Source organism: Novosphingobium subterraneum (genome assembly GCF_000807925.1).
In the GTDB taxonomy this organism is placed as follows: Bacteria; Pseudomonadota; Alphaproteobacteria; order Sphingomonadales; family Sphingomonadaceae; genus Novosphingobium; species Novosphingobium subterraneum.
The window spans coordinates 1-54,152 of the sequence record NZ_JRVC01000021.1; the positions used below are offsets into that span (position 1 = coordinate 1).

58 protein-coding genes and 2 pseudogenes (1 of these 60 running past the window's edge) are annotated in these 54,152 nt (G+C 62.7%); 30 read left to right on the forward strand and 30 right to left on the reverse strand.

The window, feature by feature from the left end:
• Positions 1-290 precede the first annotated feature (290 nt).
• A complete protein-coding gene (locus tag NJ75_RS17515) occupies positions 291-1,334 on the reverse strand; it encodes a DUF2493 domain-containing protein (RefSeq protein ID WP_039336855.1) in 1,044 nt (347 codons plus the stop codon).
• A gap of 983 nt (positions 1,335-2,317) precedes the next feature.
• Between NJ75_RS17515 and NJ75_RS17520 the strand changes: the two genes are divergently transcribed.
• Both NJ75_RS17520 and NJ75_RS17525 read left to right on the forward strand, forming a co-directional pair.
• Positions 2,318-3,805 (forward strand): Fic family protein, encoded by a 1,488-nt coding sequence (locus tag NJ75_RS17520; RefSeq protein ID WP_010890949.1) that lies wholly within the window; start codon positions 2,318-2,320, stop codon positions 3,803-3,805.
• 19 nt (positions 3,806-3,824) lie between these two features.
• The gene (locus NJ75_RS17525; protein ID WP_010890948.1) at positions 3,825-4,100 is read left to right on the forward strand and encodes a hypothetical protein; all 276 of its coding nucleotides are present in this window, start codon (positions 3,825-3,827) and stop codon (positions 4,098-4,100) included.
• A gap of 12 nt (positions 4,101-4,112) precedes the next feature.
• Here NJ75_RS17525 and NJ75_RS17530 read toward each other — a convergent pair whose 3' ends face one another.
• Genes NJ75_RS17530 through NJ75_RS17540 form a run of 3 tightly spaced genes read right to left on the reverse strand, consistent with a single transcriptional unit; the run spans position 4,113 to position 5,632 of the window.
• A complete protein-coding gene (locus tag NJ75_RS17530; protein WP_010890947.1) occupies positions 4,113-4,985 on the reverse strand; it encodes a hypothetical protein in 873 nt (290 codons plus the stop codon).
• Between the two features lie 15 nt (positions 4,986-5,000).
• Positions 5,001-5,390 carry a type II toxin-antitoxin system VapC family toxin gene (locus NJ75_RS17535; RefSeq protein WP_010890946.1) on the reverse strand — a complete coding sequence of 130 codons (390 nt, stop codon included), beginning with the start codon at positions 5,388-5,390 and terminating at the stop codon, positions 5,001-5,003.
• Positions 5,387-5,632, reverse strand: a complete 246-nt coding sequence (locus NJ75_RS17540) for an AbrB/MazE/SpoVT family DNA-binding domain-containing protein (protein ID WP_010890945.1) — start codon at positions 5,630-5,632, stop codon at positions 5,387-5,389. Before NJ75_RS17540 ends, NJ75_RS17535 begins: the two co-directional genes overlap by 4 nt.
• 233 nt (positions 5,633-5,865) lie before the next feature.
• Between NJ75_RS17540 and NJ75_RS17545 the strand changes: the two genes are divergently transcribed.
• The 3 genes from NJ75_RS17545 to NJ75_RS17555 are packed head-to-tail and all read left to right on the forward strand — an operon-like array spanning position 5,866 to position 9,679.
• The gene (locus NJ75_RS17545; protein WP_010890944.1) at positions 5,866-7,080 is read left to right on the forward strand and encodes a tyrosine-type recombinase/integrase; all 1,215 of its coding nucleotides are present in this window, start codon (positions 5,866-5,868) and stop codon (positions 7,078-7,080) included.
• Positions 7,071-9,203 (forward strand): tyrosine-type recombinase/integrase, encoded by a 2,133-nt coding sequence (locus NJ75_RS17550; RefSeq protein WP_010890943.1) that lies wholly within the window; start codon positions 7,071-7,073, stop codon positions 9,201-9,203. Before NJ75_RS17545 ends, NJ75_RS17550 begins: the two co-directional genes overlap by 10 nt.
• Entirely contained in the window at positions 9,200-9,679 is a 480-nt protein-coding gene (locus NJ75_RS17555) for a hypothetical protein (protein ID WP_011445585.1), read from the forward strand. Before NJ75_RS17550 ends, NJ75_RS17555 begins: the two co-directional genes overlap by 4 nt.
• A 210-nt stretch (positions 9,680-9,889) precedes the next feature.
• On the opposite strand, the gene NJ75_RS17560 is transcribed toward NJ75_RS17555, so the two are convergent.
• The 4 genes from NJ75_RS17560 to NJ75_RS17575 form a co-directional block, all read right to left on the reverse strand.
• Entirely contained in the window at positions 9,890-10,405 is a 516-nt protein-coding gene (locus tag NJ75_RS17560) for a Ros/MucR family transcriptional regulator (protein ID WP_039336863.1), read from the reverse strand.
• 117 nt (positions 10,406-10,522) lie between these two features.
• Entirely contained in the window at positions 10,523-11,080 is a 558-nt protein-coding gene (locus NJ75_RS17565; RefSeq protein ID WP_039336865.1) for a hypothetical protein, read from the reverse strand.
• Positions 11,081-11,586: 506 nt separating this feature from the next.
• Positions 11,587-11,922, reverse strand: a complete 336-nt coding sequence (locus NJ75_RS17570) for a single-stranded DNA-binding protein (protein WP_039336867.1) — start codon at positions 11,920-11,922, stop codon at positions 11,587-11,589.
• Positions 11,923-12,399: 477 nt separating this feature from the next.
• Positions 12,400-12,744, reverse strand: coding sequence for a thermonuclease family protein (locus NJ75_RS17575; protein WP_039336869.1), 345 nt, complete (start codon positions 12,742-12,744; stop codon positions 12,400-12,402).
• Positions 12,745-13,035: 291 nt separating this feature from the next.
• Between NJ75_RS17575 and NJ75_RS17580 the strand changes: the two genes are divergently transcribed.
• A complete protein-coding gene (locus NJ75_RS17580) occupies positions 13,036-13,224 on the forward strand; it encodes a hypothetical protein (protein ID WP_039336871.1) in 189 nt (62 codons plus the stop codon).
• Positions 13,225-13,242: 18 nt separating this feature from the next.
• On the opposite strand, the pseudogene NJ75_RS17585 reads toward NJ75_RS17580, so the two are convergent.
• Together NJ75_RS17585 and NJ75_RS17590 are read right to left on the reverse strand one after the other, a co-directional pair.
• A pseudogene (locus NJ75_RS17585) lies at positions 13,243-13,933 on the reverse strand (pentapeptide repeat-containing protein).
• Between the two features lie 148 nt (positions 13,934-14,081).
• Entirely contained in the window at positions 14,082-14,996 is a 915-nt protein-coding gene (locus NJ75_RS17590) for a DUF3800 domain-containing protein (RefSeq protein ID WP_236727185.1), read from the reverse strand.
• Between the two features lie 149 nt (positions 14,997-15,145).
• On the opposite strand from NJ75_RS17590, the gene NJ75_RS17595 reads away from it, so the two are divergent.
• Positions 15,146-16,378 (forward strand): DUF1173 domain-containing protein, encoded by a 1,233-nt coding sequence (locus NJ75_RS17595; protein WP_039336873.1) that lies wholly within the window; start codon positions 15,146-15,148, stop codon positions 16,376-16,378.
• A 6-nt stretch (positions 16,379-16,384) separates the two neighbouring features.
• Here the strand turns inward: NJ75_RS17595 and NJ75_RS17600 are convergent, their stop codons facing one another.
• The 6 genes from NJ75_RS17600 to NJ75_RS17625 all read right to left on the reverse strand — a co-directional run bounded on the left by NJ75_RS17600 (position 16,385) and on the right by NJ75_RS17625 (position 19,488).
• Positions 16,385-16,888, reverse strand: a complete 504-nt coding sequence (locus tag NJ75_RS17600) for a hypothetical protein (protein ID WP_039336874.1) — start codon at positions 16,886-16,888, stop codon at positions 16,385-16,387.
• Between the two features lie 87 nt (positions 16,889-16,975).
• A complete protein-coding gene (locus NJ75_RS17605; RefSeq protein WP_039336877.1) occupies positions 16,976-17,488 on the reverse strand; it encodes a hypothetical protein in 513 nt (170 codons plus the stop codon).
• A 45-nt stretch (positions 17,489-17,533) separates the two neighbouring features.
• Positions 17,534-18,025 carry a hypothetical protein gene (locus tag NJ75_RS17610; protein WP_039336880.1) on the reverse strand — a complete coding sequence of 164 codons (492 nt, stop codon included), beginning with the start codon at positions 18,023-18,025 and terminating at the stop codon, positions 17,534-17,536.
• Positions 18,022-18,363, reverse strand: a complete 342-nt coding sequence (locus tag NJ75_RS17615; RefSeq protein WP_039336882.1) for a hypothetical protein — start codon at positions 18,361-18,363, stop codon at positions 18,022-18,024. Before NJ75_RS17615 ends, NJ75_RS17610 begins: the two co-directional genes overlap by 4 nt.
• The gene (locus NJ75_RS17620) at positions 18,350-18,814 is read right to left on the reverse strand and encodes a hypothetical protein (RefSeq protein ID WP_039336883.1); all 465 of its coding nucleotides are present in this window, start codon (positions 18,812-18,814) and stop codon (positions 18,350-18,352) included. The genes NJ75_RS17615 and NJ75_RS17620 overlap by 14 nt, the downstream gene beginning before the upstream one ends.
• A gap of 53 nt (positions 18,815-18,867) precedes the next feature.
• Positions 18,868-19,488 (reverse strand): SOS response-associated peptidase, encoded by a 621-nt coding sequence (locus NJ75_RS17625; protein ID WP_039336885.1) that lies wholly within the window; start codon positions 19,486-19,488, stop codon positions 18,868-18,870.
• Positions 19,489-19,585: 97 nt separating this feature from the next.
• Between NJ75_RS17625 and NJ75_RS17630 the strand changes: the two genes are divergently transcribed.
• Positions 19,586-19,777: a DUF6771 family protein gene (locus NJ75_RS17630; protein ID WP_039336886.1), complete on the forward strand. Its 192-nt coding sequence runs from the start codon at positions 19,586-19,588 to the stop codon at positions 19,775-19,777.
• A gap of 11 nt (positions 19,778-19,788) precedes the next feature.
• Here NJ75_RS17630 and NJ75_RS17635 read toward each other — a convergent pair whose 3' ends face one another.
• Both NJ75_RS17635 and NJ75_RS17640 read right to left on the reverse strand, forming a co-directional pair.
• Positions 19,789-20,145 (reverse strand): hypothetical protein, encoded by a 357-nt coding sequence (locus NJ75_RS17635; RefSeq protein WP_039336887.1) that lies wholly within the window; start codon positions 20,143-20,145, stop codon positions 19,789-19,791.
• A gap of 91 nt (positions 20,146-20,236) precedes the next feature.
• Positions 20,237-20,749: a ParB/RepB/Spo0J family partition protein gene (locus NJ75_RS17640; protein WP_039336888.1), complete on the reverse strand. Its 513-nt coding sequence runs from the start codon at positions 20,747-20,749 to the stop codon at positions 20,237-20,239.
• Positions 20,750-20,954: 205 nt separating this feature from the next.
• On the opposite strand from NJ75_RS17640, the gene NJ75_RS17645 reads away from it, so the two are divergent.
• From NJ75_RS17645 to NJ75_RS17655, 3 genes are all read left to right on the forward strand, one after another.
• Positions 20,955-21,413 (forward strand): helix-turn-helix domain-containing protein, encoded by a 459-nt coding sequence (locus NJ75_RS17645; protein ID WP_010890902.1) that lies wholly within the window; start codon positions 20,955-20,957, stop codon positions 21,411-21,413.
• 12 nt (positions 21,414-21,425) lie between these two features.
• Complete coding sequence (locus NJ75_RS17650) at positions 21,426-22,016, forward strand: PIN domain-containing protein (RefSeq protein ID WP_010890901.1); 591 nt, start codon at positions 21,426-21,428, stop codon at positions 22,014-22,016.
• Between the two features lie 236 nt (positions 22,017-22,252).
• Positions 22,253-23,392, forward strand: coding sequence for a Fic family protein (locus NJ75_RS17655; protein ID WP_010890900.1), 1,140 nt, complete (start codon positions 22,253-22,255; stop codon positions 23,390-23,392).
• On the opposite strand, the gene NJ75_RS17660 is transcribed toward NJ75_RS17655, so the two are convergent.
• Entirely contained in the window at positions 23,379-25,304 is a 1,926-nt protein-coding gene (locus tag NJ75_RS17660; RefSeq protein WP_039336894.1) for a strawberry notch C-terminal domain-containing protein, read from the reverse strand. The genes NJ75_RS17655 and NJ75_RS17660 overlap by 14 nt on opposite strands.
• On the opposite strand from NJ75_RS17660, the gene NJ75_RS17665 reads away from it, so the two are divergent.
• Together NJ75_RS17665 and NJ75_RS17670 are read left to right on the forward strand one after the other, a co-directional pair.
• The gene (locus NJ75_RS17665; protein WP_039336896.1) at positions 25,286-26,833 is read left to right on the forward strand and encodes a tyrosine-type recombinase/integrase; all 1,548 of its coding nucleotides are present in this window, start codon (positions 25,286-25,288) and stop codon (positions 26,831-26,833) included. The two genes, NJ75_RS17660 and NJ75_RS17665, sit on opposite strands and share 19 nt — an antisense overlap.
• On the forward strand, positions 26,827-27,741 hold the full coding sequence (locus NJ75_RS17670; protein ID WP_019053427.1) for a tyrosine-type recombinase/integrase: 915 nt from the start codon (positions 26,827-26,829) through the stop codon (positions 27,739-27,741). The genes NJ75_RS17665 and NJ75_RS17670 overlap by 7 nt, the downstream gene beginning before the upstream one ends.
• 109 nt (positions 27,742-27,850) lie before the next feature.
• Here the strand turns inward: NJ75_RS17670 and NJ75_RS25155 are convergent, their stop codons facing one another.
• The gene (locus NJ75_RS25155) at positions 27,851-28,519 is read right to left on the reverse strand and encodes an SAM-dependent methyltransferase (protein ID WP_039336898.1); all 669 of its coding nucleotides are present in this window, start codon (positions 28,517-28,519) and stop codon (positions 27,851-27,853) included.
• A 68-nt stretch (positions 28,520-28,587) separates the two neighbouring features.
• Positions 28,588-29,220 (reverse strand): DUF7146 domain-containing protein, encoded by a 633-nt coding sequence (locus NJ75_RS25525; RefSeq protein ID WP_439822786.1) that lies wholly within the window; start codon positions 29,218-29,220, stop codon positions 28,588-28,590.
• Here NJ75_RS25525 and NJ75_RS25165 point away from each other — a divergent pair.
• Complete coding sequence (locus NJ75_RS25165) at positions 29,167-29,310, forward strand: hypothetical protein (RefSeq protein WP_156135851.1); 144 nt, start codon at positions 29,167-29,169, stop codon at positions 29,308-29,310. The genes NJ75_RS25525 and NJ75_RS25165 overlap by 54 nt on opposite strands.
• Positions 29,311-29,503: 193 nt before the next feature.
• On the opposite strand, the gene NJ75_RS17685 is transcribed toward NJ75_RS25165, so the two are convergent.
• Positions 29,504-30,808: a replication protein RepA gene (locus NJ75_RS17685; protein WP_010890897.1), complete on the reverse strand. Its 1,305-nt coding sequence runs from the start codon at positions 30,806-30,808 to the stop codon at positions 29,504-29,506.
• Between the two features lie 553 nt (positions 30,809-31,361).
• Here NJ75_RS17685 and NJ75_RS17690 point away from each other — a divergent pair.
• The 3 genes from NJ75_RS17690 (at position 31,362) to NJ75_RS17700 (ending at position 34,188) form a co-directional block, all read left to right on the forward strand.
• On the forward strand, positions 31,362-32,567 hold the full coding sequence (locus NJ75_RS17690) for an AAA family ATPase (protein ID WP_011906626.1): 1,206 nt from the start codon (positions 31,362-31,364) through the stop codon (positions 32,565-32,567).
• A 231-nt stretch (positions 32,568-32,798) separates the two neighbouring features.
• Entirely contained in the window at positions 32,799-33,782 is a 984-nt protein-coding gene (locus tag NJ75_RS17695; RefSeq protein WP_010890895.1) for a ParB/RepB/Spo0J family partition protein, read from the forward strand.
• Between the two features lie 127 nt (positions 33,783-33,909).
• On the forward strand, positions 33,910-34,188 hold the full coding sequence (locus tag NJ75_RS17700) for a WGR domain-containing protein (protein ID WP_011906627.1): 279 nt from the start codon (positions 33,910-33,912) through the stop codon (positions 34,186-34,188).
• Between the two features lie 6 nt (positions 34,189-34,194).
• Here NJ75_RS17700 and NJ75_RS17705 read toward each other — a convergent pair whose 3' ends face one another.
• Positions 34,195-35,133, reverse strand: coding sequence for a hypothetical protein (locus tag NJ75_RS17705; RefSeq protein ID WP_011906628.1), 939 nt, complete (start codon positions 35,131-35,133; stop codon positions 34,195-34,197).
• Between the two features lie 248 nt (positions 35,134-35,381).
• Between NJ75_RS17705 and NJ75_RS17710 the strand changes: the two genes are divergently transcribed.
• Entirely contained in the window at positions 35,382-36,269 is an 888-nt protein-coding gene (locus NJ75_RS17710) for a recombinase family protein (RefSeq protein WP_039336903.1), read from the forward strand.
• A 23-nt stretch (positions 36,270-36,292) separates the two neighbouring features.
• Here the strand turns inward: NJ75_RS17710 and NJ75_RS17715 are convergent, their stop codons facing one another.
• From NJ75_RS17715 to NJ75_RS17735, 6 genes and pseudogenes are all read right to left on the reverse strand, one after another.
• Positions 36,293-36,577, reverse strand: a complete 285-nt coding sequence (locus NJ75_RS17715) for a DUF6768 family protein (RefSeq protein ID WP_010890891.1) — start codon at positions 36,575-36,577, stop codon at positions 36,293-36,295.
• A complete protein-coding gene (locus NJ75_RS23455; protein ID WP_049759553.1) occupies positions 36,578-36,949 on the reverse strand; it encodes an RNA polymerase sigma factor in 372 nt (123 codons plus the stop codon).
• Between the two features lie 76 nt (positions 36,950-37,025).
• A complete protein-coding gene (locus tag NJ75_RS17725) occupies positions 37,026-37,319 on the reverse strand; it encodes a hypothetical protein (protein ID WP_011906631.1) in 294 nt (97 codons plus the stop codon).
• 319 nt (positions 37,320-37,638) lie between these two features.
• On the reverse strand, positions 37,639-37,764 hold the full coding sequence (locus NJ75_RS25335; RefSeq protein WP_267904643.1) for a hypothetical protein: 126 nt from the start codon (positions 37,762-37,764) through the stop codon (positions 37,639-37,641).
• 10 nt (positions 37,765-37,774) lie between these two features.
• A pseudogene (locus tag NJ75_RS25435) lies at positions 37,775-38,119 on the reverse strand (DUF2062 domain-containing protein); the annotation flags it as partial.
• A gap of 48 nt (positions 38,120-38,167) precedes the next feature.
• A complete protein-coding gene (locus NJ75_RS17735; protein ID WP_011906632.1) occupies positions 38,168-38,614 on the reverse strand; it encodes a MarR family winged helix-turn-helix transcriptional regulator in 447 nt (148 codons plus the stop codon).
• Positions 38,615-38,688: 74 nt separating this feature from the next.
• Between NJ75_RS17735 and NJ75_RS17740 the strand changes: the two genes are divergently transcribed.
• From NJ75_RS17740 to NJ75_RS17760, 5 genes are read left to right on the forward strand one after another with little or no spacing between them, the layout of a single operon-like run.
• Positions 38,689-39,573, forward strand: a complete 885-nt coding sequence (locus NJ75_RS17740; protein WP_011906633.1) for an alpha/beta fold hydrolase — start codon at positions 38,689-38,691, stop codon at positions 39,571-39,573.
• Positions 39,570-39,983 carry a hotdog fold thioesterase gene (locus tag NJ75_RS17745; RefSeq protein ID WP_039336906.1) on the forward strand — a complete coding sequence of 138 codons (414 nt, stop codon included), beginning with the start codon at positions 39,570-39,572 and terminating at the stop codon, positions 39,981-39,983. Before NJ75_RS17740 ends, NJ75_RS17745 begins: the two co-directional genes overlap by 4 nt.
• Complete coding sequence (locus NJ75_RS17750) at positions 39,973-41,424, forward strand: efflux transporter outer membrane subunit (protein WP_039336907.1); 1,452 nt, start codon at positions 39,973-39,975, stop codon at positions 41,422-41,424. The genes NJ75_RS17745 and NJ75_RS17750 overlap by 11 nt, the downstream gene beginning before the upstream one ends.
• Positions 41,421-42,566 carry an EmrA/EmrK family multidrug efflux transporter periplasmic adaptor subunit gene (locus NJ75_RS17755; protein ID WP_039336910.1) on the forward strand — a complete coding sequence of 382 codons (1,146 nt, stop codon included), beginning with the start codon at positions 41,421-41,423 and terminating at the stop codon, positions 42,564-42,566. The genes NJ75_RS17750 and NJ75_RS17755 overlap by 4 nt, the downstream gene beginning before the upstream one ends.
• A 6-nt stretch (positions 42,567-42,572) precedes the next feature.
• Complete coding sequence (locus NJ75_RS17760; RefSeq protein WP_039336911.1) at positions 42,573-44,102, forward strand: DHA2 family efflux MFS transporter permease subunit; 1,530 nt, start codon at positions 42,573-42,575, stop codon at positions 44,100-44,102.
• Between the two features lie 62 nt (positions 44,103-44,164).
• Here NJ75_RS17760 and NJ75_RS17765 read toward each other — a convergent pair whose 3' ends face one another.
• The gene (locus tag NJ75_RS17765) at positions 44,165-45,094 is read right to left on the reverse strand and encodes a DMT family transporter (protein WP_010890881.1); all 930 of its coding nucleotides are present in this window, start codon (positions 45,092-45,094) and stop codon (positions 44,165-44,167) included.
• 137 nt (positions 45,095-45,231) lie between these two features.
• Here NJ75_RS17765 and NJ75_RS17770 point away from each other — a divergent pair, with 137 nt between their 5' ends.
• From NJ75_RS17770 to NJ75_RS17800, 7 genes are all read left to right on the forward strand, one after another.
• The gene (locus NJ75_RS17770) at positions 45,232-46,611 is read left to right on the forward strand and encodes an aromatic ring-hydroxylating oxygenase subunit alpha (RefSeq protein WP_039336913.1); all 1,380 of its coding nucleotides are present in this window, start codon (positions 45,232-45,234) and stop codon (positions 46,609-46,611) included.
• Positions 46,612-46,636: 25 nt separating this feature from the next.
• Complete coding sequence (locus NJ75_RS17775) at positions 46,637-47,161, forward strand: aromatic-ring-hydroxylating dioxygenase subunit beta (protein WP_039336915.1); 525 nt, start codon at positions 46,637-46,639, stop codon at positions 47,159-47,161.
• A gap of 42 nt (positions 47,162-47,203) precedes the next feature.
• A complete protein-coding gene (locus NJ75_RS17780; RefSeq protein WP_039336917.1) occupies positions 47,204-48,301 on the forward strand; it encodes an NAD(P)-dependent alcohol dehydrogenase in 1,098 nt (365 codons plus the stop codon).
• A 72-nt stretch (positions 48,302-48,373) separates the two neighbouring features.
• Complete coding sequence (gene ppdK, locus NJ75_RS17785) at positions 48,374-51,040, forward strand: pyruvate, phosphate dikinase (protein WP_039336918.1); 2,667 nt, start codon at positions 48,374-48,376, stop codon at positions 51,038-51,040.
• A gap of 57 nt (positions 51,041-51,097) precedes the next feature.
• Positions 51,098-52,060, forward strand: coding sequence for a dihydrodipicolinate synthase family protein (locus tag NJ75_RS17790; RefSeq protein ID WP_039336920.1), 963 nt, complete (start codon positions 51,098-51,100; stop codon positions 52,058-52,060).
• 25 nt (positions 52,061-52,085) lie between these two features.
• Positions 52,086-53,099, forward strand: a complete 1,014-nt coding sequence (locus tag NJ75_RS17795; protein WP_039336922.1) for a ketopantoate reductase family protein — start codon at positions 52,086-52,088, stop codon at positions 53,097-53,099.
• Positions 53,100-53,112: 13 nt separating this feature from the next.
• Positions 53,113-54,152: the 5' portion of a tartrate dehydrogenase gene (locus NJ75_RS17800; RefSeq protein ID WP_039337003.1), read on the forward strand. 28 nt of this gene lie beyond the right edge of the window; the window shows 1,040 of its 1,068 coding nt (coding positions 1-1,040); it begins with the start codon at positions 53,113-53,115; the stop codon falls past the right edge of the window.

Consider the following 54,152-nt stretch of genomic DNA (forward strand, 5'->3'; position numbering starts at 1 on the left):
GGGCAACCACCTGACCAGCGCGTCCTGATCGCGTGGAAGCGCACCCCGCGATTACCCCATGTGTTTAACCCTGTTGGTCAGCGCCCCGGTCGCCCCAAACACGGGTGTTGCCTGCCCGGCCGATGCGAAGGCTTCGCGCCCCTGCCAGCAGGCCGCAAGGCCGTTACAGGCGGGGGCAAGAAGCGAGCGAGCCGGGCCATTATTTCGTGCGTCCCGATCGACAAAAAAGAAGGGCATCCGGCGGTGAGACCGGACACCCTTCTGGTTGATTGGGAAGGTGGCGCCCCCGCTCAGAACGGCGGGAGATCGTCGCCATTGGCAACCCGCTTCATCGCTGGGCGTTCAGCCTGCGCCGGGTCCTTGGCGCGCTGCGCTGGAGGCTCGTGCTGGGCCGATGCGTCGCGCACGATATGCAGGGGGATGCGGGCCTCACGCAGCCGGTCGGCAAGGTTCGCCTGAATGCCGCCGCCGCTACACACCACCGCCTCGACCGGCTTGAAGGCCAGCATGCGCGCATTGCGCTGATAGGGCGCCGAAGGTCCCCGCGAGGTATCGGGCTTGCACAGGATCACCGGCACATTGTGGCGCGATGCCCAGGCGGCTGCGATCACGTCCGCGCCCTTGTTCTGGGCGGTGGTTGCCAGCGCCATCGACGGCACCCGTGCGTGGATCGCATCGAGGTAGTCTTCAACGAGGGCAATGTCGGTGAACTGCTGCCCGCCCGAGAACACCACGACTGGTCCTGAGGGGGCGAACTGCTCGCGCCGCTGTGCCTTCTGCGCCGCGAGATAGTCGCGCGCCTCGATCATCGAGGCGTTGGTCTTGGACGAGACCCGCGAGCCGCGCACCGGCGAGAAGGGCCGGCCGGTCTCGACGAGGTAGATGCGGGCGGCATGGTCGCGCATGCATTCCATCGCGTCGCGGCATTCGGCGAGGCTGCGGGCCTGCATGGTCAGGTCTTCAAGGTCGGTCGCATAGACCTCGCTTGGATCGTATTCGCGCAGCTTCTCCTGCAGCCGGTTGGCCATCGCATCCTCGCGGTCATCGAGGCGTTTGGCGACGACGTGGAAGCTGTTGGCGATCCCCCAGGCGACCTCGCTGGCGAAATCCTCCATCCGGGTGTCGCGGAACAGGTCGAAGACCGTTGCCAGCATCATCTCGATGGCTGATTGCGCGGTCTCGGGATCGGGCATTTCGCTGCTGCTCGGTTCGTGCTCGATCGAGAGCTTGGCAAACTCGGTCTGCTCCATGAATGCCCGGGCGTAGTCGGGTGTGGCGATTTCACGCGCATAGTGTTCGGCAAGGTCGGCGAAGTTCGAGAAACGGTCCGTCATGATAACCTCCAAAAGGAATTTTCTCTCATCACACTGATGAAAGATGCCCATCGGAGGGACGCCGGAGTCAGGCAGTCAGGGACGGCGGCGCGAACGCGCTGCCGCCGCGAACAGCGGGCGCGGGGGGAGCCGATTTTTGCTCGCAAGGCGGTTAGCCGCCGCAGGCCAAAATCGGGGGGCACCCGCGATCCTTGACGGCCGCCAATCTCCCAGGCGTCATGCTATGGCGATGCTGATTTCGCTCAGCCACCGAGATGAGAGAGAGATTACGGTTTTGCCCCCGCACCCCTCTGGGCGTTCGGGGTTAACCGCAAAACGCCACTCCTCTACGCCCCGCCTGACCATCCTGAACGAGGACGGTCATGGGCGCGCGGCGGGGCGCTCTGGCTGCGCCAATTCTGGCGCGGCCCAACACAAAGCGGACCCCTTGCCGGAGACAGTCAGTCGGCCCGTGGCCCGGTGCATCGCACGGGCGCGGGGCGGCGACGAAGGCGGAGTGCAAGAGTGCCGGCGGCCCAACGCGAGGAACTTCGCACCCGCAGGAGCGCAGCCCGCAAGGGCGCGCGGGACCGAGTGCGGCAATCTTGACGGGGCCGCTCATTCGTTAGCGCGCTGGGGGAAGGGGAATTGCTTTGAGGATAAGATGCACAGGCTCGCCAAATCTGTTTGGAATGTTAGGATACGAGGCATGTCCAAGGCGAGCCTTGCCCCCCATGATGAACTGGCCCGGCGAAACCGGGACAGGCAGCGCCTTCGTGCAATCTTGCGGGAAGGGGCACAATCTGCGCCGGGATGTCCTGCTGATCAGCGATATTTCGCGGCGCTCCGTGCGCGGGTGGCGCAGTGTGCAGATGGGCCATATCCCGGGGCCAGTGCGTAATTCGCGAAAATTCGCTCATATTGCGTCTTAAGTATCATTTTGTCGCATAAAGCGCTTCTTAAATCTCGAATCTTCAGGTATGAGGCTCCGCAAGGAGCAAACAATGTCCAGAAATTCGCTCGCGGCGCTCCCTGAAGTTTTCGTTTCGGACGCAGCGATCTCCAAAGCTGTCTATCAGGCGGTGGAGCGCGGGGAATTGCGCAAACTTGGCTCGCGCCTCTACACTCGCAATCTCGGCGAGGAACCTGAACGACTGGTGCGGCGCAACTGGTACAACCTCGTCGCCGCATATTATCCTGATGCGATCATTGCCGATCGCACAGCGCTGGAAGGAAAGCCGGCCGAGGATGGTTCGGTATTCCTGATCTCGTCGAAGCGACGCGAAACCGAGTTGCCAGGCCTTGTCTTGCGACCGAGGTCGGGCCCTGCAGCTCTCGACAGTGATCGCCCGTTCAGTGGGGTCCGGCTAGCTTCGACGGCCAGGGCCTATCTCGAAAACATGCGGCCGACGCGCGGGCGCGGTGGCCGGATATCGAGAACTGTATCCCGCGCCGAACTGGAAGAGCGGCTCGACCGGATGCTGCGCAGCCAGGGTGAGGGGGCCATCAATCGGCTGCGTGACGATGCGCGGGCGCTTGCATCGGCACTCGACTACGAGGCCGAGGCCGCCGAGCTCGACGGCCTGATCGGCTCGCTACTCGGGACTCGCGAAGCGGTGATGCAGAGCGAAATCGGCAAGGCTCGTCTGGCGGGGCATCCGTTCGACCCGGCGCGCGTCGAAATGTTCGAAGAGCTGTTCTCGGCATTGCGCGAGACCGTACCGGAGCGCCGGCCCGTACCCGCGCGTAGCGCAGAGGCGACCTCGACCCTGGCGTTTTACGAAGCCTATTTTTCGAACTTCATCGAGGGCACCGAGTTCAGCGTCGAAGAAGCCGCCGATATTGTCTTCGAGGGTGTCATACCGACCGAACGGCCCGCGGACGCGCATGACGTACTTGGCACCTTCCGAGTGGTTTCGGACCTGGTCCGCATGAAGGTTCTGCCAAGCGATTATGCGTCCTTGCGCGAATTGCTCATGGACCGACATGCCGCCGTTATGGAAGCGCGCCCTGACAAGCTGCCGGGAGCCTTCAAGCAACGCGGCAATCAAGCGGGCGCGACAGTGTTCGTCGCGCCCGATCTGGTCGAAGGTACGCTCGATCGAGGCTTCGGCTTCTTGCAGGCCCTAGGCGAACCCTTCCAACGGGCCATTTTCATGATGACGCTGGTCAGCGAAGTTCATCCCTTCGCTGACGGCAATGGCCGGATCGCGCGGATCATGATGAACGCCGAGCTGCTGGCGCATGGCGAAGAGCGCATCATCATCCCGACGGCCTATCGCACCGACTACCTGAGCGCCCTCAAGGCATTCTCGCACAATCGCCAGACAGCGCCGCTGATCCGCATGCTCGATGTCGCGCAAGCATTCACGCACGCCGTTGACTGGAGCACCCTGGAATCGGCGCGGGCCATGCTGATGGCCAGCAACGCCTTCGATCAGGGTGAGGACGCAAAGCTTCGGCCCGTAGCCATCGGACTTGGCCGCACATGATCAGGCAGGAAGGTTGAACATGGAATTCGACGACCAGATGCGGCGCTTCTTTGGGACCGATGATCTCGGAGCGGTTTCACCCGCAGCAATGGCCAGCGGCGTCGAACGGATGCAGGTCGAGTTCGGGCTCGAGCCCGACAAGGGCCGCAGATTCGCGATGTGGTCCCTGCTCTACATGCTGGGCTCGGCACCCGACCTCGATGTTGCCTTCAAGGACGATCGCGACCGCGATGCGGCACGCACGTTCATGGACCTGCTGGACCAGGCGAATGAGGACGCAAGCGGACCGCGCTAAGGCGCTAACCGTTCAATGGAGCGTTTCGCCATCGCGATTGCGGACGGGTTCCCTGTCCGTGCAGTGAGCAAGCCACTCTATGGCACCATGGGTGCAGAACCAGTCGATCCCGAGTTCCTGAGCATACCATGCAGCTTCGCTCTCGCGGCCGGGCGAATAGGTGCCGGATCCCTCGTGCCAAAGCCCTGAGTTGGCGAGATAGTGCGGGATGTGGCGATTGGCGAGGTAGGCCTTCGCCGCCATGTCGCGCGTGTGCTCGCAGTCGCCTTGCATCCGGTAGGCAAGCAGCACGCGGGTGAATTCCATGAAGGCCGAGATTTCATCACGGTGCTTGTCGAGCAAGTCTTCCGCTGCCTGATAGGCATCCGACCGGATTAGCCATATCAGAAGGACGTAGCGCAGACCTTGATTGTCGTTCGGATTTAGGTCGAGCATCTCGTGCAAGTGGGCGATTGCGGCGATCCGCTCACCCTTGTCACAAGAATACCAGAGATCCTGAGCCAGCGCGAAACGCGCGCGCATATAAGGGCGGGTATCGAGAACCAGCCAGAAATCGCCCTTGACCTCGGCAAATCGTCGTTCGCCGACCGCGAGTTCACCGGCGCAAACCGCACGCAAAAGATATTCGCGGCGCTGCGAGTCCGAGAGATTGCGAAGCTCGGAGAGTTGCAGCCAGGCATCAGCACAAAGCGGCGACCGGGCGAGGGCCTTGCGGGCCAGCAAATTGCGACGCGTCCGGTCAGGCTCGTCCCAAGCGTCATAGGCAAACTGCTGCGCTTCGTTGATATCGTCGGAACTGCCGCCGCCGCCGCTGCTGGAAAGCTTGCGCAGTCCATCGCAATCCGGGAAGCGCTCGAGGTCGGAGCCGGATTGCTTGGACGTCATCTCAATTGCCTTCCCTCAGCGAATGACTGCGACGCTAACCCCGGCGGCGGCGGCAACGGTCCGCCACTGCTTGTCCGCAGTCAGGGCTGGGAGGCCATCGCGGCGGGCCAGTGCAAGGCAGAACCGGTCGCCGAGCGACAGGCCGGCTTCGGCCGTCGCGGCGCGCAAGCGTCCGGCGATCGTGGCAAGGCCGTGGTCCGCATCGACGATGGCCATCGGCAAGGGTTTCAGCATCGCATCGACTTCGCCCGCTGGCATGCCGGCGTGAATGAAGTGGCTGACGACTTCGGCAAAGTTGACGCTGGACATGCGAGCATCCGCGATGGCGTCGGCAACCTTGTCGGCTCCGGGCTCGTCCCGGAGCAAGGCAAGGAGCGCTGAGGCATCGAGCACCACTTCGCTCATTCGCCGGATTCCTCACGGCGGCGGGCAAGGAAGGCATCGACCGAGGCCTCGGACTTGCCGCCCGTGTACTTTTTCGCGAGCGCCTGCGCGTGAGCGATGGACTGCGCGACCGTTCGCAAGATGACGCCGTCCTCGGTTTCCTCGACCAGCAAGGCGCCGCCACCAGCGAGGCCGAGCCGCTTGCGGATATCGGCAGGCAGGCTCATCCGGCCGTTTGGCGTGATCGTCACTTGAACCGTCATGGCAGTGCTCCAGGTCGCTTGGCATGCCCCTACACGAGGCAATGTTCGGACATGAATTGCATCTTATGCCATAAAACAGAAAACGTGTCACATGCACCGCATTATGGCACGATCGTCCGGATTGATAATATTTCTTATGTTAATACCGATACCATAACTGTCCATGTAAACTGTGTCCAGTGTGATGGCGAAAGGCTTGCAGTCACGGGGGTCTTTCAACAGTATCAGCGACCGTGTCCACTCCGTTCGCTACGACGCCCTGGCAGGCTGCGCGCATCGAAATGCCCGGCGGTCGCCGGTCGTGGACGGTATTGGATGATGACGGCGATGTCGTCGAGTGCCTTCGTCACTGGATCGTCCATCTCGAACAGACCCATGCGTCACCAAACACGATCCGCGCTTATGTTCGCCACGTTGTGGACTTCGCTAGCTTCCTCGGCGCAAACGGCGCCGGCATCCATGAAGCCACGGTTGCGCTGTATGACAGCTTCCTTGCCTGGCGGCTTGCCCGCCGAAAGGATGCGCTGCCAAGTCCTCGGCTGATCCTGCTACGCAAGCAGGAAACGCGGATTCTGGCACCATCGACGCGCAACCAGATCCAGCTCGCGGTCAAATCGTTCTACCGCTTTTACAACGGCACTGACGACTTCGCGGTCGATACGACCGAGGTCACAAAGGCCTATGACGGCCACCGGATCTACAAGCCGTTCCTTGAGCATATCAGCCAGCGACGGACGACACGGCGCAAAGACCGTTATCTCTCGGGCGATCCCGGCCGGGTCCAGCAGCAGGTGCTCAAGAAGCGGCTGACGCCGAGCGAGGTTCTGCGGCTGATCGAGGCCTGCGGGCTCGCGCGCGACGCCTTCCTGGTCGTGCTGCTCTACAACACCGGCCTTAGGATCGGTGAAGCGCTGGGCCTGCGCCATGTCGATATCGATCTCGCCGAAAAGGTCATCTGGGTCGTTCCGCGCGAAGACAATGCCAATGAGGCCCGTGCGAAATCGGGCCGGACGCGCGGTGTGCCGGTGCACGACTACGTGCTCAACATGTACGTCGATTACATCACCAGCGACGAATATCTGCCAGCCTTCGAGTCCGGCGCCGAGTACGTCTTCACCAATGTCAAAGCCGGCGTCATCGGGCACGCCATGAGCCTGTCCTACGCGCAGAAGCTCGCGGGCCTGCTGGAGCAGCGCACCCATATCGCCTTCAGCTGGCACATGTTCCGCCACAGCCATGCATCCGAGGCGATCGCGGCGGGATACAGCCTGCTCGAAGTGGCCGACCGGCTCGGGCATGCCAGCCCGCAAACGACAGCGGCGTTCTATCAGCACCTGTTCGCCTCGGAAATCCGCAGGCTTTACCTCACAGGACCCGACGAGGTGCATGAAAGGCTTGAGAAACTTCGCGAGGCTGAGCTGCTCGGAAAGGATCTGCGATGGGCCTGACGCCGCTGGCGCTCGTCGGCGGCACGCCGCACGATACCGATCGCTACAACAACTGGCTTGAGGGGCGCCTCGCGGAGATATCCCCCCTCCTCGTCGCCAATCCCATTTGGTCGGACGCCATGATGGGTGAGGTGTTCGGCCATCCCTGGCTGAGCCAGACATACGCAAGCTTGCCGCTTCAGGCTGCGGTTCCGGTACTCACCAACGAGATCAAGGCTTACCTGGCGGTATCCGTTCTCGACGATCGCAAGGCGGACGCCCACTGGTTCCAGCGCCGGATCCCGGTGATCCGCTATCTGGTAGAGGAAGGCGCGGACCTGCTTGGTCACTTTGAGGCGGGCTGCCTTGCCGACATCCCTCACCCCGGCTTCGCGCCATCAGATGACGAGGGTGCGCGCAAACGGAACCACCACAACGATGCAGTGCTGGAGTGCTACGCCGCCTGGTATGGCGCGAATTATGGACGGCGCAGGCAAAGCCAGACCCGCCAGTGGATCCGGGGCGGCAAGATCGTCACCAGCGAGTTCCGCTCACCGGAAGTGCAGCTGTTCGGTGATATCCATCGCTTCGCGATCATCAACCGGGCGCAGATGGCACCGATGCATGACCGCGACATCATCCTGCTCAACGATCTCTACAGCGAGGAGGACACACGCTTCCGCGATCGGCAACGGCGAAGCGACACCTATATCAACTTCCTGAACTTCGAGCCGTGGCTGCGCCCGCTGATGCGCGGCTTCCTGCTCGACAAGGTCGCACATGGGGAATTTGCGCCAAGAACGGTGATCGCGATGCGATCTCGGTTACGGCTGTTTGCGCAGTTCCTCCACGAAGAATCCGTCGCTGGTCCTGCGAAGATCAACGAACTAACGATGGAGCGCTATCTTGCATGGGGAAACGCGCGCAATGCCGCCGGCAAGAACTGGTACACCGACATCGTCCAACTGATGCGGGCAGCACCGGTGCTACTGCCGGGGGAATGGCCGCGGATCGCGCTCGACAAGCGCGCGGCGCGGCGCATCCGTTACAAGCAGGCACCGGATGACCCGCGCAACCGGCTCTACGCTTCGCGAGAGGGCGCCAACCGGGCGGCGCCTCCTGAGGCCTTGGCCGCGATGATGGCCAGGCTCGATGAACTGCCTGCCCCTATCCCGGTAATCTTCATGATCGGGATCACCACCGGTGCGCGAGCCGAAGACCTGCATGCCTTGCTCTTCGACTGCCTGCGGCCCGATCCGCACGACAAGCGGTTCATGCTGTTCACGTTCTGGCAGAACAAGGTCAGCCGCTGGAACACCAAGCCCTTGCTGGCGACCGATCCCGCGCACCGGGCCATGATCGAGTTGATCGAAGCCCAGCAGGATCGCGTCCGGCAGCGTTACGGGCGCGCCACGAAATACCTGTTCCCCGTCTTTTACGGCAAGCGGGAATCGTTCCTCGGCTACAACTGGACCTTGCAGGAGCTCAGGATGCTGTGCCTCAGGCACGGGATCGTCGATGGCGAAGGCAAGCCGTTCGACTTCTCATGGCATCCGTTGCGCCACCATCGAGGGACACAAATGGCGGCCGAAGGCCACGACATCCTGAGCATCATGTTCGAGCTCGGCCATGCCTCGCCGGATATGGCGTCGATGTACGTCAACAAGCGTCTCGATCTCAAGAAGAACGCCTTGCTGCGAAAGGGTGGCGGCCAGTTCTTCACAATCGCGGGCAAGGTCGACGAAGCGGTCGGCGATCTCCTGCTGCGCAAGGAAACCATGCTGGCCACGCGGGTCTGCGGCGGCGCCTGCACGCTGCCAGGGCAACTCGGCGAATGGTGCGAGCACGCCCACGCCTGCCTGACCTGCCGGTTCTTCCGCGCCGATGGCGGCGACGTGGAGCACTTCCGCTGTGAACGGGCCGGACTTTACGCCGCGATCGAAGGGCTCGAGCAGGAAGCGCAGAACTACGAGGAAGGCGGACAGACCCGCATGGCCGACATCACGCGCAAGCGCCTGCAACGCAATAAGGATGCGGTCCACAACACCGACACCATCATCCGCTCCATCGAGGAGCACGGCCTCTACAAGGGTGAAAAGCAGCGCTACAGGCCGGCCACTGCTCGAGAGGAAGCGACGTCATGACCATGGGACCGGATCTGCGGATCGCAACACTCAACGATGCCCGCAGCCGTCGTAGCGCAGAGAAGCGCGCTGCAGTCGAGGATGCGATCATGCGGCTGCGCGACACCAGGCAGGCTGTGACGTTCGTCTCGGTGGCACGTGAAGCAAAGGTCAGCCGCCAGTACCTCTACAACAACTTCGCCGACGAGATCGGCGAGGAACGCGTCGAAACCCGCGCGGAAACCGAGGTGATAGACGGCAAGAAGGTCCCGCTGCGAACGCCCGAGGAATATCGGCACATCGAAGCGGCACTCCGCAACAAGATCGAGCGCCTTGAGACCGAGCTCCGGGATGCCCGTGCCGAAAGGGCTAAGGCGGACCGAACGGCCGAGCGTGAGCGCGGTAAGGCGGAACACTGGCGTCAGCTCTACACGGCTGTCCTAGCTCGCGTATCACCGGGACAGTCGCCCGAGCCGCTGCCCTCCTCTGAAGACTGAACCGTCACGCTGCGATCGGGTTACGATCAAGCGAGTAGGAAGTGAGCCGCCTACGGCGTCTTGCACTTCCAACTCCCTTGATCGTCCAAATTATGAGCGAAACACAATGGACAGGTTTATCGCCTGCAAACCATTGAAACTAGGACACAAGACACGAATTGGTGTTGATATATGTAAAATTAAATCAAAGACTTGGAGGAAATCAGCGGCTCAGCTGGCGTCTGTCGAGCCGCAGGCAACGCCGAGCTTCTTGCGTTTTGCCGGCGCGGCGTCGGCCTTGGGCCGCGCTTTGGGTGCCGTTTTGGGCGTCGCATTGGCCTCAGCCTTCGGGCTCTGGCCGGGCCTGCGGCCAAGGCCGATCCTGACCGCAAGCTCCTTGCGCTTGGCGGCATAGTCGGGCGCGACCATCGGGTAATCGGCAGGCAGGCTCCAGCGCGCCCGGTACTCGGCGGGCGTCAGGCCATGCTCGGTCCCAAGATGGCGCTTGAGCATCTTCATCTTGTCACCGCATTCGAGGCAGGTGACTGCGTCGGGCTTGACCGAGGCACGCACCGAGACGGCGGGTTTCAGCTCCTCTTGAGCCGGTTCCGGCGCCCGTCCAAGCGCGGCAAGCGAAGCGTAGACCGCTTGGATCAGGCCCGGCAGGTCCGCGGCCGCGATCGCATTGTTGCTGACATGGGCAGACACGATATCGGCGACATGATCCAGCAGTGCTTCGTTTTCCATGCGGGCGAGACCTTTCCAATCCACGGATCGTGGGTTCCTAGGCGATAGTTCGCCACCACGCCATAGGAGCATCGCCGGGGTGCGCCAGGCCTGACCTGATGCTCGAAGTGCGAAGGTTCAGGCCGCGAAGAGTTCGCCCTGGGGATTGGCAGCGCCCGGGCCCTGACGCCGCAGCGGCGCGGGCTTGCGCAGCAGCGCAAGCACAGCCGGCTTGATCACATAGACCGCATGGCGTCCGCCGCCGCGGTTCTTGTGGTTGGTGGCGTAGCCCGCATAGTGCCGGCTCATCAGCCCGGCGCGGACCAGATCGGAAATCGCGCGGCTGACATTGGCGCGGCCCACGGCCTGGACCTGCTCTTCCACCGCCGCTTCGATGTGCGCGGCATCGCGAACAGCGTCACCGGTCAGTTCGTCCTTCAGCGCAGCGGCAACGCGCGCACGCATCGCCGCACGACGAGCGGGCTGTTCGCTCATCGGCAGAAGCTGAGAGCAGAGCCATTCGCGCAGGAGCACCGGCACGCCGCCCTGCGCGACGAAGGGTCCGGCCTGCCCTCGCCCGTCGGCAATTTCGGCTACCAGTTGAAGGACGAGAAACGCATAGCGCGGGCGGTTCGAGGCTTCGACCAGGACCGCGTAGATCCCACCGACGCCAGTGATTTCAGGGGCTCGTTCCATCAATCAGTATTGAGCACAAAAGGTGAATCCTGTGAATCCCCTTTGTGCCCTGCCCTGTCATTTGTCGCCCGTGACACTTCGCCCGGAGACGCCATCTGGTTTGCCCTGCCACACGTGCGCTGCCCTCTCTCCGCGACTACTTCCGCCATCGTGCAGGCATAATCGATGACCCGCCCTCCGCGCATGTCACGGGCGCAGCGCAACATGACACTCTGCCCGAGGGCAAAGTGTCACAGATGCCATGCCCCGCAAGGGGCACAAGCCCCGACCCGACAGGCAAAAAAATAGGGCCGGCGTGAGCCAGCCCCTTGGAAAGTTTTGGGAGAGGATGCCTGAAAGGCATGCCACATAGGGGCCAGCCCCCTTCATGCTGCACGTGCGAAAAGAACGCGGAGTGTTGCCTTTTCGCAACCGCCGCTCCTTCTGGACATCGTCTTCATGAGCAATCGGGGGCCGGTCCGGATGATCCCAATGGGAGGCGGCGCTACCGCCTCCCGGGCTCGGTGTCACAGGAAGAGGACTTCCTCGGCGACGATCTCGACCGCGTAGCGTTCGACGCCCTCCCGGTCGGTCCACTTCGAGTAGTGTAGGCGGCCCTGCACCTCGACCAGGTCGCCCTTCTTCTTGTGCTTGGCGACCGAGGTGCCGAGGCCGTTGAAAGCAGTGACGCGGTGGAATTCGGCGAGAGTCTCGGCGTAGCCGGCCTCGTTCTTGACCGTCTTGCCGTCGACCAGCTTGGGGCGATCGGTGACGAGGGTGAACGAGGTGATCGCGGTCTCGCCGGCGTGGCGGGTTTCGGGAGCAGCAGCGATGCGGCCGATCAGGATGACGAGGTTCTTCATGGGGTATTCTCCGTGGCTGGAACTCGGCGGAACCGCCCGCCGATGAACACCACAGGCAGGGCCAAAGGCCCGCGCCCGCACCGAACGCATGTGAGGGAAACCCAAAAGCGAGGAGTGGTGCGGCAGGCCCGAAGGGCTTCACGGTCCGCTGCTTTTGGGTTGCGGCCGGGGACTGGCGCTGCAGGGTTCATCGGCAAACGAAGGGCGGTTTCGTCAGGTCAGGCTCAGCGGATCCCCGCAAAGATCAGATCCGTCAGCCTCGGCCATTTCGGCAGGACCTGCTCCCACCCGCCAGCGCCCGCGCAGCGGGCATTGCCTTCCTCGGCCCCCGCTCCATACTGGTCAGTGACGCACGGTCACACGGGGCCGGGCCCAGCCCCTCCCGTCCAGTGCCATGCGCTACGGCAAGGCTATTCGTCAGATGCGCAAGAAGGCGGCCGCAGGCGAGCATGGATCGCCTGCCCCCGATGGGGACGCTCAGCGCCAAGGCCTCGCGAGGCCTTGCGCGACCAGATAGTCGCCGGCATCCACGCCGTTCACCGAGACCGAGGCGAGCGTCCGTCCATAGGGGGCGGTGCCAAGTCGCGTGATCGTCACCTGTCCGCGCGACAGCAGCCGCGTCAGGGCAACCCGCGAGGCTTCGCCTGCGGCAAAGTCACACCAGGCGTAGGACCGTCTCCGGTCCTGGCACTTGGGACTATCGGGCAGTTCGGGTGCATCGATATTGGCGATGCGGACACGCTCGCGGCCGCAGCGGATCGTGTCGCCGTCGTGAACAGAAGGCGACATGCAAAGGGCGGCGGCAGCAAGAGCGATCGGCATGGGTAGAGCCTAGCGCCCTCGCCCGCCCGCGCCAACCAGCCTCGCCGCTTCCTCCACTGGCCCCGATCGTCACCCGAAGGCCTGGGTGGGCGGCGGTGCAAAAGTGCCGACGCTCCGCCCTAGCGAGTAGAGCGGGTCGCCGCGGCGCCCGCGTGGGACGCGGGCCCCGGGGTGCCCCCTTCCCTCCCCGCCTCGCCAGACTCCCGCAAAACCGGTATGAACGCACTTCAACCCGGCCGCACTGGCCCCGCTGCCGCAGGCAGAGCCATCTAAGGGAAAGGATCCCGGACCATGGCTGATCCTCAGATGATGCCAAGCGCCCTGCAGGTGGCGCGCGCGATGACTGAGGTGCTGCGCGCGAAGCTGAGTGTCTTAGCGGCTGAAGAGGTCACGCTCTCCCGCGAGGAAGCCGCGCTTTGCCTCGGTCTTGCCGAAGGCGTGACCGAAAGCCTGGAACAAAACGCACTTCAGGACCGGTGAGCCGCCCGGCCCTGCGACCTACCGGACATTGAGCCCCAATTCGCCCAGCAATTGCCCGGCCTGCTCGCGCGAGATGGTCGCCCCGCGAAACAGCCCCGCATCGACCAGGCGTAGCCCGCCGAGGTCGGCACCGCGCAGGTCTGAGCCCTCGAAGCGCCATCCGGCGACCAGCGCCTCGCGCAGCGAGCAGTCCTCGAACACCGTCATGCGAAAATCGCCCTTGCGCACATCCGCACCCGACAGATCGACCCGGCGCAGAGTTTCCTTGCGAATCGAGAAGCCCGGCAGCTTGGCAGAGACCAGCAGCACTTCCTCGAAATGGACGTGCATGGCGCGCGCTTCGGTAAAATCGGCGCCGGTGAGCTTGGAGCCGGTGAAGCGGGTCGAGGTCAGGCTGGCCCGGCGCATCGCGCAATTGTTCCAGTCGCCGCCGATGAATTTGGCCTCGCTGAGGTTCGCGCCCGAGAAATTGGCGAACGGTCCCCGGCAACCTTGCCAGACCGTACCTTCAAGCTTTGCCCCCGCAAGATCGCTGTGCCGCAGGTTGCAGCGTTCAAAGCGCGAGCGGGTGAGATCGAGCCCGGAAAGGTCGGCTTCCTCGAGATCGCAGTCGACGACCACCTGAGCCGGACCGCCGCAGAGCGGGACGAGATCGGCACGAACCAGTGTTCTTCCGACGAGGCCACGCGGGGGCAAACAGGTCGTCCATCACGCGCCCAACTCTTTCGCGGCCCATCGCCTCGCTTCGGCTCGGCCGGATTGGCACAATGTTCCGTTTGTCAATTGGCCGGGAGTGCGCATATAGGGGGCACAAGTGGACTGGGGGTTCCCGGTCGGCGTCATAGCCTCGGTGAGTTTCATCGGGGCTTTTCGCTTATTTGGGGCGGGAAAACCTTGAGCCCCCAGTTTTCATAGCCGCTGCCGACATTCTCGCGCCCGCCGTCGCAATAGAACTTGCGGGTCAGGACCTCGAAGGCGCGATTGTCCTGGCTCGGCCGCAACACACTCATGCCGATTGGCCTCGCCACCAGGTCTGCGAGCTGGAGCCCGGACGAGTTCGCCTTCTTGTCGGCAAAGACAATCTCGAATGGCAGGGGCGCCCCCAGCTTGTTCTCGCCGTCGCAGATCCTGCGGAACTCCAGTTCGAGGTCCTTGTCCTCCTTCTTGCCGCGGCACTCGAAGACCACGTGGGTCTTCTTGGCGTTCTGGTTCTTCTCGATGAGGAACTCGTAGAGCGTCTCAAGGCAGAACCCGAGGGCGAGATGATAGGGGTTGTCGCGTTCGACATCGCGCGCGCCGAGCCGGTGCTTGTCGATCACGCAGCTGATCAGGATGAAGTTCGACTTGTCGATGATACCGCTGAGGCCATCGATGAAACCCAGCTTCTCGGCTTCGTTAGCGAACTTGAAGGGGCCGGTTTCCTTGCGAATTTCTCGCTCGTGCAAGATCACAATGTCGTGGCCGAAATGGTTGAACTTGAACTTCTCGAGCGCCGGGACGACCTTCTCGCTGTAGTGCTTCTTGTAGAAGACGCAGAATGCGAGGACGAACAGCGGATAGTTGGGATCGACGGTCTGCATGCCGTGATCGCCGCTTTCGTCGACATAGACGATGAAATTGCTGAAGCGCCCGGCAGGCGTAGTGGCGCTCTTGCGGTCTTCGACCACCGGGTCGAGATCGAGATCGAACAAGGAAATTGCTGGTCGGATGCCGTCATCGCGCAGTGATGCCAGCGCGGACCGTGCAAGCCAAGCCGGAGCGCGGTTTTCCACACACCACCCCCGTGCATAGCAAGCCTTGCCGCGCCCTTAAGGCCAGCATAGACTGACTCACGCGAGCCCACCCGGGGCCGCGTAAAACGAAGGAGATGCGCGAGAGGTCGAACGGGCAGCGTCGATCGCGAGAAATTGGAGATACCCCAATGATCCAGCGATACCGTGTGCTCGGCCGCAGCGTGGTCGAAGGCGATGAACTTCAGCACGTGCTGCGCGAAGCCTACGAGCGCAAAAGCCCGGTCCATTGCGAATGCCGCAAGGGAAACGAACTCCCCCTCTACATTTCGCACCGGCAGAATGGCTACGTGCTCGCGCGCTGGCCGGGCTCGGGCGCGCGCCATGCGACCGCCTGCGATCACTACGATGCGCCCGATTACCTCACCGGCATGGGCCAGGTGCGCGGGAGCGCGGTCATCGACGATGAGGCGAGCGGCGAGACCAGCCTGAAGCTCGGCTTCCCGCTCTCGCGCGGAGCCGCGCGGCTCGCGCCGGCGGCGCTGACCAACGACAAGCCGACGGTGAAATCGTCGGGCCAGAAACTGTCGATGCGCGGGCTGCTCCACGTCCTCTGGGACCGGGCCGAACTCAGCCACTGGCATCCGAAGATGGCGGGCAAGCGGACCTGGTTCGTGGTGCGCCGCGCGCTGCTCGAGGCGGCGGCCAGTTGCCGGGCGAAGCAGGAAGCCCTGCCCCACGTGCTGTTTGTGCCCGAGAGCTTCAAGGTCGAGGAAAAGGAAGAAATCCGGGCCCGGCGCCGCGCGGCGCTGGCCCGAGTCTATGCCTCGCGCGACGAAATGATGGTGGTGGTCGGCGAGATCAAGGAGATCGTTCCCGCGCACGGCGCCGAAAGAATTGTCTTGCGCCATGTCGGCGACATGCCCTTCGTGATGGACCAGGACATGGCGAGGCGCTTCCACAAGCGGTTCGCGGGCGAGCTCGCGCTGTGGCAGGCGCAGGATGGGCCGAACGGCAAGTGCGGCCACCTTGTTCTTGCCGGCTCGTTCGCGCGCCGACGCGAGGGCACCTTCGACCTCATCGAGGTGGCGCTGATGCCGGTGACGAGAGAGTGGCTGCCCTACGAGACCAGCGACGAGCGCTACCTCGTCGGCAAGGCAGTCGCCGAGAAGCGGCGCTTCGTGAAGGGCCTGCGCGTCAATCTCGATCACGATACGCCGATCGCCAGCCTGGTGCTCAAGGACACCGGCGAGGAAGCCAGCGCCATCCACATCCACGACCGCGACAACGAGTTGGCCGAGCCATTGGAAGCCCTGCTCGCCGGGCAAGGCGTCGCGCACCTGCTGTGGAAGGAAGGCGAGCCGCTCCCGGCCCGCGTCAGCCGGCCGCCGCGGCGAGGCTGGCAGGCGCAGCAGGCCGCCTGAGCGGCGTCAGTCGCCCGCGCGAGGCAGCGGCCTCAACGGCAGCAGATCGAGACGCCGGGGCGTGTCGCTAGCCGCGCGCAGGGCTTCGAGCCGCGCCGCGACCTCGCCCTCGTGTTGGGTGATCTCGATGCGGTTGAGGCCGACGATCGTCCAGACCGCGAGCTCGGGCCGCTCGGTCACGTGGACCGAGTAGGCGATGGGGAGCTTCTCGGGATAGAGCCAGAGCAGCAGCACCGGGAGCGCGGCGAGGTTTGGTTTGCCGTCGATCACGGCGAGCGTCATCACGCCCTTGTCCCGATCGTACCGGCAGGTGAACCCGAGCGGCTGCGGGTGCCCGGCAAGGCCGAGGATCGTCTCGCGTGGCCGAGCCCCGAAGACCGCCTCGAGCTCGGCGGGCGGCTGAGCCTCAGCGTTCTCAGCCACCTCGGCGAGGAACAGTTCGACCGCGGCAAAGCGCGCGGCTTCCTCGCGGGTGCAGGCAAGTTCGAGAGTGAGCGTGATCGAGGACATGGCTGGGACTTTCGCGTTGCCGCGCGCCAACGCGTCCCGTTGCCAAGGCAAGGGATAGAACGGCGGACGCGCGCGGAATTGAACGGATCAGAGAACGAGGTGACGCTCGACGTGGGCGCGTGTCCGCGGCCTCTGGAGGTTGAAGAGGGGGACGCCGTGGCTGGCGGCAATGCGCAGCGCCTGGCCGGTGCCGCCCGAGGGCTCGCCGTCGGCGGTCCAGCAGAGCACGAATTCCGCAGGGCGATCGAGTGCGGGGCCCAGCACCTGGAACACGTTGCGGGTGTGGAGCGCCTGGACGAAGGCCGAGAGCCCGGCGAAGGCCGGATGGTGCACCGCCGCGATGGCACGCGCCCTGCCCCAGAGCTCGTCACCGAGCGTGTCGGGATGGAATTCGCTTGCCGAACCACGCCAGCCCGCCTCCGGCAGAAAGATCTGCGCATCGCGGCCTGCCCCGCGTTCGAACGCGCTGTCGGCGCCGATCGCGTGGCCCGAGCGCAGGACATAGCCGCGCTTGGTGAGCGCGAAGGCGGCGCGGGTCATCAGGCTGAGGATCACGGGCGGCGTGGAGCGCGCACCGATCCCGGCATAGAAGCGAGGCATGGGCTTGGACTCCCTTTAGGAACGCCCAGCTCCAGCCCCCTCCCCTTACCCGCTGTCAGCCGCAGCGACCGTGGCTGGACCGTAGGCGGCGAGCAGATTGCGGTGGAGCACCGCGTTCTCAACGGGAAAGAAGCTACCGTCGGCGCCCGGTCGGGTGATCTGGAGCGCGGCGGCGATAACCTCGCGGAATGGGCGCATGACTGCGCGCGAGCCCTCGTAGGTCACCGGCTGCGGAAATCCCGCCGCGATCCAGGTAACCGGTTCCACAAGGTCGTCGATCCAGACCTGCGCGTCTTCGGGCAAGGGCAGTTCCGCCGAAACCAGCCACAAGGTCTGGTATGTCCCGAAATCATGAACATTGGCGACGAGGGCGAAGCCGAGCGGCAGGGGCGGCTCGGCGTTGAGGGCAATGATCGCGGCCTTGTAGGCGAGCAGTTCGAGCGTGTTGGCCGCGGCGAAGTCCGCGCATATCCCAAGCTGCGCGCAGCGCTCGTCGGCGGGACCTGCGCCGAGTTCGAGAATCCGGTGCCGGCTCATGACGCGGCCCCCTCGAGGCCGTCCGGATACCAGGCGAGTTCCGCCGCGTGCGGATGGGCAGGCTCGAATTCGGCGATGCGCGCATGGGTGATGAGACCCGCACGGTCCCTCAGCCCAACATAGCCGCCGTAGAAGCGGCTGCCCGCAGCGACGAACTGGGCGTGGACGTCGTCGCACACCGCCTCGGTGACGAAGAAGCCCGGCACGCCGGCGATATGCGCTGGCGGCAGGACGCCGAGCATCTCGTCGAAAAAGGCCTCGCTCACCCGCGAGAGCGGAAAACTTGCGAGCACGGCTTCGCGTGAGGAGGCCAGCAGGGAGGCATCAGCTACCGTCATCGCTCGCACCTCCTGTCACCACGAAGGCCGGGATGGTCAGCTCGGCGCGGCCCATCTCGCGTTTGAGATCGCGCAGCCGGGTGAAGCCGTTGATCCATGATGGCGGGAAGAGGACGTATTCGTCTTCACTCGCGGTGTAGTCGCGCATCGGCCCTTGCCCATCGAACAGGACAATTTCGGGGAGGAAGGCGCCGAGGCCCCCACCCGACCAGCGGCGGAACGGCAGGCCATGGTCGGCGCAGAAGGCATCGATCGCGGGGATTTGTCCGCCATTAAGCTCGGTGCCATAGAGCTCGAGCGGCTCGCCGCCGGGCAGTGCCGCAGGATCGAACGGTTCGCCATCCCACTCGGTGCGCAGGTCATAGTCGGCCGCGTGCGCGGCGAAGGCTTCGAGATGTTCGCGCGGCAGTGCGCCGCCGATGGTGATGTGGACGGGGGCTCGGTCGCCCATAGGCTTGGGTCCTTTCGCTTGGGTCTGATCCGACCGGCGAAGCCCCCCTCCCCTCAGCCTGACGTCGCCGCGGACCTCCCTGCCCCCCAGCGCTCGGCCGTGCGATCGACGACGAGTTCATTGGAACAGGTCTGGCACAGCGCGAAGGCTTCGGCGGATGTGCCCGCGAGCCACTGCTCCCAGTCTTCTCGGGCGAGGACGACGGGCATGCGGTCGTGTACGTCGGCCATCTGCGCGCTGCCATCCACCATGACCATCGAATAGGCTGCGCCCCACTCCTCGGTCGGGCGCCAAATGCCGGCAACGGCAAAGACCTCTTCGCCCGCCAGTGAGTACCAGGTCCGGGTCATCTGACCCTTGACGCCCTCGGCCTCGGCCCAGGCGGTGCCGGGGATCAGGCAGCGGCGGCGCTCAAAGCTCGGCCGCCAGAATGCAGTGCCGAGCTTGTCCTCGCGCGCGTTGTTGACCGGCTTGGGCTTCAGCGGGTGACCGTTCCTGCCCTTCAGGACAAGCGGAAACCCCCAGGTCATCACCTGCGTCTCGCCCTCGGCAACAACCAGGCCGGGATAGCCCGGATAGACCTCGGCGGCGAAGTTCGCGCCTGCGCCGCCGCGCGCACCGAACAGCCGGGCGATTTCCGCAGGGGCCTTGGTCATGCGGTACAAGTTGCACATGCCTTGATGCTCGGCGGACCGCCCTGCCCTGTCAATCGGCACGAGCAGCAGCGCCCGCCATCTTGCAAATGTGTTCCCTATATGTTCTCTTGCGCGCATGGAACGAATCGATACGTCGGCTGTCGCTCATGCGATCCTGGACGCCCCGGGCTGGGCGCGGGTCGGGATCACGGCCCCAAGCTCCTGCCTGCGCGAAGATGCCGCGCTCGAACTCGCCCGCGTGATCGCCGATGCGGTCGACGCGCCGGCGAGTGCGTCCTCATCTGAGCAGTCGACCCTGCCGCTCTGACGCGCGCCTGCTCAGCCCGCCGGGCGGGCCAGCAGCGCCTCGATTTGCGGGTCGAGGGGAAATCCGAAACGCCGGGCGATCTCGGCGGCGTGTTCGAAGTCGGCAGCGCTGACGTGGAGCGAGCGGGCGAGATCCGCGAGCGTCTCACCCTCGCGCGGCGCGGAGAGGGCATGGAGATGGCCATGCGTGTGCGTCACGGCAAACGGCCAGGTCATGGCGACGCCGACCACCTCCTCGGCAAGCACGACCAGCGTGTCGCCGGTGCGGATGGCCTCGTCGCACTGGACCGCGTCATAGGCATTGCCAGTGCTGGCAAAGGCGTGGTGGCGCCGGGTGGTAAAGGCGAAGCGTTCGCTGTCGGTCAGCATGTCTGGTCTCCGGGTATCCCAATGCAAATGAAGAGGCGGAACGCCGGGCGGGGGGCAGTGCCGACGTTCCGCCTCAGGCCGCGCGGGGGGCTTAGGCCTTGGCGACATCCAGGGTGATCTTGCCTTCCTCGAGTGCGGCGAAGATCGGATCAGCGAGGTCGGCGAGGCGCAGGCGGCCTTCGATGAACCGGCGGGTGCGGCCAAACCGCTTGGCAATCGCGTCGAGGTCGCTGCCCTCATTGACGAAGTGCTTGTAGGCCCGGATTTCATCGGTCGGGGTCATGTCGAGCCGGATGACGTTCTCGATCAGCGAGAGTTCGGACTGCTCGGCGGCATCGATGTCGAGCACGCGGCAGGCGACGGGGTGATCCTTGGCGAGCTTGCCCGCCTCGAGGAGAAAGTTCAGTGCTCGCAGGCGGCGACCACCGGCGGTCACATCAAACATGCCCCGCTTCTTGGCTGGCGCCACGATCAAGTTCTGAAGGAGGCCCTTGGCCTCGATGTTGGCGGCGAGTTCCTCGATGAAGAGGTTGCTGTCATTCTTGCGGACGTTGGCCTCGGACAAGCGTAGCTTGCCAAGCGGGATCATCTCGATGTCGTTCATGGGGGGTGCTCCTGAAAGCTGGATTGACCGAGCCCTTCGGCTCACCCCTTCCAGCCCCCCTCCCCTCGACATTTCAGGAACGGCCCCGGGACTTCAGGCCCATGGTTTACGGCGATATGCCAGAGCTGCGGAACCCGGAGCGGAGAATTTGGTTGCGTTTATTGCGAATATTCGATAGTGAATATGGCCATCACGGAGAGAGCCAATGACCCTGCCAGCCAACGCCTTGCCCTTTGGCAACAGGCTGCCCTCGGCCGATGACCGACAGATCGCCAACCAGCTTCGCCGAATTCTTGCCGCCCAGAAGGCCGGCGAGGCGAAGCTGCGCGTGCCCGATCCGAAAACCAGAAAACCCGTTGAAATCGCCCTCACACCGGCGATGTCGGATCTGTTCCTGGAATTGCTGCGTCACATTGGCAGCGGCGATGCCGTCACGCTCGTTCCGATTCAGCAGATGCTGACCACACAGCAAGCGGCGGACCTGCTCAATATTTCGCGGCCCTACCTCATCAAGCTGATCGAAAAGGGCGATATCCCCCATAGCATGGTTGGTAGGCATCGTCGCCTCAAGGCAGAGGATGTGTTCGCCTACAAGGCTAAGCGTGATGAAACGCGCGCCAAGGCTATGGACGATCTGCTTTCGGGCGACGCGGACCTTTATTGATCTCCGGCCGCCATGTTCGCCAATCGCTACACAGCTCTGGTAGATGCCTGCACACTGGTCAGCGCCCCTAGGCGGGACCTGCTCCTCACGCTGGCCGAAGCGGAGTTCTTCCGGGTGCGATGGTCGCAGCGGATTCTCGATGAAACGCAAAACGCACTGGGCAGGATTTTCGCCGAGCGCGGCATCGAAGATTCTGCCTCGCGCGCGGCGCGCTCGGTCGGGGCCATGCACCGCGCCTTCCCGGAAGCGCTGGTAATGGCTCCCACTTCGCTTGCGTCGATGACCTTCGGTCTTCCCGATGCGAACGACGAACATGTGCTGGCGGCAGCCGTCCAGACACAGGCCCAAGCGGTGGTCACGGAGAACAACGCGGATTTCCCCGAGGCAGTCCTGACGCCGCTCAACATCGAAGCACGAACTGCAGATGAGTTCATCGCCGACACCATTGCTCTTGATGAAGGCAAGGCGGTTGCCGCGATCCGAACATTGCGCACTCGGCTTACGCGACCGGAAATGTCTGCAGAGGGCTACCTGAGGTCGCTAGAGGCGCATGGGCTATTCGTCACTGCCTCACTGCTCAACAACCACATCGAATCCATCTGAGGTCCATTCGCGTCTCGATCGCTGACGTGAGGTAGGCCGGTCTAACAGCACAGTCCTATTTAACATCGCTGATGTTAAATGCGCTCAAGGCACCCCTGCGCCGATCAAGGCCTCGGTGAAGCGCCCCCAGCACTTGCGCTCGGAAATCGGCGGCAAGCGCCCCGTGAGGCATAAATCATGGCTTTATGCCTCATAATGAGCTATCGAGTGAGTTATAAAGCGGGAACGAATGCCTCATGAAGTGGAATTGGCAGCAGCCGGACTGGCCTGATTTTCGCTGGAATAGCGAAGCCCTGGCCGTGCACGAGGCCCGTTTCCTGCAGCAATCCGGGATCATGATCGGCGTGGTGAAGCACCTCGGCGATGAGGACCGCACCAGCGTCGTGCTCGACGTCATGACCGACGAAGCGATGAAGACCTCGCAGATCGAAGGCGAACTGCTCAATCGCGACAGTGTCCAGTCTTCGCTGCGCCGCGAGTTCGGTCTCGAAACCGAAGCCCGCCGGATCCCGCCTGCCGAACGCGGCATCGCGGAAATGATGATGGCGCTCTTCCGGGACTTCGCCGCTCCACTGACCGAAGAGGTCTTGGGCGACTGGCATCGCCTGGTCCTGAGTGGGCGCAGCGACATCGACGTCGTTGGCCGTTACCGTGAGCACGAAGATGCGATGCAGGTCGTCTCGGGAGCCTTGCACAAGCCCACCGTCCATTTCGAGGCACCACCGTCGCGCGAAATGGCGGCGGAAATGGCGCGGTTTCTCGAATGGTTCGCGGCTACCGGCCCTGGCGGCGCTACGCCCCTACCCGGCCTAACCCGGTCTGGCCTCGCGCACCTCTACTTCGTGACCATTCACCCGTTCGAAGACGGCAATGGCCGTATCGGGCGCGCGATCGCGGAGAAGGCACTGTCGCAGGCAATCGGGCAGCCAAGCCTGATCGCGCTGTCGCAGACCATCCAGCGGCGGCGCTCGGCCTATTACGACGCACTCGAAGCGGCGAACAAGTCCAACGAGATCTCCGACTGGCTCGCCTATTGGGCTGAGACTGTCCTTGATGCGCAGACCCACAGCCTGGCGCTGATCGACTTCCTGCTGGAGAAGACCCGGTTCCACGACCGGTACCGGGGGAAGCTCAACCCGCGGCAGGAGAAGGTCATTGCGCGCATGTTCCGTGAGGGGCTCGACGGGTTCAAGGGCGGGCTCAGTGCTGCCAACTACATCACGATCGCCGACACCTCGCGGGCCACGGCAACCCGCGATCTTCAGGAGCTGGTCGCGCTCGGCGCGATGGGGCAAACGGGAACGCTCAAGGCCACCCGTTACCACCTGATCCTCGATGCTGTTGCCGGGACAAACCCGCCGGTCAATCAGGCGTAGTCCCTGGGCCCGTCATCGCCTGCAGAATGGCCTCGGCCTTGTCGGTTGGCACGAACACCCGGGTTTTGTAGGCGATGATCTCGGTGAAGCAGCCCATAGCCTTGAGCTCGGGGATGCGGGCCGCCTCGGCGCCGACGATCTCGATCCGGCGCGCCCCGTTCACCCGGGACGTGCGAACGGTGAAGTTCAGCGGATGCGGCGCCTTCCACGTGCCACCACCGAGAATGGCTTGGGCGATCTTGGCCGGGTCAGTCTGCGCTTTGCGCGAGACGCCAAGCTTCTCGAGCGTCGCATCGACGTAGAGGTCATGGACGTGCCGACCGAGCCACGAGGCGCCGGACTTGTCGACGATGCGGTTGACCGTCAGGTCCTCTTTAGGAAGCGCGCCCCAGATCGGCAGCAATAGCCCGGTCGCAAGAAACACCGTCTCGGTCACCAGCTGGTTCTCGTCAGCGGCGTATTCTGCTTCCCACAGCGCGCTGAACTTGGTCTGGGCGACAGGCTCCCAGGCGGTCTCGTCCAGCCTGCCCGCAAGGATGTATTCGCTGCGCAACGGGCGGACGAGTTCGAACCGGCGGATAAGCTCGCCCTCCTCGTCCATGTGCGACGGCGCAGGGATCGCGAGCGCGACCTTGCCCGACTTGGCGTTGCGCAGAAACAGCGGCTTGTTCTCGTATGAGGCCATTTTCAGCACGCGCTCGAGCGCGAGCAGCTTACGCCGCTGGGTCAGCGACAGTTCGAGGAGGTGCGAGGTCGCCCCCGTCACCGGATCGGTACGGATCACCGTGTCGGAGAGCACCTCGCAGGTCTCGGCCGCGACGGTCTCGACGCCGATATCGAAAGTCCCGGCCTCCTTGGCCGCCGACACCCGCGTCTCCACCAGAGTCAAGAACTCGTCGAAGATGGCATTCTGGACGGCGATCTTCATTGCCAGGATGCGATTGAGCCAGCGCTGGATCGGCGGCAGGTCCTCGCGCAGCACTCCGTCTTGGTCGGTGAGTTCAAGCCCGCTCATGGCCTGGAATTCTTTCAGCGACGTGCTCTTGAGTTTGCCGGTGGCCAGCAGCCCGTACCAGTCGTGCAGCGCGTGCTTGGCGTAGGCGCTCTCGAGGTTGTCTGCGGCATCGAACATCCCCTGCCCGCCGGTCTGGCGCTGGCCGCGCGTCAGCGCACCGAGCGCATCGAGCCGCCGCGCGATCGTGCTGGTGAACCGGGCTTCGCCTTTGCAGTCGGTGGTGACCGGCCGAAACAGCGGCGGGCAGGCCTGGTGGGTGCGGTGCGTTCGTCCAAGCCCCTGGATCGCGCGGTCGGCTCGCCAGCCCGGCTCAAGCAGAAAATGCACGCGGCGCTGCTGGTTCTTGGCATCGAGGCTCGCATGGTAGCTGCGGCCCGTTCCGCCGGCATCGGAGAACACCAGGATACGCTTTGCCCCCGTCATGAACGCGGTGGTTTCGGCAAGGTTGGTGCGCGGCGAGCGGCTTTCGAGGCGCTGCTGGCCGCTGCCATCGCGGACCAGGCGTTTGGAGCGCCCAGTAACTTCGGCCACCGCGCTGACCCCGTAGTGCTCTAGCAAAGCGTCGAGCGCGGTCGGGATCGGCGGCATCGCGCAGATATGCTCGATCAGCTGCTCGCGAGCGGCCTCGGCCTGCGGGTTGTGGACCGGGTTGCCGGCTTGGTCCCACATTGGCCGAGAGCGAACGTCGCCGAGTTCGTCGACGTATTCCTCCATCTGCCGGGTCGGGAAAGCGCGGGTGAGGTAGTCCACGATGGCTTCTTTGCAGTCGCAGTTTATGTCGAGCGTGGTGGCGGGAGGCGCAGGTTTCCTTCGGTTTTCCATGATTTCACTCCAGATAATTACGGTTCCCTCGACCTCAACAAGTCGAAGGAACCAACATGCGATCAAGATCATCATTGCCGTTTCGAGCGGCCCCGCTCCGGGTCGAAGACCCGCCCAGTCACGGCACCCTTCTCACCACATTCCTCTCCTCTCAGTCGCTCGACGAGAAGTCAGGCTGTGCGGTTCTGTTTGGCGCGGCGGTCCGCCATTTCCTGCATTGGCTGGGCCTGCATAGGATCGCCATCCGCACGATTGACGATCGGGCTGTCCGGCGGTTCGAAAAGCATGGGTGCCGGTGCCACCGGTATTCGGCGCAGCAAGCGCACTACAAGGCTGACCAAGCAGCAAGGGTCAGGCGCTTCGTCCGGTTCCTGGAAGATCAAGGCTACGTCGAAGTCGACGACGGGATCGACGATCTGCCACGGCACCTCGCCGACTATTCCGATGCGATCGATCGCCTGCAACTTGCCGAGGGACCGGCACAGGCCTATCGGTCCGAGGCCGAGCATTTCGTGGCCTGGCTTCGCATGGCGCGGCGCCAATGGATCGATATCGATGACACGATCATCGACCACTATGCAGCGCATGATTGCCGATGCCCGGTCTGGCGCAAGCGGGGCAAGTTGGTCGCAACGGGCACCAAGCGGCGGCGGCGATGCGCACGGCACTTCGTCGAGTTCCTGCGAGGCCGGGGCGCCATCCCATTGGTTGAACCGGTGGCGGACGATGACCCGCACATGTCGGCTTACTTGGCATGGCTCAAGCAACACCGCGGCGCCACGGACGAGACGATCCGGCGCTACCGGACCGATATCAGACGGCTCATGCCAATGCTGGGCGAGCCTTCGCAATGGGATGCCGCCGGACTCAGGAGCGCATTCCAACGACGAAGCAAGGAGACGCCGGGGTCGGCATCGCTGCTCGTCACGATAATGAGGAGCTACATCCGGTTTCTGGTCGTGCGTGGCGAGTGCCGGCCGGCATTGTTGCATGCAGTTCCATCAGTACAGCGCTACCGCCTTTCGACGCTGCCGCGCCACGTCGACCCGGCAACGATCGAGAGGATCATTGCGGCCTGTCCGACAGATCGTCCGGTGGAAGTCCGGGACAAGGCCATCATTCTCCTGCTCGCCAGGCTCGGCCTGCGGGCTGCCGATATTCAGAACATGCGTCTCGACGACATCGACTGGCGATCCGGCCACCTGACGGTCAAGGGCAAGACGCGTCGACCGGACCGCCTGCCATTGCCGCAGGATGTTGGCGACGCGATCCTGGCATATCTTGCGGCAGCCCGCCCGAAGGCCGCCGAAGAGCATCTGTTCCTGCGTGCACAAGCACCGTTTCGGCCATTCCGCTCGTCCGCTGAGATAGCGGGCATCGTCGCTCGTACGCGCGACCGCGGTGGGATCGAAGGAGTGCCGACCGGGTCGCACATATTCCGGCATTCGCTTGCCACCAACCTGCTGCGCGCGGGCGCAGGCCTGGAGTCCGTCGGGACCATCCTGCGTCACAGCTCGCCCGAGACCACTGCCATCTACGCCAAGGTCGATCTGCCGATGCTCATGAAGATCGCGCAGCCCTGGCCGGGAGAACAGTCATGCTGAACATCCACATTTCCAGATACGTGGCGCTGCATCGCAGCCTCGGGCTGAAGTTCTCTGAACAGGAACGCATGCTGCGCCTGTACGCCGCCTACGCCGGGGGTTTCGGCGATCGGCACACTCAGGTCCAGCGCATCTACGACTGGTGCCATACGTCGAGCTCACAATATGTGGCCCGCCGGAGGTTCGACACCGCACGTAACTTCAGCCTTTTCGCTCACGCCGAAGATTCAGGCCACGAAGTTCCGCCTGCCGGCGTCTTCGGTCGGGGCAAGCGGCCACGCCCGACGCCGACCATCATTGAGCCGGACCAGGTGCGGGCGATCATGACTGCTGCATTGGACGTTCCACCCCAAGGCACGATCAGCCCACACACGTACCATTACCTGTTCGGGCTGCTGGCGGCGACAGGTCTCCGGATTTCCGAGGCCCTCGCATTACAATGCAAAGATCTGGTCGAGGATGGCCTGATCGTCCGCAACGGCAAGTTTGGCAAGCAGCGGCTGATTGCCTTGCAGCCATCGACGCGCCAAGCACTCGAAGCCTATCTCGCCCTCCGCGAGAAGCACGCGGCCAGGGGCAACGACCTGTTCGTCACTATCCGGGGACGGGCACCGCACAAGGTGCGCGCCCACGTCGTGTTCGTCAGATTGGCCCGGCAGCTCGGATATCGTGGACCAACCGGTACGGCGGGCATGCGACTCCACGATCTGCGGCACACCTTCGCTGTCCGTTCCCTTGAGTCCTGCCCACCTGACAGGGAGGCCATCGCTCACCACATGGCCGGTCTCAGTGTCTATCTGGGGCACGCGTCGGTCGCCAACACGTACTGGTATCTCGAGGCCACTCCGGTGCTGCTGCGCGACATTGCGGCTGCGAGCGAGCAGCTTTACCGGGGAGAGGCGGCATGACGGCGCTCGCTCCGCATCTCTCGGCATACCTGCGTGAGCATCTGCCACGCGAACGTGCTGTCAGCCCGCACACAGTGAAGACTTATGCCAACTGCTTCGTCCTCCTCGTTCAGTTCGCTGCCGATCGGCTGAAGCGTCGGCCGACCGATCTTGAGATCGAGGATCTCGGCCCCGACATGATCATGGCTTTCCTGGACCATGTCGAGACCGGGCGCGGCAGCTGTGTGCGGAGCAGCGCGGCAATCTTGGCGCCGTCGTGGCGATAGACTGAAGAGCCCGGAAATAGGCCTTCGAGCAGCTCAGCGCGGGTAGGTTCGAGTTCGTTGAGAAGGAACTGCTTCACCGCGCCTCTTGCCAGCGCAGCGATGATCCCGGTGCCGGCGCTCGGTTCGAGGAAGATATCTTCGGACCCGAGGCGCGCGAGATGGACGGCAAGGCACGCCAGCGCCGGCGGGGTAGAAAACTGCTGGAAAGCGATCTGGTCTTCGCTGCGCACCGTGTGGGTCGGTAATTCCCGAGCAAGCGCCTCGAGCGTGCCGATGGCAGCACCGGCGTCCATTCGGCCGACCAGTTCCGGAATTGCCATGGCCAGCGCCACCTCAAGCGCCTCGAAACTCTCGCGCTGGGTCCAGGCTCCCGCAGCATCGTTGCCGCCCGAGCTCTCGGTCATGGCCTCCGTGAGAGCCGCTCGATCGATGGGAATGGCGAGCAGGAGCTTGGCAGCAAGCGTTCGCGCAGCGCCGAGAATGGCGCTGCTGCCTGAGATCGTAGCGGTCATGGAGGTCTCCGGGAGAATTGTGAGGTCTGCTGCCGACCGGCGGCACATCCCCTGCAGCCCCCCTCCCCTCAGCGCTTCAGGAGCTGCGCCCAGTCGTTCATGCGTCCCGGTGGCCACTCGGTGTTGATCGCAAGGCCCGGTCGGGCCAATGCTTGCCGCGCACGGGCTTCGGCGCGGCGGCCTTCAGGGTCGTTGTCAGCAAGCAGGAACACGCGCTCAACGCTGGCCGGGATCTCGACCTGGTGGAAGCGCTTGGCGCCCATGGTGGCCCATGCCTGGATGCCGGTCAGTGAGGTGTATGCCGCGGCAGTCTCGAAGCCCTCGCAGAGGCCAATCGTTTTGCCCGGTGGTCCGTTGGTCCAGGCAGCGCCGATCGCTCGCCCGAGGACGAGCTTCTCGGTGTAGTGGGCCGTCGTTGGATCGAGGAATATCCGCTGGATCGCGACGATCTCGCCCGCCTTGCGCATCGCGACCAGCAAGGCTGGCTCAAACTGAACGAGCCTCCCCTGCCCTTTCGGACAGCGCGGATGAAATCGCAGGTCTTCAAGCGGTGCCCAGACGTTGCGGACTTCGCGGACATAGCGCTCGGCCAGCGTGCCCTCGATCTGACGAGCTGCCTGCCAAATCGCAAGAAAGGCTGATGGCTGGTGAGCCTGTCTGCCAACTACCTCAGCGGGGCCAACGCTTGGCAGGTCGGCGATCCTGCGAAGCGCTCGAAGAACATCGGTAGCATCACAACCGGCATGGCAGGTCACGAGGATGCTGCGATCGCCTTGCCTGATCGCCAGTGACGGCGTTCGGTCTGCATGGGACGGGCAACGACACATCGCGGTGTTGCCCGTCCACTTGCCACCTAGGCGGGCGACGAGGGTTCGGAGATCCGATGTAGGGTGATTGCTGATGAGGGGCATAACCGCCCAGCTCAGCCCTACTCCCCTCCCCCGACGCGAATCAGCCGTCGGCGATGTGCTCGGAAATCATCGGTCAGTTTGCGCCTGCCTGAGCGCGCCGGTCAGCATATTTGATAACGAAGGCCTCCCAGACCCTGAGCCACTCGGCATCAGTGCGCGCTTGCTTGATGCCAGGGAAGCCCGCACGAAAAGCGTTTGCCATGGTATCAACACACCACGGCTTACCTTTATCGAGACCGATCGCCCGAAACTTCGTCTCTCGGTCGCCGTATGTCAGGCTACCGCCCGGAAAATGCTGCAGAGGTTCGGTGGTCTTCGTTTCGCGAAGGGGCGTGCGAGCCATCTTCGGGACCGATGATCTCGGTGCGGTTTCCAACGCTGGTGCACCAATGACACGCAGGTGCGGACCGACGAGCTTTCGCTCCAATGGGGCTGGCGAAGGTCGCAACACCACCTTGCGACCGCTGAAATCGACATCTGCGTTGGGATACACCGCCGAAACCAACTGCATGGTCTCTCGCACGGTTTGCCGGAAACGCTTGCTGTCGGCGTCATTGCCCAAGTGCTTGGCCAGTTGATCCCAGGAGATTACTTGCCCCCGGTCACTGCCGATCCGTGGCAGTCGATACGCAAGGTAGGTATAGAGGTCGAGCGCAGTTGGGGTGCCCTTGAGCTCTCGAATAGCGACCTCGTTAAGCGGTACGGCATGATCAAGCAGGTGGCTGTAGAATGCCTCTGACATCCGAATTTCACGCGCAAATGCGCCGTTTTTCTCAAGCGATCCGGCGTACTCGTTGGAAATCTTCACATCCCGAACAGCGAATGCGTTGTCCCCACCCTCGTTACCCTCCCAGCGGATTTGCCATTCGCAGGCAAGCAGCCGGTCCACCTGCTCCCTCATCAAATTGGCGGTACCGCGAGGTCCATAGGAAACTGTCTGATAGCCAAGACGGCGCATCCACTCAGTGAAATTGCGACCCAAGTAGACGTCGCGCGAACGCTTCGTGACTGCTTGCGACAGCAGATAGATCAGCGCGACGCGCGGATAGGCCCCATACGGTACTCCGAGGCTTCGAAGTGTCGGCTTGCCATCGACGGTTTGCAATATGGGCCTGGGGTTGATCGCCAGCGCATACTTTCCGTCTTCGCGAAGGATGGGTTGCGTATCATCCTTCGGCCGCTTCGTGGGCAGGGACATCGCGCAAAGCGCTGAATGCAGAAATGCCGGTACGGGCTCTTCATCCTGAACCCTGAGAAACGCATCCATGGTCAGCTGAGTGCCGGCAGACTGCGCTAGTGACCTGACTCGCTCTTCACCACCGCCTAGCATTGCTAGAGCGTATTGATGTCCGATTGGACGCAGTGTGTCTCCGCTCATTGAACCGTCCCTTCCCGACTCATTGGAGCCCCGGGTTGGTCGTTAATCAACAGGTTTGATCTTCGAAAGCAAGGCCATTGGCAGTTTTGACGGATTTCCGGGCCTGAAACCTCCAAACACGCCGATGATCTCGGAGCGGTTTGTTGGCGCACAACAAAATCCAATGACCAAAATTCAAAAACGATTCGCAAATCGGATTTTCTTAGGAGATTCCTTTAGTAGGTATGGGCTCCGAGATCATCGGTCTCAAGAGAACCGAGATCATCGCTTAAATGCACTGAATTCATCGGTTTGCACCGAGATCATCGGTGATTGTCCACAGGGGGCCAAACTAGGCACACACGTCCTTGTGCGACCGCCGATGCGCGTCACAAGATTGAACTCCCTGCTCCCTGGCGACCAGTGACTTTTCGATCCGTCCTACCCCTCTGATTCGGCGCTAGCCTGAAAAGAGCACGGAGATCATCGGTCACTTTGTAAGATTGGTGGCCAAAGTTTGCTCAAAACTGCCAAGAGTGCTAATTCGCCCGCTCAATCTCACAAAGCGGTGACCATGGCCAGCGAAGCAGCGCTCGACGCACAAACCGATGAACTCCTGGAAGACGGCTTGGGGACCTTACATCGAAAGGCCCTCACCATCCTTAAGCGTATTCGCGATGGAGCCCTGGATCCGGAGACCGGCCAAAAGGTCGGGCCGTGCTACTCAATCTCGAAGGCGGCCGCGCTCGTCGGCCGAACTGCCTCTGCAATCCGTGAGGCCGAGCGCGATGGGCGACTGCCGCAACGCGATCGAACTGCGTCCGGCCATCGGGTCCAGTACACCTTGGAAGAGCTCGATCAAATGCGCGCCGTTTTCGGAACTCGCCCCTGGCGAGAACCAACCGACACGCCCGCGGTTATCTCCGTGTCCAATTTCAAAGGTGGTGTTGGGAAATCGACAGTCGCGCTGCATCTCGCTCAGCATTTCGCCATTCACGGTTACCGCGTTCTGTTCATCGACTGCGACAGCCAAGCCAGCTCGACGATGATGTTCGGATATCGGCCCGACGTGGATCTGACCGAAGACGACACTCTCTACGGGCATTTTCATAATCCCGAACTCCTCGGGGTGCGGTCCATCATCCGCAAGACTCACTTCTTTGGCCTCGACCTGATCCCAGCCAACCTCAAACTCTACAATCTCGAATACGAGATCGCGGGCTACCTGGCGCAGAATCAGAACTTCGACATCATCGATCTGATCGCCGAAGCTATCGATACGGTGGTCGACGACTATGACGTCGTTGTCATGGATCCGCCGCCGGCTCTCGGCATGGTCTCCATGGCGGTACTTCAAGCAGCCAATGCGATGGTCATTCCCGTACCGCCGAGTGTGATCGACTTCGCGTCTACCGTGTCCTTTATCGACATGGCTCGCACCACGATGAAGCAGCTTGAGCAAATCGCGGGCAGGGTGAAGCCAGCTTACAACTTCATCCGCCTGGTTGGGAGCAGAGTGGATGAAAGCAAGTCTATGCACCGGGAAATCCTGTCGATGATGCGGCAGGTCTTTGGCGGTTCAATGGCGACATCTGTTCTGAAAACCAGCGCGGAAATCGACAACGCCAGCTCACGCATGAAGACCGTTTTTGAGCTCGACAGGCCAGTGACCTCGCATGAAGTTCACAACCGTTGCATGAAGCATCTGAGCGACGTCTGCAGAGAGATTGAGACTGACGTCCTGCGCACTTGGGCGAGCAGGGCAGGGGAGGCGGTTTAGTCAAAGTTGCCACGTGGCAACTCGGGCATAAAACCGCATATTATCAACGTCATGTCAGTGAAATTTGATTGGTTGGTATGAGGCTTGAGGCGTGGGATTGAGGCAGTTTCTTGGGAATGTTGCCACGTGGCAACTTACCAAATCTGGCGGCCTCACAGCGGCTCATGGAGGGCAGTTGCCACGTGGCAACTATGCCTCCGGCGAATAAAGAAGAGAGGTTCGGGATACGATATGGCCAAGGGAAATCGGGGCTTCGGAAGCAGCCTGACGGAAGGGCTGGATGACGATATCGAGGTTGGCGCGCCGGCTCCCTCCGAAAGCATTATGGCAAGCCGCAGTCAGAGTTTGGCAAGGATCGCGGCAGGCAAAGTCGTGACCGACCGGACGGAGTGGGTTGATCCCGCGCGCTGCCGACCTTGGCGCCTTCATAACCGCGACCTCGACCATCTTTCCGAAGATAGCTGCCGCGATCTAATCGACGCATTTCTCTCCGCTAAGAAGCAGCGAATCCCGGCAATCGTCCGTCGCCTCAAGGACGACCCTGATCACGACTTCGAGATCATTGCGGGCGTTCGTCGTTGGTGGACGGTTCAGTGGCTGCGTACCCACCACCATCCCGAATTCGAATATCTCGTAACGATCCAGAACGTCTCCGACGAAGAGGCATTTCGGGTTTCCGACATTGAGAATAGGTCTCGGAAGGATATCTCCGACTGGGAGCGCGCGAAGGAATATTCCCGCGCGCTCGACGAGTTTTACAACTCAAACCAAAGTGAGATGGCCGAGCATCTGAAGATATCGAAGTCGTGGCTCAGCCGCCTGCTGGACGTGGCGCGGCTACCATCAGAGATCGTTGCTGCTTTCCCGGACACCCATGGCATTACCGTGCGGGTGGCGCGAGACATCAAGCCACTGACTTCTGACAGGCGCGCACTGGATCTCATGATCGCCGAAAGCCGTGCGATCGTGGCTGAGCGCGATGATCTTGGAACTGCGCTTCCCGCTCCAGAGATTGCGAAGCGCCTCATCCGCGCAACGGTCGCTCCAGTGAAGTCATCGAACTCCGATGCCGAAGTGAGGGGGGCGAATGGCAAGGTGATCTTGCGCTATGCGCATTCGGCGAGGGGAGGGCACACGTTCAAGGTTCCTGCTCGAAGCGGTGCATCAACGGCTGAGGTTCTGAAGGCGATCGAGTCCGTCTTGCAGAAAAGCTGATCCAAATGCCCATCCTGACCGCTTGGGGGCGGTGCCCGAGATAAATCGCCTGCGTGAATCACTGAGACTCGACTGATTCAAAATTCCCGTTGGATTGCATGAATCCTCGTGCGGCATTTATGCGCGCATGGACACCCCGACCCACGGCAGCTTCATTTGGCTCGAAGCCGTCTGCGCAGAGCGCAATGTCGCCCGGCGCTATACCGTCGCGGTGAGCCGCGACCTGTTCGGGGCCTCGATCGTCGAGTTCGCCTGGGGGCGGATCGGCACTAAAGGGCAGGGGAGGGCGGTCTCGTTTGCCGACGAAAACGAAGCCGCACGCTTTGCCCGCCAGTTGCTCAAGCGCCGGGCGTCAGCCCCCAAAAGGATTGGCGTGCCCTACCGCGAGGTGTCGTTGGCGCCGTAACGCGCCTCAGGAGGCCCTGGGAGCCGCAATGGGGGCCAGGGCATGGTCACCGGGGCGCAGGGTGGCCAGATCGGCCCTGTCGAGCGCTGCGGCGGCCTGCGAGGCCGTTCGGCGGGTCACATCAAGCGCGCGGGCCAGTTCGGCGCGGGTGAGGGGTCCCAGGCTCAGGATCAGCTGCCACACCGCCGGCGCCTGCGATGAGGCGTAGAGCCCCGCCAATCGTTCGTCGCCCAGCGCAAGCGCTGTACGCACTGCGGCCAGGTCGGTTGCCACATCGGTCGCGGCCGCATCGATCGCGGAGGTCAGCAAGGCGGAAAGGGGCCTTTCCAGGTCCGCCTTGAATAGGCTGCGCGGGGCGAGACCGGCCAAGGCCAACGGTGCGGCGCCAAGCCCGAACACATGCGGGCGCATCGCCGCGGCGAGCGAGGCCGCCCAGGCGCTGCCCCGCGCCGCAAACCGCTGGAACACCTTGCCCTCGATCACCACCTCCTCGCTGCCCAGTTCGAGGAAGTCGATCTCATCGTCGCGCAGTTGCTCGAGCCATTCTTCCAGCGTCGCCAGCGGATCGCGTGCCGGCAGCAGCGCATCAAGCCGCGCCAGCGCCCGATCTGCCGGATCGCACGCGCTGGTGAAGCTCTCGGTCGTACCTTTGGCGGCGAGCGCGAGGCGCGCTGCGCGGGCGAGGGGAGGGGACCCGCGCCTTCCGATCCACGACAGGAAATCGCGCCGTTCGTTCGCGTACCACGAGCGGGTCAGCTCGGCCGCCTCGAGCCCGGGATTGTGCTCAGGGCCTTGGTTTTCCTGAGGAAAATCGCGGACATGGACGCGCCACAACCGCCTGAGCGAAGCCAGCGCCAACCCTTGCCCCACCTCCGCGCCCAGGAACGGCAGCGCCCCCTCGAGCCGTGCGAGCGCCAGTTGCCACGGGGGAGGGGAGGGTGCCATCACTGCCAATAATATAGGAATGGATCGAAAAGTATACTCTGCATTGAGGCCTTATTCTGGCCCCTTCCACTGTCCGATAACGGCCCATCACGGATACCTGCGCCGGCGTGATTTTCCCTGCTCGTTGGTCCCAATACCGGCGGAAAGCCGCGGAATCACGTGGTTGCTCGGCACTAGCCAAGAGCGACAGAAGATTATATCTAACGGGGGCAACCGTTCTGATGGGACCATTAAATGGAATGTGACAAATAGCATTGATCGGCTACGCCCGCGTTTCCACGGATGAGCAGGATACGGTCGCCCAGCAGGATGCCTTGCGCGTGCAAGGTTGCGTGGAGATCTTCGAGGACAAGGCGAGCGGTGCCAGCAAGGAACGTCCAAACTTAGCACGTGCACTCGGACGGGCGGGGCAGGGCGATACCCTGCTGGTCGTAAGGATTGACCGCTTGGCTCGTTCGCTGTCGCATCTGCTGGAGATCGTCGAGACCCTGCGAGGAAAGGGCGCATACTTCCGTTCGATCCACGACCCGATCGACACGTCGAGCGCGCAGGGCATGCTTATGACCCAGATGCTTGGTGCGTTTGCCGAGTTTGAACGAGCCCTTATCCGGGAACGGACGCGGGCAGGCATCAAGGCTGCCGTCGCCAGGGGAGCGAAGCCTGGCAACCCGAGAATGCGGGAACGTGATCCCGTGGCGATCTCGAATATTCGCGTCAGCCACAACGAGCGACATCTGAACGAACTGCTTGATGGCAGGCATCGCTGGCTGCCGACAGTCGAACGCCTCCGCCCACATTTGCCATGGGCATTGGTTCTGCGTCAGGTGCTGGCGATCACGCCACCGGTCCGTTCGTTCAGCGAGCGAACTCTGGTTAAGGCGTGCCGTAATTTGGTGCGTGCAAGCGTTGCCAACCCCGCGATTCTGCAGAAGTCACCGCGATTGCCGCCCGATACACGGGTGGCCCGCCTTGTTGCCGACCGTCTCAACACACATCCCGATGCAACTCTGCGCGACATCGCCACTTGGCTTTCTCGGGACTTGAGGGAACCGACACCCCGAGATGGCCTTTGCTGGACACCCGAGAGCGTTCGTCGAGTCATCTCGCAAGCGCGAGCCTTGCATCTCGTTGCTTAATCCTTGCCATACTACCGGGCGATTCAAGAGTGGCCTGTGTCGCGCAAAACCGAGAGTTCGAGCCGGTGGAGCTGTGCGAGCATCCTGTTCACGTGGATGACGGGCCACAGCGCGAGCTTGATCATCAAGGACATGATGAGGAGCACCGCGGCAGGGATTCCCCACTTCACAGCAGTAAGGGCATCGGCAGCGGCGAAGAAACCAATTGCGGCCCAGACACCGGCACCGAAGAGGACGAGTTGCGCGGTCATCATCATCATGCTTACCCAACCGGTGCGGCCCGAGAAGATTCCGATAAGTTGAGACAATTACGGAGGTTCTTGCTCGGTGCCTGCGCACGTGACCGCATCATCCCGCAGATTGGAGGCAAGAGCGCGGTCCGTTTGATTGCTCGCGATGAGACTGGCGCAGCGTCGCGTCACGATCCGATACGACCACGCCGGGAACGCACGCGCATCGCGCAGGGTTCGGATACCTTTTGCGATCTTGACCCACGCGGATTGTGCTGCGTCCCTGGCTTGTTCACGGTGGCCAAGCAGACGGCAGGCGTGCGCAACCAGTTTGGGGTGCCACTGCCGCGCCAGTCTTTCGAAGGACGTGTGGCAGCCGTCAATCGCGCGTTGCGCGATGCGAACTTCCTCTTCGCGATCAGGCCTGTTCTCGTGCGAACCATGCATCATGCAGGTAAGGTGGTCTGGATCACGCATTTGGTTCAATTGTCAGAGGTCCGACATTTTTGGCGATCGATCGATGGTATCAACGGCGGCAGGGCCGCCCCTCATATTGTCGGCGATGAATTACGTATTCGCGCCCATTCCAGCGCTCGACTGGGAAACACATGCCGGGGCCACCAATTTCGACGTCAGGCCAGCCTCCGGCGCCTTTGGTTGCCAGGAATGTCGCGATACCGGTGCGCGATGCGACCAGCCTCCAGGACCCATTGGCTTGCTTGCTGACGATATTGAAAACGACCCCCGTGATCCCGAAACAGAAGGTGCTTCCCTCGGTGATGACTGCCTCCGGGCGTCCGTCGCCGTTGAGGTCCTTCATCTGCTCGATCGCTCCCGGCGTATAGCCTGCCGTGCTGGGGTCTTCGCATTTGCGCCATTGCCCGCCTGACTTCTGGCCGACCCCAAGGGCCCACTCCAGCGCATGGTCAATTCTCCCCGGGGGTGTTGTCCATCCAGACCAAAGTTCGATGGTCGGCCGCCACTCGCTGAAGGGATCCGGGGAGACTAAGGCCGACCATCGAATTGAGTTGATCGTTGCTTCGGCAGGGTGGCAACGAGTCCGGGACGATTTTCTCCGTGAGCATGTATTGTTTACCGCAGCTCGGCGCCAGCGGCACCTAAAAAGGTCATAATAGAGATCACGCGACACTGTCGGTGGCCTGATTATGCATCGTTACGAGATTGGTGATCGGCTTGCCTGAGGAGGAGGCGAGACCGCCATTGGCGCGCCAGCGGCGGCCGCCATGCGAGGTGAACCGCGCCAAAGCCGACAGCGGCCGAAACGGTCGCAAACAGGAGGAGACCGGCGATTATGGGCAGCGTGGTCCCCATCACCATGCTGAGCATCGATGTCGACAGGTCATTCACCGCTGCAGGCATTGCGCCGGTCCCGCCAGATGAGCCAAGGAAATGGTTGCCTACGCGAAACGCGGCATAGTAGATCGGCGGAAAGGTGAACGGATTTATGACCAGCGTCGCCAGCGCTGCAACGAGGGGTTCCCGCGAGCAGAAGCAGCGAGAAGGTCCGCGACGACAATCTGCCCGATCGGCAGGACAAATCCCACGAAAAGCCCCAAGGCAACAGGGAAGGGCAAATCCTCTGTTCGGTTGACAATCGATGGCTGATCACTGTCTCGCGAGTTGTGATAGACGCGATCGGTGCCAAGACTACAGATTGGCGGACATACTGGCCAGGAGTCGCTTGAAGGTGGCAATGTCATTAGCCGATATGCCAGCGAGCAACCGTTCGTAGACCACATCGGCTTCCGCCCTAAGCGCGGGCAGGATGCCGATGGCTTTTGGGCGCAGATGCAAGGTCCACACCCGGCGATTGCCTTCGACAGCGCGGCGCTCGACATAGTCCGCCTTTTCGAGCTGGTCTATGACATGGCCAACGCTTGCACGCTCCAGCTCCAGGCATTTGGCGAGTTCGGTCTGGGTCAGACCGGGTGTCCTGAAGATATAGGCGAGTGCGCGCCATTGGGTGCGGGTTAGCCCGAACTTCGCGGTCGATGCATCGAACACGCGGCGGAGCTTGCGCGGCACCTCCTCGATCAGGAACACGAGCCCATCGGCTTCGGTAAGGTAGCTTTGCTCGTCGGACGTCTTCGCCATGGTCGTCGCTCATAGCCTTCGATTGCTCAAAAGGACAGTCTTTACTGTAAAATATCTTATAGTAAGATATAAGCATGTCGAATCCGCACGTCACACTCTCCGGCCATTCCGGTCATGCCATAGCCGCACTCACCGAAGGACCTGAGCAAGGATTTCCGGTACTTCTCGCCCACGGTGGAGGGCAGACCAAGCGGGCGTGGAAGCAGGTGACGGCGATGCTGGCCAGACATGGGTTCCGCGCCATCGCGCTGGACCTGCGCGGTCATGGCGACAGCGCCTGGGCCGATGACGGTGCCTATGACATCGTGGATTTCGCTGGCGATCTGGTCGCCATCGCCGGGTCGCTCGACCGCAAACCCGCGCTGATCGGAGCATCGCTTGGCGGGCTGGCCGGGATCATGGCCGAAGGTGAGGTCGCCCCCGGCAGCTTCGCCTCGCTGACCCTTGTGGACATCACCCCGCAAATGGAGGCGGGCGGCGTAACGCGCGTGGTAGGTTTCATGGCGGCGCACGCGCGCGAAGGCTTTGCCTCGCCCGACGAGGCGGCGCGGGTGATCTCCGAATATCTCCCCCATCGCCCAAGCCGCAAGGCGTCGTCCGGTCTCGCCCATTACCTGCGGTTGAAGCCGGACGGACGCTACTACTGGCATTGGGATCCCGCCTTCATCGATGGCATCATGCGCCGCAACGCCGAGCGCGGCGATGGCAGCGACTATGGACGCGGCGAACTGGGCGAAGCCGCTGCGCGGCTTGCGCTGCCGGTCCACCTGATCCGGGGCGGATCGAGCGATCTGGTCTCGCCCGAAGCCGTCGCGCATTTCCGCGCGCTGGTTCCCCACGCCGCTTACAGCGACATCGCCGATGCGACGCATATGGTGGTCGGCGACCAGAACGACGCCTTTGGCGATGCGATCCTCGACTTCCTGATGCGGACACACGGAACGGAGATCGCGGCATGAGTGAACCTGCAGCGAAGGTCGACCTCGAACAGCTCCGTGCGATGCTGCTCATCGCGCCGTTCCACCAATGGCTGGGGCTGGATATCGCCGAACTGACAGACGAGGCGCTGATCCTCGAGATGCCGTGGCGCGAGGAAATCGTCTCCAACCCGATGATCGGATCGGCCCATGGCGGTGTCCTCTCGGCGCTGATCGACCTGACCGGGCTTTGCACCATCAACGCGCTCGGCGGATCGGCGCGCGCGACGGCTGACATGCTGGTCGATTTCCACCGACCCGCCACTTCGGGGCCGCTGCGCGCGATCGGGCGGGTGGTCAAGCTGGGCAAGCAATTGAGCGTTGCCGAGACCCGGATCGAAGATGCCGAGGGCAGGCTGCTGGCCAGCGGACGGGGTGCCTATGTCGGCTAAGCCCTTAGCTGCTCCGGGAGCCTTGGCAGTACTTGCGCTGGCGGGTTGCGTTGCGGTCCCCGACGCCGGAGTTCGTCCGGTCATGGAAACCGCCGACACAATCGAGGCTGCGCAGACGTTGGCCGTGCGCGGCAATACGGCCTGGCCGCCAGACCAATGGTGGCGCCTTGCGGGCGATCCGCAACTGACCGCGCTGATCGAGGAGGGCCTTTCCAATTCGCCGCAGGTTGCGGTGGCGGTGGCGCGGGTCAGGCGCGCGGAAGCCGAGGCGCAGCGCGTCGGGGCCGCGCGGCTTCCCGCGATCGGTGCCGAGGCCGAAGGCGGCCTGCGCCGTCAGAGCGGCAACAACGGCATCCCCGCGCAGTTCCTCCCCGATGGCTGGAAAGACTACGGGCAGACCTCGCTGAGTTTCGGCTTCGACCTCGACCTGTGGGGTCGCAACCGCGCTGCCTATGCTGCCGCGACATCGGAGGCCCGCGCGGCGATGGTCGATGCGGCGCAGGCTCGCCTCGTGCTCTCGGTCGCGATAGCCGCCGCCTACGCAGAGCTCGGGCGCCATTACCGCGAGCGCGACAACGCAGCGGCCACGCTCGCCAACCGCCGCTCGATGCGCGAGCTTGTCGCCCAGCGCCAACGCAACGGGCTCGACAACCTCGCCAGCCTGCGCCGCGCCGATGCCGAAGTTGCCTTGGCGGAGCAGGATCTGGCAGCCGTCGATGAGAACATCGGCATCCGCCGCAACCAGCTTGCCGCGCTCCTGGGTGCTGGCCCGGATCGGGGAACGTCGATTACCCGTCCGCCGCTTGCACCCTCGACACCCGGCGGGGTTCCCGCCGGTGTCACCACCGATCTGCTTGGTCGGCGGCCCGATATCGTCGCGGCGCGCGAACGGGTCGAGGCCGCAGCCAGCCGCGTCAAGGTGGCGCGGGCCGGCTTCTTTCCGTCCGTGAACGTGAGGGCATTGGTAGGGCTTCAGGCGCTGGGACTTGGCAATCTGGTCGATTCGGGCTCGCTATTCGGAGCCGTCGGTCCGGCAATCAGCCTGCCGATCTTCCAGGGCGGCGCGCTCAAGGCGCAATATGGCAGCGCTGAGGCGGCCTATGACGAGGCCGTTGCGAACTACAACCAGACCGTTGTCACCGCGTACCAGCAGGCTGCCGACGCGGTGACCCAGCGCGACGCAGCGGACAAGCGGCTTGGCGCAACCCGCACGGCGCTGGCCGCAAGCGAGGAAGCGCTAGGTCTGGTGCGCACACGCTACGAGGCCGGGCTTGCCAGTTACCTCGATGTCCTCGCCAGTGAACGCAGCGCGCAAGACCTTCGCGTCGCAGTCATCGGCCTTGAGACATACGAACGCGGGGCGACGCTGGCGATGATCCGTGCACTGGGCGGCGGGTTCGACGCGGCCACTACCCAACCATCAGGACAGACCGAGCAATGAGCGATACTGCGACACAAGCTGCCGAAGTCGATCCGGAACTGTCCGCCTTTCGCAAGGCACGCCGGACGATGTGGCTCAAGCGCCTGGCCATTGTGCTCGCAGTGGCGGCTCTCGCATGGGGTGCCTGGTATGTGCTGGTCGCCCGCAACTATGTCAGCACCGACAACGCCTACGTGAATGCGCGAATGGCGCAGGTCACGCCGCTGGTTGTCGGATCGGCCATCGAGGTGCTGGTCGAAGACACGCAGCAGGTGAAGGCGGGTGATGTCCTCGTCCGGCTCGATCAGGCCAATGCCAAAATCGCCGTCGCGCAGGCTGAAGCCGATCTTGCCGCCGCCCGCCGCAAATTCGGGCAGGCGGTTGCGACCAACAGCGCGCTGTCGGCGCAGATCGACACATCAAGCGCCGGTCTTGTCCAGGCGCAGGCAAGGCTCCGCTCCGCGCAGGCCGAGTTCGACAAGGCGCGGATCGACTTGCGGCGCCGTGAGGCCGTCATTGCCAGCGGCGCGATCTCGGGTGAGGAACTGACCCAGGCGCGCAAGGCCTACGCCTCCGCCAACGCGGCGCTCGAGGCGGCCCGCGGGGGCATCTCCGAAGTCACTTCGGCCCGACGGGTCGCGCAAGGGCAACTTGCCGCCAACGACGCCCTGGTGCGCGGCTCCAGCGTAGATACCGACCCAGCGGTTCAGGCGGCCAAGGCCCGGCTCGATGCCGCCTTGCTCGACCTCCAGCGTACCGAAATTCGCGCGCCGGTTTCCGGGGTGGTGAGCCGCCTGCAGATTCAGGTGGGACAGCGCCTGAGCCCCGGTCAGACTATCATGACCATCGTCCCGATCGACAAGCTCTACGTCGATGCCAACTTCAAGGAAGGCCAACTCGGCCGTGTCCGTCCTGGCATGGCTGTAACCCTCAAGTCGGATCTTTATGGCGGCGATGTCGTCTACCAAGGCAAGGTCACCGGGCTGGCCGGCGGTACGGGATCGTCGATGGCAATCATCCCCGCCCAGAACGCCACCGGCAACTGGATCAAGACTGTCCAGCGCCTGCCGGTGCGGATCGAGCTTGATCCTGCCGAACTGCGCAAGCACCCGTTGCGCGTCGGGCTGTCGATGGAAGTCGAGATCGATGTTTCCGGTGAGTGAAACCAGATGAGCGAGACCGCTTCATCAGGCGCAGGAATAGCCCCGTCCCGGCAGCTTGTTGCCGGGCTCGTGCTTGCCCTTGCCAATTTCATGGTCATTCTCGACCTGAGCATCGCCAATGTCTCGATCCCGCATATCGCGGGCAATCTGGGCATCACGCTTGAACAAGGCGCATGGGTCATCACCTCCTACGCGGTCGCCGAGGCGATCTGCGTTCCCTTGACCGGATGGGTCGCCGGACGCTTCGGATCGGTACGCACCTTCCTGTTCAGCATGGTCGGGTTCGGGATCTGCTCATTCCTGTGCGGGATCTCAGTCACGATGGGCATGCTGGTCGCCAGTCGTATCGGACAGGGAATTTTCGGCGCCTTCCTGATGCCCATGTCGCAAACCTTGCTGCTCAGCGTGTTCCCGCCCGAGAAGCGCAATATGGCGATGGGACTATGGGCTGTTACACTGCTGATGGGACCTGCTCTTGGTCCAATGATCGGTGGCTATCTCACAGAAAATTATTCCTGGCATTGGATATTCCTGATCAACTTGCCCGTCGCCATCCTGTGCATCGTGGTGGGTTTCGCGCTGCTCAGGCCGATCGAGACCGAGCGGCAGATCCTGCCGATCGACTATGTCGGCCTTGCCTTGCTGGTGCTCTGGGTCGGCTGCCTCCAGATCGTGCTCGACCTTGGCCGTAACCACGACTGGTTCGCCGACCCGATGATCGTGGCGCTGGCGATCACCTCTGCCGTGGGTTTTATCGTTTTCATTATCTGGGAGTTGGGCGAGGATCACCCGATCGTCGATTTGCGAGTCCTGCGGCACCGTGGCTTCAGCGTCAGCCTGACTGTTCTGTCGCTCGCATTTGCCGGATACTTCGCGGGGTTTGTCGTTGTCCCCCAGTGGCAGCAAGCCTGGCTCGGATTTCCTGCGACAGCAGCCGGCTTGTCCTCTTCGTTTTCGGCTATGGGCGGACTGATTACCGCGCCGGTGGTGGCTTTTCTGATGAGCCGCCTCGACCTGCGTGTCCTTGTTTCGTGCGGCGTCACCTGGATTGCGGCGATGACGCTCGTGCGCACAACCTGGACAACAGACTCCGATTTCTGGACCCTCAGCATTCCGCAGTTCGTTCAGGGGCTGGGCACTCCCTTCATGATGCTTCCTCTCATGACCCTGACGCTCAATACGGTTGAGGAAAACGAGGTGGCATCGGCCGCCGGCCTGCAAAGCTTCATGCGAACCATCGCCACCGCCGTAGCGACTTCCATCACTCTGTCTTATTGGGGTGATACCCAGCGCATCGCGCGCAGCGATGCGGTGGCGGTCCTGCAGCCGGAAGCGGCGCAGGCAAGCCTTTCCAGCCTCGGCTTCCCTTCTGAACAGATAAGGCAAGTGCTCAGCAACATGGTTGAGCTGGAGGCGACAACGCTGGCGCTTATTCATACCTTCTGGGCGACCACAGCCGTTTTGCTTTTTGCCGCCGCCCTGATCTGGCTTGCCCCACGACCGTCGAAATCAGGCGGCATTACGATGGGCCACTAAAGAAGACTGACCGGCAACCAGGAGGCAGATCTGGCTCTGTCGGCTCCAGAACTTCATTGGCCTTATGTCTTGACCCGACGCGACAGCAGGATTGATGCAACCACCAACAGCGAACCGATCAGGTGGTATTTTGCGAACCGTTCTCCAAGCAGTGGTACGGCCATCAGAACCCCGAACACTGATGGCAGGTTCATGTAGACCCCCGCGCGGCCCGAGCCGACCAAGGCGACCGCGCGATTGAACAGCGCGTAGGACAGCAGCGAAGGAAATATCCCGACATAGAGCAGGGATGCGAGCGCTGCGGGTGAAGCCACGGTCAGGCCAGCCCACCAGAGGTGCCAGGCATAGGGCACACTCAAAGCCGCGATCCCGACCCCGAACAGGACAACCAGCAAACTGAGGTGGTGCATCGCCGGTGCGCGGCGCAGGAAGGTAGCATAGGCGGAATAGAGAAAAACCGCAATGATGGCGAGCAGATCGCCTCGGTTCAGCGCATCCCAGCGCAGATAGTCGGGATGCCCCTTGGTCATGATCCACGCGATTCCGGTGATCGAAAGGAGTGCGCAAACGAGAAGGATCGGGTGCACCCTCTCCCGAAACAGCACAACTGGCATGAGCAGGGTCATCACCGGCATGGTCGATTGCAACAGAAGATTGTTGGTCGCGGTGGTGAACTGCAAGCTTTGATAGACGAGAAAGGAAAACAGCCCCACTCCTAAGGCCCCGAGGAGCCCAAGGAACCGCCAGCCGCCGACAATGGCGGACAGGTCGTCGCGGAGGTGTCGCCAAGCGAACGGGAGCACGAAGACCAGCGCCACCACCCACCGCCAGAACGCCAGCGTCACGGGTGAGAGCAAGTCCTTGGCCGCCCGCCCGACGATCGGATTCAGGGCCCAAAAGAACGAGGCCAGACACAGCAACAGGGCTGGTGATTGCCAGAGCCTGGACACAAGACCCAGGATGCTGGACGTGTTGCGGTCGGCATCTTGCAACCTAAAATTCTCCCCAGAAACGCGGCTTGAGAATCGTCCTTGCGCCAACGGTAGGTTTTGCATATGGTGCATCGCGTTGCATGTATAGCGCGAATCGACTATGCAGCACTCGGAACAAAAAGCATGGGAGCGATGCGATGAATGGATCGTCGGCACTCGTCGACAACGCCGGTGCGAGCCAGTCTCGCCGGGTGTTCTGGGATCAAGATGTCTATCAGCTGGAGCTGGAGCGGATATTCTCGCGATGCTGGCTCATGCTCGGACATGATTCGCTAGTTCCCAAACCGGGCGACTTCATTACGACGTACATGGCAGAAGACCGTGTCATCTTGTCGCGGCAGCCGGACGGTTCGCTGAAGGCGTTCATCAATTCCTGCACTCACCGCGGCAACCAGATCTGTCATGCCGACAGCGGCAGCGCCAAGGCGTTCGTGTGCAATTATCATGGTTGGGTTTTCGGTCAGGATGGTTCGCTCGTCGATGTTCCGATGGAAGAGCGGTGCTATCACAGCGATCTCGACAAATCCAAGCTGGGGCTCGCGCCGATCCGGGTCGAAACTTACAAGGGCTTCATCTTCGGCTGCCATGATCCCGAAGCGCCATCGCTTGAGGACTATCTGGGGGACTTCTGCTGGTACCTCGATACGATCTGGGACGGTCCGGACGGTGGTCTGGAACTGCTCGGGCCGCCGTTGAAGAGCACCCTCGCCTGCAATTGGAAAGTCCCGACCGAGAACTTCGTCGGCGATGGGTATCACGTGGGCTGGACGCATGCCGCCGCTCTCCAGATGATCGGGGGCGAGCTGGCTGGCCTGTCGGGCAATCGCGCCGACATGCCGTTTGACGACCTTGGTCTGCAATTCACCATGCGGCATGGCCACGGGTTTGGCCTGATCGATAACGCGGCGACTGCGATCCACGTCAAGCGCGACGGGTACGTCAAATATCTCGAGGAGACGCGGGGCGGAATTCGCGAAAAATTCGGGCCGGAGCGCGAACGGCTCTATGTCGGTCACTGGAATACGTCGATCTTCCCAAACTGTTCGTTCCTCTACGGAACCAACACCTTCAAGATCTGGCATCCGCGCGGGCCGCATGAAATCGAGGTCTGGACCTATACCATGGTGCCGAAGAATGCCGACACCGAAACAAAGCGGTCGATCCAGCGCGAAGCGATCCGTTCATTCGGAACGGCGGGAACGCTCGAAAGCGACGATGGCGAAAATATGTCGTCGGCTACCTACATCAACAACGGTATCATCACCCGCAAGGGGCGGATGAATTCGAGCATGGGCAAGGACCGCGAAGGGCCGCACCCCGTCTATCCAGGAATTGTCGGGGTCAGCTTCATCGGCGAAACCTCGTATCGGGGCTTTTATCGTTTCTGGCAAGAAATGCTCGATGCGCCGGATTGGGCAGCTATCCGGGCCAATGACGATACCTGGGATGTAATGTGGACCAACCGTAATTTTTGGCCTGATCGTCTGTCGGCGAAGCAAGCCGAGCCGCAAGACTGATCCCGACAGCAATCTGGACCGCAAGATGACCGAAACACGCAAGCCCGTAGGCATGGAACTGCATCATGCCATCGTCAGTCACTATTCCGCCGAGGTGCGGATGTTGCAAAACCAGCAATATCGCGAATGGTTCGATACTGTAATCGCCGAAGATATCCATTACTGGATGCCAGTTTACGAACAGCGGTTCGCACGTGACCGCCGCCCGGATCCAACCCCGGGGGATGCCGCAATCTACAACGATGACTATTCCGAGCTGCAGCAGCGGGTCGACCGGTTGCTGACGGGTCAGGTATGGATGGAAGATCCGCCATCACGAATCCGCTATTTCGTCACCAATGTCGAAGCATTCGAAATTGCACCGTTTGAATTCGAGGTCTTCTCTAACGTTCTGGTGCACCGCAATCGCCGACAGAGCGAAGTTTACGTGCACACGCTGGGACGCGAAGACAAGCTGCGGAAAACAGACAGCGGCTTCAAGGTATTCAGCAGAAAGCTGAATATCGACGCGCGCGTCGTGCAGGACAAGAATCTCTATTTCTTTGTATAAGCAAATTCAATCAAATAGAAATCAGGAAACGGGAGAGCAAAAATGGACGCATACGCGGCAATTATCGAGCGTCAGGGTGGCGAATTCGTTCTGGATAACGTCTCCATCGAGGATCCGCGCGACGGCGAAGTGCTGGTCAAGGTTGCCGCAGCTGGCATATGCCACACCGACCTGACGGTTCGCGATCAATATTATCCGACGCCGCTGCCGGCGGTGCTGGGCCATGAAGGTTCGGGTGTTGTCGAAAAGGTCGGCCGCGGCGTGACCACTGTCAAGCCAGGCGACAAGGTCGTGCTCTCCTTCAGCTATTGCGGCACCTGTCCATCGTGCCTCAAGGGCCATCAGGCCTATTGTCCGAGCCTGTTCCCGCTCAATTTCATGGGCCGCCGCCTGGATGGTTCGACGCCTATCACCCGCAACGGCCAAGAAGTCAACGCCTGCTTCTTCGGTCAATCCTCGTTCGCGACCTATTCGATCGCGTCGGAAAACAACTGCGTCAAGGTTGCCGACGACGCACAGATCGAACTTTTGGGCCCACTGGGCTGCGGCATCCAGACCGGGGCGGGCAGCATCCTCAATGCGCTTTGTCCCGAACCTGGCTCCTCGATCGCGATCTTCGGGGTCGGGTCGGTCGGCCTCAGCGCAGTGATGGCCGCCAAGGCCTCGGGCTGCCTCAAGATCATCGCGGTTGACCGCAACGCAGGCCGCTTGGAACTGGCGCGTGAACTGGGCGCCACCGATGTGATCGACGCCAACACGGTCAACGCTCAGGAAGCGATCGTCGCGATGACCGGTGGCGGCGCCGACTATGCCATGGATACCACCGCCATTCCAGCGGTGCTGCGCTCGGCGGTGGACAGCACGCACAACATGGGTGAAACCGCAGTGGTCGGCGGGGCGAAGCTGGGCACCGAATTTTCGCTAGACATGAACAACATGCTGTTTGGCCGCAAGTTGCGCGGCGTAGTCGAAGGATCGAGCACCCCGCAGGTCTTCATCCCGCAACTGATTGCGATGCAGAAGGCCGGGCTGTTCCCGTTCGAGAAGCTCTGCACCTTCTATGATCTCGACCAGATCAACCAGGCCGTCGAGGATACCGAAAAGACCGGCAAGGCGATCAAGGCCATTCTCAAAATGTAGATCGCTTCTGGGGCGGCGCACCAATCGAATTGCGCCGCCTTGGACCTGCACTTGGACCTCAGGAATTTAACAATGTCGAGTGTGTTTTCCTTCGGTTCCGGCGTTCTGGTCGCAGGTCAGATTGGTCTCGACAAGCGCGTCTTGGGCGGGAAAGGGGCCAACCTCGCCGAGATGGCGCGGATCGGGCTGCCCGTCCCGCCTGGATTCACGATTTCCGCCGGCGAATGCCTCGCTTATCTTGACCACGGCAGAGCTTCACTTGATCGCATCCGCGATGAGGTTTCGGCTGCTTTGGGGCTGGTCGAACGGGCGACGGGCAAGACGTTCGGCAATCCTCGCGATCCCCTGCTGGTCTCGGTGCGTTCGGGCGCGCGGGTATCCATGCCGGGGATGATGGACACGATCCTCAACCTTGGCATCAATGATGCTACCGTCACCGGCCTGGGCCAGTCCTCCGGGGATGAGCGGTTCGCGCTCGACAGTTATCGCCGCTTCATCCAGATGTATTCCAGTGTCGTGCTCGAAATCGAGCATGGCGTATTCGAGGCAGCCCTTGACCGCATCAAGGAAGATCGCGGCGTCGATGAGGATATCGATCTTCGAGTGGAGGATCTGCGCGGCGTGATCGCGACCTTCAAGGATCTCGTGCTTGCCCATCACGGCGCGGCCTTTCCTCAGGATGTACAGGAACAACTCTGGACGGCAATCGAGGCGGTGTTCCGCTCATGGGACTCACCGCGAGCCAAGGTCTACCGGCGCCTGAACGATATCCCCGGAGATTGGGGCACGGCGGTTAACGTCCAAGCCATGGTGTTCGGAAATCTTGGCGAGACCAGCGCTACCGGCGTCGCCTTTACCCGCAACCCTGCAACCGGCGAGAAGGCCTACTACGGCGAATGGCTGGCCAACGCCCAGGGTGAGGATGTTGTCGCCGGCATCCGCACGCCCCAGTATCTGACCAGGGCTGCCCGCGAAGCCGCAGGTGCGCGGCTTCCCTCAATGCAGGAAGCGATGCCGAAGGCCTATGCCCAACTTGCTGAGGTGTTCGAACTGCTGGAGCGCCACTATCGCGACATGCAGGACATCGAATTCACAGTCGAACGCGGCAGGCTCTACCTCCTTCAGACCCGTTCGGGCAAGCGCACCGCCAAGGCCGCGTTAAAGATCGCCGTCGACATGGTCGAGGAAGGCCTGATCGACCGAACAGCGGCACTACGCCGTCTGGATCCCGCTTCGCTCGACCAGTTGCTCCACCCCTCCCTCGATCCGGATGCGGAGCGCGTCGTGCTCGGCAAGGGCCTGCCGGCTTCTCCTGGCGCGGCCTCGGGCGGAGTGGTGTTCGATGCCGAAACCGCAGCACGCCGGGCGGAGCTGGGTGAAAAGGTGATTCTTGTCCGGCACGAGACCTCGCCCGACGACATTCACGGCATGCATGTGGCCCAGGGTATTCTGACCGCGCGGGGCGGAATGACCAGCCACGCTGCCGTTGTCGCAAGGGGCATGGGCCGGCCTTGTGTCGCAGGGACTTCCACCCTCAAGATCGATCCGGTCGCGCGGGTTGCCGAAGTGGGCGGGCAGCGGCTCGAAGAAGGTGCGTTCATCACGATCGACGGTTCGACCGGCGAAGTGTTTCTCGGAGAGCTGCCCACGATCCTGCCCGAACTATCGGGCGACTTTGCGACCGTGATGGCCTGGGCCGATCAGCACCGCCGCCTCAAGATCCGGACCAACGCGGAAACTCCGGTCGATTGCGCGATGGCGCGCCGCTTCGGCGCCGAGGGGGTCGGGCTGTGCCGGACCGAGCACATGTTCTTCGACGAGAACCGGATCCTCGCCATGCGGCAGATGATCCTGGCCGACAGCGAAAAGGAACGACGCTCCGCGCTCGACCAGCTATTGCCCGAACAGCGCACCGACTTCCGCCGGATCTTCGAAATCATGGAAGGCTTGCCAGTCACCATCCGCCTCCTCGATCCGCCGCTGCACGAGTTTCTGCCGCATACGGATAGCGAGTTCACCGAGCTTTCGCGGGCGATGGGTATTGACGTGGAGCAGGTTCGGCATCGCGCAATCGAATTGGCGGAAACCAACCCCATGCTGGGGCATCGAGGCTGCCGACTGGGCGTGGTCTATCCCGAAATATACGAAATGCAGGCTCGCGCGATTTTCGAGGCGGCGCTCGAAGTCGCGGGCGAGGCGGGCATGGCGGTCTGTCCCGAAATCATGATTCCGCTGGTCGGATTGCCGCGTGAACTGGAATCACTGAAGGATACCCTGTACAGGGTCGCTGAAGTCGTGTTCGCCGAAAAAGGCGAGCGGATCGCCTTTAGCGTTGGCACCATGATCGAGCTGCCGCGGGCAGCCCTGGTTGCCGACGAAATCGCTGCAAGCGGGGAATTCTTCTCGTTCGGAACCAATGATCTGACCCAGACTACGCTGGGGATCAGCCGCGACGATGCGGCGCGTTTCCTGGGTGCTTATGTGGAAAAAGGCATTATCGCCAAGGACCCGTTCGTCACCCTCGATATCGAAGGGGTCGGCAAGCTGATCGAAATGGCATCGCGCAAAGGGCGCGAAACCCGGCCCGACCTAAAACTGGGGATCTGCGGCGAGCACGGCGGCGATCCGGCCACGATCGCCTTCTGTGAGGAGATCGGGTTGGACTATGTCAGCGCCTCGCCGTTCCGCGTGCCGATCGCCCGACTGGCTGCCGCCCAAGCGGCGCTCACGGCTGCCTAGACCTGCACGGCAAACAACACTGTACCCGAACATCACCAAGACAAGGGAAAGCTGGACATGGACTACACTCGCAACGAAGCCAAGGCGTGGGCTACCAAGACGGTCAAAGGTTTCTATCAGTGTCCGATCACGCCGATGACCGCCGATTACAAGTTCGACGTGGACGGCATCCGTTACAACATCGACAAATATGTTGAAATGGGCGTCGATGGCCTGGCCGTGGGCGGGTTCATCGCCGAATGCTGGAACGTCTCCCCCTCCGACTGGTTTCGCTATCACGAGATCGTTGCGGAAGCGAACGCCGGGCGGCTCGACCTGTGGACCATTGTGCTCGATCCCAGCGTCTATACCGCGATCGAGAAGATGCAGTTCGTCGAGAAGCTGGGCTACAACGGGGCCGAGGTGATCAACCCGGTGGTCCAGCTCAAGCGCGACGATGAAATCTACGCCTGGTTCAAGTACCTGACCGACCACACCGATCTGGCGGTCTGCCTCTACCGCACCCCGGTTTCGGGCACGGTGCTGAGCTGGGACCTGATGCGCCGCCTGGCCGATATCGATACCGTGATCGGGGTCAAGCAGGGCGCGATGAGCCGCGCGGAGACCATCAAGATCCGCCAGCTGATGCCCGAAGGCTTCAACACGATGGAGCCGTTCGAATACTTCTTCCTCGACGATCTTCGTCTGGGCGGCACGGTCTGCTGGGGCGAGTTGTCCTACATGCTTTACGGCAAGAAGCGGCACTTCGCCAAGGAATACATCCGTCTGGCGCACGAAGGAAAATGGGAGGAAGCACGGGCCGCCTCCGATCAGCTCAGCGAAGTCCGCGAATTCTATCACGACAACTTCCTGTGGGATATTGCCCGCACCGCGACCTATGCCAGCGCACTTGCCAATGTGAAGGCCTGGTACGAGGCGATCGGCCTCAAGGCTGGTCCGATCCTGCCGCCGGTGGCCGATGTGACCCCGGAAAAGAAAGAGCAGATCAGGGCCAAGCTGGTCGAACTGGGCATTGCCTGAACCGAACGAACGGGAATCCCAAAGCATGTCCAAGCAATTGCATTTCTGTTTCCACGGCGCCGGCGGGCTGGGCTCGGTCATCGGCGGATTCCTGGCGCGCGGCGGCCACAAGGTAACGCTGATCGCGCGCAAGCCCCATGTCGAGGCGATCCGCCAGGATGGCCTGCAGATTTCCGGGGTGCGCGCCCAGTTCGTGCAGCGCGACAACCTCTTCGCGGTGGAGACACCCGAAGAGGTTGAAGGCGACATCGACTATTACATCCTGCTGACCAAGGCCAAAGGCACCGATCAGGCGCTGGCCGATGCGCAGGTGCTGGTCGATCGCACCGCTTGCGCGCTGACCTTGCAGAACGGCGTGGGCAAGGAAGACAAGCTCCAGGCTGCGTTCGGCAAGGACAAGGTGATCGGCGGCTCGATCATGGACGGAGCGACCCTGCTCGAGCCGGGCAAGGCGCTCAATCACATGGCGGTTCCGGTCACCGCCTATTTCGGCGAGCTGGAAGGCGGGGAGAGCGAGCGTACGCGGATCATGGCCGAAGCGCTCGACAAGGCGGGCATGGGTTCGCGCTCGACCCTCGACATTGTTCATGTCCATTGGGAAAAAGTGGTCCAGGTCGGCAGCGCCTCCTCGTGGAGCGCGAGCACATTGGGTGCGATTCCAAAGCTGGATTTCGTGGATGGCGTGGCGGTTCGCGAAGGCGCCGAACACTACGTCCATGTCGTCAAGGATCTGCTGGCGATCTACAAGGCGCTTGGCTACCAACCGCAAAATTACTTCGCGCCGGTATCCCGGTTGGTCGAGATCGAACGTGAAGGCTTTGAGGAAGCCGTTGCGGGGGTTATGGCCATGGGCACCCGGTTCAAACCGGAAAACCGCCCGGTTCGCACCTCGATGCACGACGATCTGGTGGCAGGTCGGCGGATGGAAGTGGACGAAGTCCTCGGCCCGCTTGCCGCCGCTGCTGAGCGTTTGGAGGTGTCCGCGCCGACCTTCCTCAGCGCCTATCGGGTTCTCAAGACCCTGAACAGTTACCTGTGAGCGGTGCTTGAGCGTGAAGCGCTATTCCATCGCCAGCATTCCAGGGGACGGGATTGGCCGCGAGGTAGTGCCTGCCGCAATCGAGGTACTGACCGCGACGGCCGACAAGTGCGGTTTCGCGCTCGATTTCCGGCATTTCGACTGGAGCTGCCAGACTTACCTCGAGACCGGCAAGATGATGCCCGATGACGGCCTTGACCAGTTGCGGGATCATGAGGCGGTGTTTCTGGGGGCGGTCGGTTATCCGGGCGTTCCGGACCATATTTCGCTTTGGGGTCTGTTGCTGCCGATCCGGCGTGAGTTCGAGCAATATGTTAATCTGCGTCCGGTGCGGCTGCTACCGGGGATCGCTTCGCCCCTGCGCGACAAAGCCCCCGGTGACATCGATTTCTGGGTGGTGCGCGAGAACTCCGAAGGCGAATATTCGCAGGTCGGCGGCCGGACCGGCACCGGCGAGGACGAGATCGTGGTCCAGCAGGCGATCTTTACGCGCCGCGGCACCGACCGGATCCTGCGGTATGCCTTCGATTTCGCGCGTCGGCTTGGCCGCAAGCATGTGACATCCGCCACCAAGTCGAACGGCCTCTATCATTCGATGCCGTTCTGGGACGAACGTTTCGCCGCGATTGGCGCGGAATATCCCGATGTTGCCGCCGATCAGTATCACGTCGACATTCTCGCGGCGCGCTTCGTCATGTCGCCTGAACGCTTCGATGTGGTGGTTGGTTCGAACCTGTTCGGCGATATTCTATCCGATCTGGGGCCGGGGATCACCGGCACCATCGCGGTGGCGCCTTCTGCCAACCTGAACCCCGAACGACGGTTCCCCTCGATGTTCGAACCGGTCCACGGGTCTGCCCCGGACATTGCCGGCCAGGGCATCGCCAATCCGATCGGCCAAATCTGGTCAGGCGCGATGATGCTGGAACACTTGGGTGAGACCGAAGCCGCCGCGCTGGTGATGCGCGCGCTCGAAACGGCGCTCACTGCTCCCGATATTGCCAAGACTCCCGATCTTGGTGGCAAAGGGACCACCGTCGAGTTTGCGGATGC

Excerpts from the sequence above, each read along its gene's own strand:
- NJ75_RS17620 (WP_039336883.1), bottom strand. The coding sequence starts at position 18,814 with ATGGGCGACCGAGCCCCCGTCCACATCACCATCGGCGGCGCACTGCCG.
- NJ75_RS17610 (WP_039336880.1), bottom strand. The coding sequence starts at position 18,025 with ATGAGCCGGCACCGGATTCTCGAACTCGGCGCAGGTCCCGCCGACGAG.
- NJ75_RS17515 (WP_039336855.1), bottom strand. The coding sequence starts at position 1,334 with ATGACGGACCGTTTCTCGAACTTCGCCGACCTTGCCGAACACTATGCG.
- NJ75_RS17520 (WP_010890949.1), top strand. The coding sequence starts at position 2,318 with ATGTCCAGAAATTCGCTCGCGGCGCTCCCTGAAGTTTTCGTTTCGGAC.
- NJ75_RS17725 (WP_011906631.1), bottom strand. The coding sequence starts at position 37,319 with ATGAAGGACCTCAACGGCGACGGACGCCCGGAGGCAGTCATCACCGAG.
- NJ75_RS17525 (WP_010890948.1), top strand. The coding sequence starts at position 3,825 with ATGGAATTCGACGACCAGATGCGGCGCTTCTTTGGGACCGATGATCTC.
- NJ75_RS17565 (WP_039336865.1), bottom strand. The coding sequence starts at position 11,080 with ATGGAACGAGCCCCTGAAATCACTGGCGTCGGTGGGATCTACGCGGTC.
- NJ75_RS17650 (WP_010890901.1), top strand. The coding sequence starts at position 21,426 with ATGTTCGCCAATCGCTACACAGCTCTGGTAGATGCCTGCACACTGGTC.
- NJ75_RS17735 (WP_011906632.1), bottom strand. The coding sequence starts at position 38,614 with ATGGCGAAGACGTCCGACGAGCAAAGCTACCTTACCGAAGCCGATGGG.
- NJ75_RS17560 (WP_039336863.1), bottom strand. The coding sequence starts at position 10,405 with ATGGAAAACGAAGCACTGCTGGATCATGTCGCCGATATCGTGTCTGCC.
- NJ75_RS17695 (WP_010890895.1), top strand. The coding sequence starts at position 32,799 with ATGGCCAAGGGAAATCGGGGCTTCGGAAGCAGCCTGACGGAAGGGCTG.
- NJ75_RS17640 (WP_039336888.1), bottom strand. The coding sequence starts at position 20,749 with ATGAACGACATCGAGATGATCCCGCTTGGCAAGCTACGCTTGTCCGAG.
- NJ75_RS17555 (WP_011445585.1), top strand. The coding sequence starts at position 9,200 with ATGACCATGGGACCGGATCTGCGGATCGCAACACTCAACGATGCCCGC.
- NJ75_RS17660 (WP_039336894.1), bottom strand. The coding sequence starts at position 25,304 with ATGATGATCTTGATCGCATGTTGGTTCCTTCGACTTGTTGAGGTCGAG.
- NJ75_RS17790 (WP_039336920.1), top strand. The coding sequence starts at position 51,098 with ATGGACTACACTCGCAACGAAGCCAAGGCGTGGGCTACCAAGACGGTC.
- NJ75_RS17635 (WP_039336887.1), bottom strand. The coding sequence starts at position 20,145 with ATGCTGACCGACAGCGAACGCTTCGCCTTTACCACCCGGCGCCACCAC.
- NJ75_RS17690 (WP_011906626.1), top strand. The coding sequence starts at position 31,362 with ATGGCCAGCGAAGCAGCGCTCGACGCACAAACCGATGAACTCCTGGAA.
- NJ75_RS17655 (WP_010890900.1), top strand. The coding sequence starts at position 22,253 with ATGAAGTGGAATTGGCAGCAGCCGGACTGGCCTGATTTTCGCTGGAAT.
- NJ75_RS17705 (WP_011906628.1), bottom strand. The coding sequence starts at position 35,133 with ATGGCACCCTCCCCTCCCCCGTGGCAACTGGCGCTCGCACGGCTCGAG.
- NJ75_RS23455 (WP_049759553.1), bottom strand. The coding sequence starts at position 36,949 with ATGATGCATGGTTCGCACGAGAACAGGCCTGATCGCGAAGAGGAAGTT.
- NJ75_RS17600 (WP_039336874.1), bottom strand. The coding sequence starts at position 16,888 with ATGTCCTCGATCACGCTCACTCTCGAACTTGCCTGCACCCGCGAGGAA.
- NJ75_RS17530 (WP_010890947.1), bottom strand. The coding sequence starts at position 4,985 with ATGACGTCCAAGCAATCCGGCTCCGACCTCGAGCGCTTCCCGGATTGC.
- NJ75_RS17775 (WP_039336915.1), top strand. The coding sequence starts at position 46,637 with ATGACCGAAACACGCAAGCCCGTAGGCATGGAACTGCATCATGCCATC.
- NJ75_RS17770 (WP_039336913.1), top strand. The coding sequence starts at position 45,232 with ATGAATGGATCGTCGGCACTCGTCGACAACGCCGGTGCGAGCCAGTCT.
- NJ75_RS17740 (WP_011906633.1), top strand. The coding sequence starts at position 38,689 with ATGTCGAATCCGCACGTCACACTCTCCGGCCATTCCGGTCATGCCATA.
- NJ75_RS17795 (WP_039336922.1), top strand. The coding sequence starts at position 52,086 with ATGTCCAAGCAATTGCATTTCTGTTTCCACGGCGCCGGCGGGCTGGGC.
- NJ75_RS17630 (WP_039336886.1), top strand. The coding sequence starts at position 19,586 with ATGGAACGAATCGATACGTCGGCTGTCGCTCATGCGATCCTGGACGCC.
- ppdK (WP_039336918.1), top strand. The coding sequence starts at position 48,374 with ATGTCGAGTGTGTTTTCCTTCGGTTCCGGCGTTCTGGTCGCAGGTCAG.
- NJ75_RS17550 (WP_010890943.1), top strand. The coding sequence starts at position 7,071 with ATGGGCCTGACGCCGCTGGCGCTCGTCGGCGGCACGCCGCACGATACC.
- NJ75_RS17595 (WP_039336873.1), top strand. The coding sequence starts at position 15,146 with ATGATCCAGCGATACCGTGTGCTCGGCCGCAGCGTGGTCGAAGGCGAT.
- NJ75_RS17535 (WP_010890946.1), bottom strand. The coding sequence starts at position 5,390 with ATGAGCGAAGTGGTGCTCGATGCCTCAGCGCTCCTTGCCTTGCTCCGG.
- NJ75_RS25155 (WP_039336898.1), bottom strand. The coding sequence starts at position 28,519 with ATGACCGCTACGATCTCAGGCAGCAGCGCCATTCTCGGCGCTGCGCGA.
- NJ75_RS17755 (WP_039336910.1), top strand. The coding sequence starts at position 41,421 with ATGAGCGATACTGCGACACAAGCTGCCGAAGTCGATCCGGAACTGTCC.
- NJ75_RS17570 (WP_039336867.1), bottom strand. The coding sequence starts at position 11,922 with ATGAAGAACCTCGTCATCCTGATCGGCCGCATCGCTGCTGCTCCCGAA.
- NJ75_RS17670 (WP_019053427.1), top strand. The coding sequence starts at position 26,827 with ATGCTGAACATCCACATTTCCAGATACGTGGCGCTGCATCGCAGCCTC.
- NJ75_RS17625 (WP_039336885.1), bottom strand. The coding sequence starts at position 19,488 with ATGTGCAACTTGTACCGCATGACCAAGGCCCCTGCGGAAATCGCCCGG.
- NJ75_RS17605 (WP_039336877.1), bottom strand. The coding sequence starts at position 17,488 with ATGCCTCGCTTCTATGCCGGGATCGGTGCGCGCTCCACGCCGCCCGTG.
- NJ75_RS17780 (WP_039336917.1), top strand. The coding sequence starts at position 47,204 with ATGGACGCATACGCGGCAATTATCGAGCGTCAGGGTGGCGAATTCGTT.
- NJ75_RS17700 (WP_011906627.1), top strand. The coding sequence starts at position 33,910 with ATGGACACCCCGACCCACGGCAGCTTCATTTGGCTCGAAGCCGTCTGC.
- NJ75_RS17665 (WP_039336896.1), top strand. The coding sequence starts at position 25,286 with ATGCGATCAAGATCATCATTGCCGTTTCGAGCGGCCCCGCTCCGGGTC.
- NJ75_RS17645 (WP_010890902.1), top strand. The coding sequence starts at position 20,955 with ATGACCCTGCCAGCCAACGCCTTGCCCTTTGGCAACAGGCTGCCCTCG.
- NJ75_RS17685 (WP_010890897.1), bottom strand. The coding sequence starts at position 30,808 with ATGAGCGGAGACACACTGCGTCCAATCGGACATCAATACGCTCTAGCA.
- NJ75_RS17580 (WP_039336871.1), top strand. The coding sequence starts at position 13,036 with ATGGCTGATCCTCAGATGATGCCAAGCGCCCTGCAGGTGGCGCGCGCG.
- NJ75_RS17760 (WP_039336911.1), top strand. The coding sequence starts at position 42,573 with ATGAGCGAGACCGCTTCATCAGGCGCAGGAATAGCCCCGTCCCGGCAG.
- NJ75_RS17750 (WP_039336907.1), top strand. The coding sequence starts at position 39,973 with ATGTCGGCTAAGCCCTTAGCTGCTCCGGGAGCCTTGGCAGTACTTGCG.
- NJ75_RS17615 (WP_039336882.1), bottom strand. The coding sequence starts at position 18,363 with ATGACGGTAGCTGATGCCTCCCTGCTGGCCTCCTCACGCGAAGCCGTG.
- NJ75_RS17575 (WP_039336869.1), bottom strand. The coding sequence starts at position 12,744 with ATGCCGATCGCTCTTGCTGCCGCCGCCCTTTGCATGTCGCCTTCTGTT.
- NJ75_RS17745 (WP_039336906.1), top strand. The coding sequence starts at position 39,570 with ATGAGTGAACCTGCAGCGAAGGTCGACCTCGAACAGCTCCGTGCGATG.
- NJ75_RS17540 (WP_010890945.1), bottom strand. The coding sequence starts at position 5,632 with ATGACGGTTCAAGTGACGATCACGCCAAACGGCCGGATGAGCCTGCCT.